The organism is Paraburkholderia dipogonis, assembly GCF_046027395.1.
GTDB lineage: Bacteria > Pseudomonadota > Gammaproteobacteria > Burkholderiales > Burkholderiaceae > Paraburkholderia > Paraburkholderia dipogonis_A.
Genome location: NZ_JAQQEG010000035.1, coordinates 57,672 through 98,791 on the forward strand (window position 1 = coordinate 57,672; position 41,120 = coordinate 98,791).

Here is a 41,120-nt window from a genome sequence, read left to right on the forward strand (position 1 = left end):
GAAGTGTTGGGCGTGGAGCGTGTCGGCCGTGCCGATCACTTCTTCGAACTCGGCGGGCACTCGCTCGCGGCGGTTCGCGTGGCGACGCGCGTGGCCGAACGGCTTGCGCGCGATGTGCCAGTGCGCACGCTCTTCGAAGCGCCGACGCTTGCGCAATACGCGCAGCGGGTGATGGCCGCGGCGCGCAGCGAGGCGATGGCCGATGTGGGTAACGAAGCTTTGAGCGGCGCTTCGAATTCACACCCGATAGCCGACGCGAACGGCGTGCTGCCGCTTTCTTCCGCGCAATTGAGCTTGTGGTTCCTGTGGCGCTCGCAGCCGGATAGCGCGGCCTACAACATTCCTGTTGCGCTGCGTTTGCGTGGCGCGCTCGATGTCGATGCGTTGCGCGAAGCGTTTGCTCAAGCGGCCGCGCGACATCCGGCGTTGCGTGTGCGGCTCGTCGAGCGTGAAGGGCAATTGCCCGGCCAACGAGTCGGAGATCCGACGCCGTTTGAGTTGCCGGTGGTGGACCTGTCGGGCGATTCGGCCGATGCTCTCGGCGAGAGCGCCGCAGTCGCGCTCACCGACGAAGATGCGCTCACGCCATTCCAACTGCTCGACGATGTGCCGCTCTGGCGTGTGCGCTTGTTGCGCCTTGCCGAGCAGGATCATGTGTTGTCGCTGGTCGTGCATCACATCGTGTCGGACGGTCAGTCGATCGATCTATGGCTCGATGACGTACGCACCACTTATGTCGCAATCGTGCGAGGCGCGTCGCCGGCGGTTTCGGTATTGGGATCGGCTTCGCATCAGGAACTGATCTTGCCGGTCGCCGCGCCGCGAGCGCGCGTGTCGTTCTGGCGCGATGCGTTGGCCGATGCGCCGTCGCAAGTGTTGCCGTCGCCGTCGTCGGGCCGCGCAGCGTCGCCGAGTTGGAGCGCCGGACGTCTCGCGTTCGAATTCAGCCCGGCGCTCGTTCGCCGCGCGCGCTCGATGGCGCTCGAAGTTCACGCGACCTTGCCCATGTTGCTGCACGCCGCGCTGAATGTAGCCTTCTATCGTGCGACAGGCGCCACCGATCAACCGGTCGGCGTTCTCGCCTCGACGCGTGAACTGACAGGCGAGGCCGCGCGCCGCGCGCTCGGACTCTTCATCAACGCCGTTGTCGTGCGCACGCGGCTCGCGAAAACCGACACGCCGGCGACGCTGCTCGCTGAAGTCCGCGACGCAGCGCTCGCCGCTTATGCGCACGCGGACACGCCGTTCGCCGATGTGGTCGCGGCATTGCGCGTTCCTCGCGCCGAAGCCGGCAATCCTTTGTTCTCAGTGATGTTCAACTACCTGCGTCCGGCGGGAACAGCGGAACGCGACTGGGCTGGCCTCACGCTAGACGATTTCAACGACGTGCGGCATCGGGTCGTGTTCGAACTGGAACTGGATGTGGTCGAGCATGCCGACGGACGCGTGACCGGCGCCTTTTCCTATGCGAACGAACTGGTGGACGGCCGCTTCGTCGAGATATTGACCGCTGACTATCTGGACGTGGTGCAGCAATTCGTCGACGCGCCGCATGAACGACTGGGTGCGCCAGCCGCGCGCTTTGCATTGGAGTCCGCGAGCCCTGCGGCCAGCGCGCAGGTAAACGCGACCTCTCACGACGAAGCATCGCAGCGCGCCCAGGCGCTCGAGCGCGTCTGGAGCGATCTCTTTGAAGGCAACACGCCCGCGCATCACGACGACCTGTTCGAAGCCGGCGCGAGTTCGTTCGACGTGGTGCGCTTCGTCGATGCCGCGCGAGCCATCGGTCATGCGCTGGAGATCGCCGATGTATTCGCCGCGCCGACCTTCGCGCAACTGGCGGCGCGGCTGTTTGCGCGGGCATCGAACGTCGCCGAGTTACGGGACGGCGCCTGAAGCGGTCGCGAAACCCGGCAAAGAAACGCCAGCAAAAAACCGCAATCAATAAAAACCGCATTAATCACGAAAGATTTTTCACCGGTCCGCGCATCCGGCGCGCCGGTTTCCACCGATAAGGACCTGCGACATGCACAGAGACACCGTATTTGATCTGATCGGAATCGGCTTCGGACCGTCGAATCTGGCGCTTGCCGTGCGCCTCGCCGAAGGGGCCGGGGTGTCGGAACTCGCGCATTGCTTCATCGAGCGTCAGCCGGAATTCGGCTGGCATCGCGGCATGCTCCTCGACGATTGCCGGATGCAGATTTCCTTCCTCAAGGATCTCGTGACGATGCGCGATCCGAAAAGCCGCTTCACGTTCATCAACTATCTGTTCGAGCGCGGACGTCTGGCGGATTTCGTCAATCTGAAGAACTTCTATCCGACGCGTGTGGAGTTCCATGATTACCTGAGCTGGGTCGCGGCGTCGTTCGACGATCGCGTGAACTACGGACAGACCGTGACCGGCATCGAAGCGGTCAAGAGCACCGCGAATACGAACGACGTCGAAGCGCTGCGGGTTTTCTCGCGCGACCACGAAGGCCGCGAGTGGCAGCGCGCGACGCGGGCGCTGTCGGTCGGTATCGGCGGCGGTCCGCAGGTGCCGGAAGCCTTTGCCGCGCTCGGTACGCACAACATCGTGCATTCGTCGCAGTACCTGACTTCCATCGACCGCGTGGTCGGACCCGCGAACGGCGCACGAAAACGCGTGGCGGTGATCGGCGCGGGCCAGAGCGCGGCCGAGGTGTTCGTCGATCTGACGCGCCGCTATCCGCACGTCGACGCGAGCCTCATCATCCGCTCGAGCGCGCTGAAACCGGCCGACGACAGCCCGTTCGTCAACGAGATTTTCAGCCCCGCCTTTACCGATATCGTCTACGCGCAGCCGCGCGACGGCCGCCGTTCGCTGATCGAGCGCTTTCGCGACACCAACTACGCGGTGGTCGACCGTCCGTTGATCGAGCAGATCTACGAAATGCTTTATCTGCAGAACGTGTCCGCCGATCCGCGACACCGGCTGCTGGCGAACACCGGCATCGAAAGCGCGGTGCGCACGGCCGGCGGACAGATCGAACTCACATTGCGTGACCGCCTGAGCGGCCACGCCCGCGCCGAGCAATTCGACGCGCTCGTGCTCGCAACGGGCTATCGCCGCGACACGCATTTCGACTTGCTGGAAGGGCTTGCGCCGCATCTGGGCGACGCGCTCGCGCAAGGCAACGTCGAACGCGATTACCGGCTCGCCACGCCGGCGAGTTTCAAACCGCGCATTTATCTGCAGGGCTGTTGCGAAGACAGCCACGGGCTTTCCGACACGCTGCTGTCGGTCCTCGCGCTGCGCTCCGACGAAATCGCCGCTTCGCTCGCACACCGCACATCGCAAGACCGGTCGGCGGGCCGGACACAACAAGCACAAGAAAACGCGACGAGCGCGGGCCGCATGGCCTTCGCTCTTTAATAAAAACGGCCTGTTGGCCGCACAAAAACCTGGAGCATCGAGAGATGGAGTGGGCTATAAGCACGCGCCGGACTGCAACCGCCGCCCCGGCGAGTGTTGCGTTTTATGCAACCGCAGCCGCTACCGCACAGGCGCAGCAGTCGGCGCAACCCGAGGGCAATGCACAGCAGAAAACCAGGACAAGTCAACAGGCCGCGACTTCGGCCAGTACGCTGCCTTCGATCAGCGTCAAAGGCTCGACGGAAAATGACGACACGGTAGGCCTCGTTGCACGCCGTAGCAGCACCGGCACCAAGACCGACACCCCGCTGAAGGAAATTCCGCAGACGATCAATGTCGTCACGGCGCGGCGGGCGCCGCCGACAACTCGCTGTACGCCCCGAGCTACACCGTGTACGACGCGGCGGTTCATTACGAAACGCGCAACTGGCGCTTCGCGGTGAACGGCCAGAATATTTTCAATCGCCGGTTCGTGAGCGGTTGCCAGTCCGTGAACACCTGTTTCTACGGGAATCTGCGCACGGTGATCGCAACCGCGAAATACGACTGGTAAGCATGTGGCAAAGATTCACACATAGGAACCGACTATGCCGAAGAAGAAACTCGTTTACATCTGGTCGCTGAGAAACGCTGCCGCCGACAAGGCCGGCCAGGACATCGCGTATAAAAGCGGCACGCGCTACATGAAGTCGGTGCTGGAGTCGCTCGTCGAGGCGCTCAATGGCACCGAACTAGGCGATCAGTACTCGCTCGAAAAAGTCATCTACGACGACGACGCGGGCTCCAACGCGGATCGCGAGAAGCTGAAGGAATATGGCTTCGCGTATGAGCCGGGCAAGCGCTGGTTCTATCCGCCGAATCTGCGCGTGCAGGGCAAGCCGGTCAACGATCTACTGCTCGCAATTCCATCGACGTATCGGCGTCACTCGCTCGATGCGCCCGGACGCCCGGCAGGCAAGAGCGCTTTTGAAAAGCATCTGCTCGCTACGCTGGTGGAGTTGAAGGCCGATATCGTCGTGCTGGACGGCTTGCTGATCATTCTCGATGAGCTGGTCCGGCCGGGTGCGCCGTTCTATCGCAAGATCGTGAATATCCATCCGGGCGTGACGCGCGCCGAATCGCCGTATGAGCGGCGCGGCGCGTATGCGACGCTCGATGCGCTCTACGGCGCGCGCGGCAAGAAAGTAGTCAACTGGAAGACGATGGAGACCGTGGCGGTCGAACCGCTCTATCTGACAGGCGCATCGTTTCACTATGTCGACAACGGGATCGATTCCGGCGAGGTGATTCACGACGTGCTGAATACCGAAATCGATAAGGACGATACGATCCTCGAACTGCGCTGGAACAATTTCAACCGCAGCCTTTTCCCTGCTTTGAACGAAGGGCTCGCGATGATGGCGGGGCAGTCGGTGCAAGTCGAGGTGTGATTAGCGAGGCGTGCGCCGCTTTGGATGTTACTTGCGGGCGCACACCGCCGTCGACGAAGTGCTGTTCAGCACGCGTCGCATCGGGCTGCTTGCTGTTGCTGCTGCACAGTCGTGTGCTTCTTTACGCTCAGTCTTCGCGACGCGCTGCCGGAAATCACAAAACTGAGCGCAGCGAGCACCCACACGCCGACTCCACCGTAGACCATCACCCAGCCGAAGCCCTGCATCAGCGCGGCATGCACGACGCCGCCTGACGGATCGATTTGCGCCAACGCTGGAATCCCCGTTCTGACCGCTTCTACATCGCCCGCCGCGATTTTCTCCGCCAGCCTGCCGAGCGGCGCGGTGTCGAGCGTCTTCGGCAATCGCGTCTTCAGACTGACGAGAATGCCGCCGACCAGGATCGCGCCCATCAAGGCGATGTTGATCGCGAGCGTAATCATCCGCGCACTCATATCGATGCCGGACGCCATGCCCGCGCGTTCCGCGGGAACCGCGGCGGTCGTCGTATTGGTGACGGGCGTGTTGGTGAGGCCGAGGCCCGCGCCCGCCACCACGCAGCCGGGCAACATGGTCCATACGTCAGCATGCGCGGCGCTGCTGCCGTATCGCATCAGCATGAAGCCGAGGCCGATCGTGAAGAGGCCAGCAGGTATGGCGATTCCCGAGCCATAGCGCAATGCGAGACGTTCGCCGAGTGGCGGAAACAGCAGCGTCGGCAGCGTATAAGCGAGCAACGCGAGTCCGGCGCTCACGCTGTCATAGCCGAGGCCGATCTGGAAATAGATGGGCAGATAGATCATGAACGGCCAGAAGCTGAAGTTCATGCCCGCCGAGCCCATCAAAGCGCCGGAAAACTGCGGAATCCTGAACACAGAAAAGTCGAACATGGGGCGTGCACTGAATTTCTCAGCAAACAGAAAAGGCACGAACGCGACCAGCGTCGCCGCGATGATGGAGAGCGCACGCGGATTGCCGAAGCCGAGCGCCGGGACCTGCGTGATGAAATACACGAGCCCGAACACCGCGAGCGACAACGTGACGATGCCGGCAACGTCGAGCGTATGCGCATGCGGGTCGCGCGATTCCTGCACGCCGCTGAAAACGAGCGTCAAGGTCACGACAGCGAGCAGCGCGTGCAGCCAGAAGACCCATTGCCAGCTCGACAGCGCCACGATCGCCCCGCCGATGATCGGCCCAAAGCCGAGTCCGATGCCGAAGATGATGCCCCACGCGCTGAATGCGCGAGCGCGTTCGGGTCCTTCGCTGAACTGATGCGATAGCACGGCCACCTGGCAGATCAGCATGACGCCGCCGCTCGCGCCTTGCAGCAGGCGCGCGACGATCAGCGTCGGCACGCTTTGCGCGAGTCCGCAGATCAACGAGGTGATGCCGAACAGGGCGATGCCGATCACGAAGATGCGTCGGCGGCCGAAGCGGTCGGCCAGCGTGCCGGTCGCCATGAGGACGGTGGTCACCGCGAGCGTGTACGCGTTCATGATCCACTGCATGCCTTTGAAGTCGCCATGCAGCACGCGCTCGAGCGTCGGCAGGATCACCGGCACGCTGGAGATTTCGAGGCCGAACATCAGCGACGCAAGGCACACCGCGCCCAACGCCAGCGTGTTTTTGCGGAGCGAGAGGAAGGTGGCCGGTTGCCGAGTTTCACTCGCGACGGTTCGTGCGGGGCGCGTCTCGCGCGTGACCGGTCGATGTTCTGCGGCAGCGCGGGGCCGTTCTTCGCGCCGTGGCGGCGCGATCGGATCATTGGACATGGAATCTCACCTCATTAGTCGATGGGCTTGCCCACCACGGACTGTGTAATATAGGGGGAATTCTGGTCCCTATTGACGCATGAAAATCCCAGCAATGTGTCTCGTCGGGAACCAATAAGGCAAAGGTATGGGCGACATCCTCGATGGCGTGACGACGTTCGTGCGCGTGGTGGAAACGGGCAGTTTTGCGCTGGCCGCTGAGCGGATGAACCTGACGCGCTCGGCGGTCGGCAAGGTGATCGTGCGGCTCGAGAAGCGTCTCGGCGTGCGTCTGCTCAATCGCACGACGCGCAGCCAGAGCCTCACCGAAGACGGGCAGGCCTACTACGACCGCTGCGTGCGCGCGCTGGCCGAACTCGAAGCCGCCGAGGCCGATCTCGACTCAGGACGCCGCGAGCCCAAAGGCCGTTTGCGCGTGAGCGTGCCGCAGGCTTTCGGTCACTACTGCGTGGCGCCCGTGCTCCTCGGCCTCGCCCGCAAGCATCCGCAATTGAAGATCGACATTTCGATTACCGACCGCTTCGTCGACGTGATCGAAGAGGGTTTCGATCTCGTGGTGCGTGTGGGACCGCTCGCCGACAGCGTGAGCCTCGCCGCGCGCAAGCTCGGCATGCAGCACGCGAGTATCGGCGCCGCGCCGGCTTATCTGGCACGTCATGGCACGCCCCGCAGCGTGGACGAATTGCGCGGCCACGCCGTGATTGCCTACTTGCGGGCAGGGTCGGCGCAGCCGTGGGATGTGGTCGACGTCGACGGGCAAACCCGCCGCGCGCAAGTTCAGCCGCAACTCGGTTTCGACGACATGAAGGGGATTGTCGATGCCGCTCTCGCCGGCTTCGGCCTCGCGTGGCTGCCGAGTTGGCTACTGGCCCGTTATGCGCAAACAGGCGAGCTGGTGACGGTGATGGACAATTGTTTCCGGCCTGCTCAGGAGATCCACCTGGTGTGGCCGAAGAGTCGCTATCTGGCATTGAAAACGCGCTGTGCGATCGATGCGCTGGTCGCGGAGATTCCCGCCATGATCGGGGCGTCCGCTGCGGACGCCCCTCGTTCACGCGATGCTTAGAATTGCAGCGTTGCGCTGGCTACGGCCGTGCGCGTCGGCGACGGCGCCACGTAGTAGCCCCACGCGGTCGTCCAGTAACGGCGGTTGAACAGGTTGTTGATCCCCGCGCGGAACGTCACGTCCTTGCCGGCGATCTTCGTCTCATACCGGCCGCTCAGATCGAACGTGGTATAGGCGGGCACGAACTGCGTGTTCTGCGCGTCGACGGCCTGGTTGCCGACATACTTGCCGCCGAACGCCAGCGTCAGCGGACGCAGATACGACGGGTTGTATTCGATGCGGCCCGTCACGGTGAAGCGCGGCGCGCCGTAGATGCGCTTGCCTTCCACGGTCGGATCGTCCACGTCCATGGCCTTCGTGTCGAGCCACATCACGCCGCCCAGCACGCGCCATTCGCTCGTCAGCGCAAGCCAGCCGCTCGCGTCGACGCCCTGGTAGCGCTTCGTGCCGTCCTGCACGAAGATGTTGGCGGAGTTCGTGTAGTTGTAGCCCTGATCGACGCGGAACAGCGCGAGGTTGGCGCCCCACTTGCTGTGGTCGGTTTTGAAGCCGACTTCATACTGCTTGCTCTTCAGCGGACCGAACGTGTCCGGATAGTTGAGGTTGGTGTTCGAAGCCGCGCCACCCTGTTCCAGCGACTCCACGTAGCTCGCATACAGCGTCGAATACGGATCGGTCTTGAACATCAGCGCGAAGGTCGGCGTGACCGGGTCCGCCTGGTATTGCGACGATACCGCGCCGCTCGGGTCGTACACGTGCTGCTGGTACTGCGTGTAGCGCACGCCGACCAGCGCCGACAGACGCGACGTCAGTTGCACGGTGTCGCTCGCGTATACGGCGGCTTGCGTGGTGCGCTGCTGACGGTACAGGTCCGAGCCGATGCTGACTTCGTCGTTGGTCAGTAAGGTGCTGCTATACAGATTGCCGTTGCCGAGGAAGTAGCCTTCGTTCCAACCCGTGCTGTTGCTGTACTCGCTGGTTTGCGTTTCGAAACCGGCGCCCACCACCACGTCATGCTTGATGCTGCCCGTGTTGAAGTGGCCTTGCACCATCGCGTCGACGTTCTGGTAGAAGTAGCGCGTCATGGCCGCATATAGCGTGTTCGAGTAGTTGCCTGCGGCGTCGGAAACGAACAGGAAGCTATCCGAATTGGTGCGGTTCTCCTTGGCGAAGCGGTACTTGATGCTCGCGTGCCAGTTTTCGGAGATGCGGTAATCCAGGCCCGTGCCGAACGAGGCCATCTCGGTCTCGTAGTAGTTCTGCGGTTGCGTGAGCGCGTGGGTGACCTTGCTCGCGTCGGGAATGCCGCCGGCGTCGGCGCCGAACATCAGGCCGAACAGCGTGCCGTTGGTTCTGCGCTTCTGGTAGAACGCGTCGGCGCTCCACGTCAGGTCCGGCGTGATGCGGAAGTCGAATGCGAGCGACGCGACCTGGCGGCGCACGTGGCCGTGATCTTCCGCAGTGTTGCCGTCTTCGTTGACGAGGTTCAGGCGATAGCCGAAACGGTCGTCATTGCCGAAGCGGCCGCCCAGATCGACAGCTTCGCTGAACACGCCCGCCGACTTGTAGCCGACCGTGATGCTGCGGTACGGCGTGTCGGTGGGGCGCTTCAACACGTAGTTGACGATGCCGCCCGGCGAGCCGAAGCCGTACATGAAGCCCGACAGGCCCTTGAGCAATTCGACCTGCTCGAACGGTTCGAGCGAGAGATCGGTATCCCACGACGGGAAAGTCTGGCCGTCCACCTTGATGCTGTTCAGCGTGTCGATCGGCATGCCGCGCACGGTGAACATGGAATTTTCGCTGATCGCGTTCTCGCTGATCACCGAGACGGCCGGATCGTACTTGTACAGATCATTCGCGGTCGTCGCGAACAGGTCCTGCGCTTCGTCGCTCGTCACGACGTGGGTCGAGAACGGCGTGTCCACCTGCTTGCGCGAACCCAGCGCGCCTGCGCTGACCGTGTCGGCTTGCGCCACGACGGTGTCTTTTGCCGCCGAGACGCTCACGGCCGGCAGCGTCGCGCCGGCGTCGCTGGCCGCGACTTGCGCCCAGCCCGGAGTCGACAGCGTGGAAAGCGTCAAACCGACGCTGGCGAGAAGCCCCGCGCTCAGCAGCGAGGGAGTGCGGCGTTGGCCGCGCACAAACGCCGGTCGGCCGGCGACAAAGAATTTCTGCATGTTGTTCGAATTGGACAGAGTGATGCCCGTCCCGCACCAGAAGCGTGCGAAACGACATCATCGGATGCGAGTGGTTAAGTAATCGAAGTGTAAGAACGCGACTGCGTCCAAATGGTAATGCATCTGATTCGCATTAACAATCTGTTTGTTCTGAGTTCTTAGTCATCTATAAGACATCTGTCATAAGACGACGTGAAATCGGCTCAAAGCCTTATCTGGCGGGGCTCGACCCCGTCGAGGGTGTTTGCGGGATATGTTTGTTTAGCAGCGAGTAGAGGAAAACACGCATATACTCACGGTCTGGCCGTAGAAAGTAGTGCCGTGCGTCGCGCCGCATTGTTGTTTTGCCGCAACGCGCCGGTCGGCACCACTCAACGCTCTGTCTAACACTTCACCTAGCAAAGCACCGAACATGTCCACACCGCCGAAGATCATCTACACCCTGACCGACGAAGCGCCTGCTCTGGCGACCTACTCGCTGCTGCCGATCGTGAAGGCGTTCACGCGCTCGTCCGACGTGATCGTCGAGACGCGCGATATTTCGCTTGCCGGCCGGATCATCGCTGCATTCCCCGATTACCTGAGCGCGGAACAGAAGGGTCCCGACGATCTGGCGGAACTGGGTGGACTCAGCACGCGTCCGGAAGCGAACGTCATCAAGCTGCCGAACATCAGCGCGTCGGTGCCGCAACTGAAGGCCGCGATCACGGAACTGCGCGATCAGGGCTACAAGCTGCCGGCGTATCCGGACGTCGCGAATACCGACGCCGAAAAAGACGTCAAGGCTCGTTACGACAAGATCAAGGGCAGCGCGGTCAACCCGGTGCTGCGCGAAGGCAACTCAGACCGCCGCGCGCCGCTGTCGGTCAAGAACTACGCCCGCAAGCATCCGCACAAGATGGGCGCCTGGAGCGCGGACTCGAAGTCGCACGTCGCGCACATGAACGGCGGTGATTTCTACGGCAGCGAGAAGTCGGCGCTGATCGGCGCAGCCGGCGCCGTGAAGATCGAACTGACGGCCGCCGACGGCTCGAAGACGGTCCTCAAAGAAAAAACGGCCGTGCAAGCAGGCGAGATCATCGACGCTTCCGTGCTGTCGAAAAACGCGCTGCGCAGCTTCATCGAAGCGGAAATCGCCGACGCGAAGGCGAAGGGCGTGCTCTTCTCGGTGCACCTGAAGGCCACCATGATGAAGGTGTCGGATCCGATCATCTTCGGTCACGTGGTGTCGGTGTTCTACAAAGACGTGCTGACCAAGCACGCCGACGTGCTGGCGCAAGCCGGTTTCAACCCGAATAACGGTATCGGCGATCTGTACGCGCGCCTGAAAGACCTGCCGGCGGAAACGGTCGCCGCGATCGAAGCCGACATCAAGGCGCAATACGCACAGCGTCCGCAACTGGCCATGGTCAATTCGGATAAGGGCATTACCAGCCTGCACGTGCCGAGCGACGTGATCGTCGACGCGTCCATGCCGGCCATGATTCGCGAGTCGGGCAAGATGTGGGGCGCGGACGGCGCGCTGCACGATGCGAAGGCCGTGATTCCGGACCGTTGCTACGCGGACGTTTATCAAGCAGTGATCGAAGACTGCAAGAAGCACGGCGCATTCGACCCGGTCACCATGGGCACGGTGCCGAACGTCGGCCTGATGGCGCAGGCTGCTGAAGAATACGGTTCACACGACAAGACGTTCCAGATCCCGGCAAACGGCGTGGTTCGCGTGACGGACGCAGCCGGCACGGTGCTGATCGAACAGCAAGTGGAAGCGGGCGACATCTGGCGCATGTGCCAGACCAAGGACGCGCCGGTTCAGGACTGGGTCAAGCTCGCGGTCAACCGCGCCCGCGCCACCAATACGCCTGCCGTGTTCTGGCTGGACGCGGCTCGCGCGCACGACGCCCAGATCATCAAGAAGGTCGAGCAATACCTGAAGAACCACGACACCAACGGTCTGGACATTCGCGTCATGAAGCCGGTCGAAGCGACGAAGTTCTCGATCGAGCGCATCCGCGCCGGCAAGGACACGATCTCGGTCACCGGCAACGTGCTGCGCGACTACCTGACCGACCTGTTCCCGATCATGGAACTGGGCACCAGCGCGAAGATGCTGTCGATCGTTCCGCTGATGGCAGGTGGCGGCATGTTCGAAACCGGCGCGGGCGGTTCGGCGCCGAAGCACGTTCAGCAACTGGTCGAAGAAGGTTTCCTGCGTTGGGACTCGCTGGGTGAATTCCTGGCGTTGGCCGCGTCGCTCGAACATCTGAGCAGCGCGTATCACAACCCGAAGGCACAGGTGCTGGCCAAGACGCTGGATCAGGCAACCGGCAAGTTCCTCGACAACGACAAGTCGCCGGCGCGCAAGGTTGGCGGCATCGACAACCGTGGCAGCCACTTCTACCTCGCGCTGTACTGGGCGGAAGCACTGGCCGCGCAAACCGAAGACGCGGCGCTGCAGGCGCAATTCGCCGGCGTGGCGAAGGCACTGGCTGAGAACGAAGCGAAGATCGTCGAAGAACTGGCTGCGGCACAAGGCAAGCCGGTGGATATCGGCGGTTACTATCGTCCGAATGTCGAGCTGACGAGCAAGGCCATGCGCCCGAGCGCCACGCTGAACAAGATCGTGGACGCGGTTGCTTAAGGCACTGAAGCAGTAGGCTGCACAGAAGTAAGCGGTAAACATGACGATGGCGCTTTCGAGCGCCATCGTCGTTTCTACGCCAACGTGGACAACGGCCATACCGGCCATCACACGTGAACAATTTCCCATTCGCTGAGCTTCTCCGGAATTTCGAGCGTCGACGTGTCGTCGCCTTCCGAGAGATGCGGGCAGGTCAAGCCGCGTGCGAGGTCGTCGGCCGCCTGTTGCGGGCTGGCAAATTCACCGAGCGTTTCGTTGCCGTAAGTCGCCTCCCAACCGTCCTGGCCCGGCAAAATGTAGAAAGCACCCTGATTCGAACCGAAGCGAAAGCCTTTCATTTTTAGTCTCCCAATTGCCATTTAAAAACCGCGGTGCCGTGGCGGCTTCGTCCGAGAGTTTGGGATACATCAGACAGAGATTCCGTCTCATCCAATTCAACTCGCTACTAAAGCGCCGGCTCTTGTAAAAGAGTCTACGTCAGCAGGCAGTGGCGCAAGGGGTTGTTAGATGCCTCGTTCTGTCAAAAAATACCTTTTTAAAATATATACTTATCTCTTTCATTCCACGATGTGCAACGTGGGGCGACATTGCGAAATGCCGGATTTGTGCCACGCACCACGATTTTTTACGAAGCGCTCGATCGTTCCACATCGTGAAATTTCGAGGGGTTCCGAGAAGTGTTTGCACCGGGCGGTAGAAACGCAGAGCGATGCGGCGAGTGCCGCTATTCGGATCAGCCCGCAATCCGGCGCAGGAAATCGAGCACCACGTGGTTGAATTGCGCCGGCCGTTGCAGCGGGGCGAAATGGCTTACGCCGGGCAGCAGAATCAACTCCGCGCCGGGAATGCTGCGGGCGAGATAGTCGGCGTGTTCCGGCTTGATGAACTCGTCGTGTTCGCTTTGCACGATGGCGACCGGCACGCGCACCTGCGCCAGATCGTCGGCGCAATAATTGGGCTCGGTTTTCATCATCGTGCTGACCGCGCCGACGAACGCCTCGAAGTCGTCCGGGGTCGCCGATAGTTGCGCGTAGTCTTTGGCATGGCGGCTGAAGCAGCGCTCGATCACCGGCGTCGGCGCGAACGGCTTCGTGCCGCTCGGATCCATATTGCAGCCGAAGAAGAACACGCCCGCCACGCGCTGCGGCGCGATGCTGCCCAACACCATCGCGACGCAGGCGCCGTCGCTCCAGCCCACCAGCGCGGCGCGGTCCAGTTGCAAGGTGTCCATGACGGCCAGCACGTCGGACGCCATCAACTCGTACCGGTAGGGGCGTGCGTCGCGGGTGCTGCGGCCGTGCCCGCGGCTGTCGACCACCACCACGCGATGCCCCGCGTCGAGCAGCGCCGGAAGCTGGTAGCCCCAATTGCCGCTGTGTCCAAGACCGCCGTGCAGCAGGACTACCGGCGCGCCGGCGCCATACGACGCGTACCAGATTCGTGCGCCTTCGTGCTCGACGTGGCCTTCGTCGGTCGGGGCCGGCAGCGGTGCTGCGCCGTGAGCTTCGAAGTGTTCGAGGTGGTCGTCGTGCAGGTTGCTGGAGGGTTCCATCGTCGTTGTCTCCGCTGTGTCGACCGGAGTTGGCGCTTCAGCTGTCGACCGGAGTTCGCGCTTCAGCGTGTTACTCCGGTCCCATACAGAGCACTTACCCTGGTCCCATGCCACATGCTTGCCTTGGGGATTCGCTAGGTTGCCAGCTTTCCGGGCAGGAGATCAACCCGCCTACGAGTTTTTGCGTTCGAGCGGTGTCGAGATGCCTTCGTGCGTCCCAACACCGTTCTTTTCAGCGATGCGTCTGTCCGAGCCCAGACTGTGCCGACGCGTTGCCGCCTGTCGCGGCAACAGCGAGCTTTCTGCCCGGCGCAGGAAACACCACCAGCATCAACACGACGCCCGCCAGCAAAACGACAGCCAGTCCGATCAGTCCGTATTGCGCGCTGCCGGTCTGTGTCTTCACCCAGCCGACGAACGCCGGACTTACGAATCCGCCGGTGCCGCCAAGACTCGTGATCATCGCAATGCCGCCTGCCGCCGACGAGCGCGGCAGGAAGGTCTGCGGAATCGTCCAGAACACCACGAACGAGCCGTACGACGCGGCCGCGGCGAGCGCCAGCAGGCCGACGCCGAGCGCGACGTTGTGGCCGGCGGCCGGCAGCAAGGCGAACGCCAGCGCGGTGACGCAGGCGCTCGCCGCGACGTGCCAGCGTCGCTCCATGGTTCGGTCGGAGCTGGCGCCCACGACGTAGGTCCCTAGCGCTGCGGCGACAAACACCAGCGCCGACAACAGGCCCACGTCCAGCACACTGGCGACGCCCAGGTCGCGGATGATGGTCGGCGCCCAGAAGCCGATCGCGTTGAATGGCATCATCACCGCGAAGTAGACGAGCGCCGCGAAATACACGCGCGGGTTGGCGAGCGCGCCGCGCAATCCGTCGAGATGGCCGGTCTGCTTCGCCTTTTCGTCGGCGGCGAGTTCACGCGAGACCAGCGCTTTCTCGTGCTCGTCGAGCCAGCTCACATCATCCGGTTTGTCGCCCAGCGTGAGGAAGGCGACGATGCCGAGCGTTACCGCCGGCACGCCTTCGAGCAGGAACAGCCACTGCCAGCCGGGCAAGCCGCCCACGCCCGCCAGTCGCGTCATGATGAACCCCGACATCGGGCCGCCGACGATACCGGCCACCGCCGTCGCCATCATCAGGAAGGCGGTGACGCGAGCGCGCCGCGCGCCTGGAAACCAGCAGCTCAGATAGTAGATGATGCCGGGGAAGAAGCCCGCTTCGGTCACGCCGAGCAGGAAGCGCATGGCGTAGAACTGCGTCGGCGTGCGCACGAACATCATCAGACTCGACACCAGTCCCCACGCGAACATGATGCGCAAGAGCGTGCGGCGTGCGCCGATACGCTGCATCCACAGGTTGCTCGGCACTTCAAAGAGCACGTAGCCGATGAAAAAAAGCCCCGCGCCCAGGCCATACGTCGACTCCGAGAAGCCGAGGTCGTGCATGAACTGGAGCTTGGCGAAGCTGATGTTGACGCGGTCGATATAGCTGATCACGTAGCAGAGAAACAGCAACGGAATCAGCCGGAAAAAGATCTTGCGATAAGTGCGTTCGACGTCGGCGGACGTCATGTCGCCCGTGGTCGATGTGCCTGAATGCGAATAGCCGTGCATGATGGTCTCGCGCGAAAAATGCCAACTGCGGTGAGCGTCGCCGTGCTTGTCGTCAGGTGCTGTTGCATGTCGCGGATTAGTGTTGCGCGTCATGCGGCGACCCGGCGGCGCCCAATCTCAAAGCGGCCCGGCATCGCCGCACTATCCGTCCACCACGGCCGGTGCGCAATGCTCGGTTTTGTGCGTGGCGTCGGTCGGGACGGCAGCGTCGTTGGAGCCAGCAGCGCGCGGCAGCAAGCGCGCCAGCGCATCGCCGGCCCTCACGCCTTTGCCCGCGGGCAGCACGAAGAGCGGATTGATATCCAGTTCCCGCAGACTCGACTGCTGGCCGAGCGCCATGGTGGAGAGCGCGACGATCGTCTCCGCGAGCGCCTCGATATCGCCGGGCGGCTTGCCGCGCGCACCGTCGAGTATGGCGAACGATCGCAGTTCGCGGATCATCGCGTGGGCTTCGGCGTGCGTGACCGGCGCGAGCCGGAAGGTCACGTCCTTGAGTACCTCGGCATAGATGCCGCCAAGGCCGCACATGATCGCCGGTCCGAACGACGCATCGTTCTCGATACCGACGATCATCTCGATCGCATCGCGGATTTCTTCCTGCACCAGCACGCCTTCGATCCGTGCGTGAGGCACATGGCGCCGCGCGTTCCCGATGATTTCATCGAAGGCGACGGCCAGCGCCGCTTCATCGCGGATGCCGACCCGCACGGCGCCGGCTTCGGTCTTATGCGCGATGTCGGGCGATTGAACCTTGATGACCAGCGGAAAACCGATCGCTCGTGCCAGGGCGCATGCTTCGTCACGATTCTGCGCGAGTCCACTTTTCGGGGTGTCGATGCCGTAATCGCGCAGCAGCGCTTGCGACGCATGTTCGGTCAGGTCGCCCGGCTCGCCCTGATTGGCGGCCAGCAACGCGCGGGCTTGCTCGACGTCGTAGCGACGCAGCGCGCGCGGTCCCGCATGGCGCGCTTCTGCCCGCGTGCGGCGCGCCTGCGCATAGTCGGACAATGCGGCGAACGCGCGCCCGCATCGCACCGGCGTCGCATACAAAGGCACGCCGTGCGCCTCGATCGTCTCGTACGCTTCACGGGCCATGTCGCGGCGCGCATTCCAGGCGAGCATCAGCGGCTTGTCGATGCTGCCGTAGACGCGCACGATCGCCGTGGCCATCGCTTGCGCGACGTCGCCGCTGGCCGCCGCTGCCATGATCGCGATGGCGTCGATGTTCGGATCGTCGGCGATGATCTGCAAGGTGTCAGCGAAGATTTTCGGCTCCGCCAGGATGCCCGCGGTCAGGTCGATCGGATTGTTCAGCGAGGCGAACGCGGGCACGATCGGCTTGAGGCGCTCGAGCGTGGCCGCCGACAGCGCGGGCACCGACATGCCGCGTTCAGTGCAGGCGTCGGTGATGAGAATACCGGCGCCGCCCGACAGCGTGACGACCGCAATCCGCTTGCCGCCCGGCAGTCGTCCGGCTTCGAACGCGCGCGCGTAGTCGCCGAGGTCGGCAACGTCGGTCACTTCGATCACGCCGGTCTGGCGGAAGGCCGTGCGATACAGCGCCGACGCGCCGCCCAGATTCGCCGTGTGCGACGCGGCGGCCTTGGCGCCATCGGCGGTGTTGCCGACCTTCCAGGCGAGCAGCGGCTTGCCCGCGTCGAGCGCGCGATTCGCCACGTCGACCAGTCGTCGCGCATCTTTCAGACCTTCGATGTACGTCGCGATCAGCGAGGTGTGCGGATCGGCGATGCAGGCGTCGACGAGATCGAGAAGGCTGACATCGGCCTCGTTGCCGGTGGTGAGGAAATGCCGCAAGCCGATGCCGAGTTCGTCGGCCATGAGAAGCAGCGCGCAGCCGAAGCCGCCGCTTTGCGAAATCAGCGACAGGCCGCCACGCCGGTAAGCGACGCCGAAGGGCGCGCCGAATCCCGCGTAGACATTTGCGCCCGTGCTGACGAAACCCTGGCAGTTCGGTCCGATCACGCGGATGCCATACGCCTTCGCGATATCCGCGCATTCGCGCTGCAATGCGGCGCCCGCTTCGCCTGCTTCGGCGAAGCCCGAGCTATAGACGATGGCGAAGCCCACGCCTTTTTCGCCGCACTGACGCAGCATGTCTGGAACGCGGCGCGCCGCGACCAGGATCAGCGCGAGATCGGGCGAGGCCGGCAAAGCGGCGACGCTGTCATAGCACGCCACGCCGTCGATCTCCGCATATTTCGGATTCACGGGATAGAGCGCGCCCTGGTAGCCGTGCTGTATGAGAAAACGCATCGGCTGGCCGCTGATCGACTTCGGATCGTTCGACGCGCCGATGATCGCAATGGAACGCGGATCGACAAGCCGGCCGATATCGAGCGCGCTTACGCAATGGGTTGCTGAGTTCATGGCGGTCCTCATGCTGCGCACGCGGCGTCGGCTCGAACTTTCGCCTGATCCCGTTCGGCGGCGCGCCGCAGCGTGATCTTCGCGATGTTCAATTGATGGATCTGCGTGGTGCCTTCGTAGATGCGAAAGGCGCGCACGTCGCGGTAAAACCGTTCGACCGCGTTGCCCGCCAGATAGCCGCGTCCACCGAGCATCTGGACCGCGCGGTCCGCGACGCGGCCGCACATTTCCGAGGCGAACATCTTGCACATCGAAGCTTCCAGCGCGACGTCCTCACCGGCGTCACGCTTGCGCGCGGTTTCGAGGATCATCGAGCGCGCGGCGTAGATTTCAGTCTGACATTCGGCGATCAGCGCCTGCACGAGTTGGAATTCGGCCACTGGCTTGCCGAACTGCTCGCGCCGCGAGGTGTAGGCGACCGCTTCTTCAAGCATGCGCATGGCGGGGCCCGTGCACAGCGCGGCGAGATGAATGCGCTGTTTGTTCAGCACCTTCATCGCGGTACGGAAGCCCATGCCCTCTTTGCCGCCGATCAGATTGGCCACCGGTACGCGGCATCCTTCGAACACCACGTCGCCGACTGGGGAGCCCGCCTGGCCCATTTTGTCGTACGGCGAACTGGTGGAGAGCCCCCGCGTGCCGCGTTCGACGAGAAACGCGGAAATGCCGCCGGCGCCCGGCGTGGCCGGGTCGGTTCGCGCCATCACGGTGAACAGATCGGCAATCGGCGCATTGGTGATGAAGCACTTGCTGCCGTCGAGAATGTAGTGATCGCCGTCGCGCCGTGCAGCCGTGCGCAATGCCGTGGCGTCCGAGCCGGCCTCGGCCTCGGTCAACGCGAAGGCGCCGGTGAATTCGCCTGAAGCGAGCCGTGGCAGATAGCGCTGTTTCTGCGCGTCCGTGCCGTCGGCGACCAGTGCTTCCGAACCGATGCCGGTGTTGGTGCCCACGCGAGCACGAAATGCCACCGACGCTTGCGAGAGCTCGAACGCGCCGCGCACCAACTGCTCCGTCGACAGCCCGGCGCCGCCGAAGTCGCGCGGAATGCTCCAGCCGAAATAGCCGAGTTCACGCATGCGTTGAACGAGGTCCGCCGGCACGGCGTCCGCCTGTTCGATCTCGTTTTCACGCGGGATCGCTTCGTCGCGCACGAACCGTGCGACGCCGGCAAGCATCGAGTCGAAATGCGAGGAATGGCTGGTCATGCTTTGTCTCCGTCATGTGAGTCGCTCGTGGGAGTCGCTCATGTCAGTTGCTCATGTGGGTCAATCCATGGCTTCACTATCGAAGATTTACTGACGCACGGAGCAATTTGTTCGACTCTGCAGAACAGAGTTTGGATATGCAGAACGCGAGGCGCAAAATAGGTCTCTCACGGAAGAGAGAAACCCATGGCAGCCAACAGCAAGCATTCCGAGCCGGCGGCGCTCGCCAGCGATTATCTGGATTCGAAGGCGCGCTACGTACCGGATGAATTCGACGGCGATCGTCAGTTCGCCACCACGCTGGCGCGCGGCCTCGACATCCTGCATTGCTTCACGCCGCGCGAATCGCAACTCGGCAATGCCGAGCTGGCGGCGCGCACCGGCATGACCAAGGCCACGATTTCACGCTTCACCTACACGCTCACGCGGCTCGGCTACCTGCGTGTCAATCGGATGAATAACAAGTTTCAGCTCGGCTCGGCCGTGCTGTCCCTGAGCTATCCCTTGCTCGCGAGCCTGAGCGTGCGCCAGATCGCGCGGCCGTCGATGAAAGAACTGGCAGATCAGATTCGCGGTTCAGTCTCGCTCGGCATGCGTGACCGGCTCAACGTCGTGTATCTGGAAAGCAGCCGCAGCAACACGCCGCTCGGATTGCCGGCCGACATCGGGCTGAGCTATCCGATCGTGCGAACTGCGATGGGCCGCGCGCTACTCGCGGCGCTGCCGGCCGAGCGGCGCGAGGCGCTCTGCAATGAAATCGCGGTGAAGTCGCCGCACGAATGGAGCACCTTCCGCGAGCGCGTGATGAGCGCGATCGACTATTTCTACGAGCGCGGCTTTTGCGTTTCGTATGGCGACCTCCGACGCGAGGTGCACGCCGTCGCCGTGCCGATGAAGCCGTCAGCCGATGGCGAGATTCTCGTGTTCAATTGCGGCGTGCCTTCTTATCTGCTGAAAGAGAATCAACTGGAAGGCGATATCGGGCCGCGCCTTGTTTCGATGGTGCGCAGTGTGGAAGCGGCGATGGGGATTTACTGAAAAGGATGCGCCGGATTCGAATGCGCTAAAACAAAACCCGGCACGCAAGCCGGGTTTCGTTTTATCGTCGCCGTGCCGTTGTCACGGCATAGCGGATCAATCGTCATTCATAGGCGGGACGACCGGCACTCAGCTCGATACATACGCCACATACGGTCCCGTGCCACCGCCCGTCGATGCGCGGCCCGAAATGCCGTAATACACATGACGGCCATAAAAGAACGGCAAACCGAAGTCGAACTGCCGGGTCATATAGATCCCGAGATTGTTGAACGCGTTATTCCCCGACGAAGTCAGCGTCGCGCCGTTCGCGATATTGAAGCCGAGCGTCACGCTTGCCGAATTGGACCCCGCCAGCGTCGAAGTACGGCCCACGGTCGCAGCCGGGATGTAGTATCCGGACGACGTGTCGCGCGCGATCGTCGTGTCCGGAAAGAACAGCACCGTCGAACCCGAATCGAAGAACGTCTGCGTGAACGTGGTGCCGCCATAGGACGACGTGAAGTCGCCATTCAGGTTCGTTCGGAAAATGGGCGCGCCCGTGCCGTTCAGCACGTTATTGGCCTGCGTGTCGATGCCGAACACGAGCGTGCCTTGAGCCGTTGCGCTGCCGCTGTCGGACACCTGCGCCATTTCCAGAATCACACCGTTGTTATCCTGCGAGAATCGCGCGACCGGGTTGCTGATCTGTTTTGCGACGGGCACCGAGGTGACATTGCCGGCATTGGTGTAATAGAACTGTGAGAGCGCTGTCAGCGCACACTGAGAGCCGCAGTCCGTCGGGCTCACGCCGATGCCGAGAATGCCGTTCGCGCCGAGATCACCCGCCGTGGCCAGTGGCCGGCCCACCTGGCATTCGCTCGGCGCGGCAATGGTCAGCTGCGAATCGCCGATCACATGAATCGGCACCGACGGCGCAGTCTCGCTCGACAGCGCAATGTCCGCGAGATGCACCGAACCCCATGCGTAGCCACTGCCGAACAACGCGCATTCGGCGAGCGGCAAGCCGCTCGATTGATCCGTTTCGGCAGTGAGCGCACTGAACGTGGAATTCGGGATCGCGGAGCGCACCAGACGCAGCCCGAACGATGCCGTATCGACGATCACGTTCGGAATCGTCGTGCAACTCGCACTCGCGTTGGAGCCGGGGGCGCAGATCTTGACGCTGACCATCGGCTGATTGTGAATGCCCGTTCCGCTCACCGTCACCGACATCGTGTTGCCGGCGCCGGCCGGTGTCGGCACGGCAGACGCGTCGACGGCGAGCACGTTGGGTGTCGAGTCGCTGATAAGGGGATTGGACGTCGTGTCACCCGGGGCCGCCGGCGCACTGGCGGCAGCCGGTGCGTTAGCCGAGGTGCCGCTGGAGCCACCGCCACCGCCGCCGCAGCCGGCAAGATTGAGCGCCAACCCGAGCCCGAGCGCCGTGGCAATAATCCTTGCGATTTTGCGCACTGTTGTTCTCTCTCTAATGATTTTAATGAGTTACTTGATATCGTCAGCGCTCACACCTTGCGGCAGCGCTTGCGGTAAATAGGCGCGGCCCACGAAGGCGCCCATATGGCCGCCGGTCTCCACGACCAGCGCCGACTGATGCACCGCGGCGGGTCCGTAACCGCCGCCTTGCGTGGCGTGGGCATCGGTGAGCGCCTGGACATACGTCGGGAAGTAAGTGGCGAGCAGCGTTTTGAGCGGCGGCATGGTCGGGCCTTCCCAGCTCAATGCGAAGACCGTATTGCCAGCGCTGACGTACTCGCTTACCACGGTGCCCGATGGCAGCGTCGTCTGGCTTACGGTGTAGTTCGCCGACGCCGCACTGCCGCTAGCGGCGAAGCGCGCCACCGCCGCGCTATTCTGGCTGGCCGCCCCTGCACTCGTGCTGCTGGCCGTGACCGGATAGGTCGGCGCGCCGCCCAATGCGGCATACGCCGGAGCGGCCAGCGCGAACGACGCTACGGTCACCGCGAGCATTCGAAATTGACTCATTATCATTTTTTCGTTTTCGAAGTTTTTGGAGAATACGCGCGAACGGTTTTTATCCTCGAGCCCGCGCGAAGCCGATATTAGCGCGAGCGTGTTTGGTTAAATCAGACGATTAATGATGGCAATTGGGCTCTATTTGAAAATGAAAGTTAACGCGCATCCGCCGATCAATCCTCGCCGAGTTTCTCGATCAGCATCGAAACGAAGGTTTCCGTCACGGGCGGCAGCGTCCGGCCGCGCTTCTTGATGAGGGCGATTGGGCGAGTGAACGCGGGGTCGTCGACGGCGCGCACGATCAATTCGGGTTCCGCTCTGACTTCGCGGGCCGACGCCGGCAGGATCGTCACGCCGAGTCCGGCGCGCACCATCGCGACCGCGCTCATCATGTAGGTCGGCTCGCACGCGATCTCCGGCGTGCAGCGAGCGTTCGCGAAAGCGCTGTCGACTACCGCGCGCACGCTCGTGCCCTGGGCGGTCAACACGAGCGGCGCGGCGGCGAGGTCGGCGAGCGTAATGCGCCGCCGCCGGGCGAGCGGATGGCGCTTCGGAAACACGGCAACCAGCCGGTCGATGCCCGCATGCAGCACCTCGAACGCGGCATCGTCGAGCTGGCCGCCGGTCAGGCCGATGTCGACCTCCTCATTGCGCACCAGCGTATTGACCATGCTGGCGACCACGTCGCGCACAAGAAAGCTTACGCGCGGCACGGCTTTCTTGATGTTCTGCACCAGCTCGGGCAACACGCTGGCCGCGAACGTGGGCAGGCAGGCGATCCGCACGGTGCCGCTCGCGCCTTCGCCGAGCGCGCGCGCGTCGATCAGCACGTGCTCCATGTCATGCAGCGACTTCTGCAGGAGCGGCAGCAGTTCACGGCCGGTCGGCGTCAGCGCGACGTTGCGGCTATTGCGGTCAAAGAGGCGCAAGCCGACCGTTTCTTCGAGGCGGCGAATCTGCACCGTCAACGCCGGTTGCGACAGATGCAGCCGTGTCGCCGCGCGCGTGAAGCTGCCCGTTTGCGCCACCGCGATAAACGCGCGGATGTCCCGAAGATTCAGATCCATGATAGTTTGTAATTGCTGCGATCAAATCATTTCAATTGATTTATAGCCGCTTCGAACTTACGCTGGATCGCAGTAAAAAACAATCTCGGAGACAAGCGCATGCTGCCATTACTGGGGCTCGCTACCATCGTCGTGTTGCTCGGCGCGATTCTGTCGAAACGCATGTCGCCGCTGGTGGCGCTGATCATCGTGCCGATCGCGGCGTCGCTCATCGGCGGCTTCGGCTTTCAGACCAGCAAGTTCGTGATCGACGGGCTCAAGAGTCTCGCGCCGGTCGTCGGCATGTTCGTGTTCGCGATTCTTTACTTCGGCACCATCACCGACGCGGGCACGCTCGATCCGATCATCGACCGCATTCTGCGCGCCGTCGGTACACGGCCCACGCGGATCGTGATGGGCACCACGCTGCTCGCATTGCTGATCCATCTGGACGGCTCCGGCGCCGTCTGCTTCCTGGTCACGATTCCCGCCATGCTGCCGCTCTACGATCGCCTGAAGATGGACCGGCGCGTGCTGGCCGCAGCGGTTTCGATGGCGGCCGGCATCAACTTTCTGCCGTGGACGGGGCCGATGATTCGCGCCTCCGCCTCGCTGCATCTACCGATCTCGGCGCTGTTCAATCCGCTGATTCCCGTGCAGGCGATCGGCCTCGTGTTCGTGTTCGGCATGGCGTTCTGGCTCGGGCGGCGCGAGGAAAAACGGCTCGGCCTCACGGCCGCGAGCGGGTCGGTGCCCATGCCCAAACGCGAACTGACACCCGAAGAACAGGCGCTGCGCCGGCCGAAGAACTTCTGGTTCAACATCGTGCTGACGCTGGTGGTGCTCGGCACGATGGTCGTGATGGGCGAGAAGATTCCGCCGGCGATCATGTTCATGGTCGGCCTGTGTATCGCGCTGATGGTGAACTATCCGAACGTCGACATGCAGCGCAAACGGATCGACGCGCATGCTCGTGCCGCGTTGATGATGGCCGGCATTCTGCTCGCGGCCGGCGTGTTCACCGGTGTGCTGCAAGGCAGCGGCATGCTGAAGGCGATGGCGCAGGCGGCGGTCGGTTTCGTGCCGCCCGCGATGGCCAGCCATATTCCCGTCGCGCTCGGCTTGCTGTCGATGCCGCTCAGCATGTTGTTCGACCCCGACTCGTTTTACTTCGGCGTGCTGCCGGTGATCGCCGAAGTAGCCGGCCAACTCGGCGTGCCCGCCGTGCATGTCGGCCAGGCCGCCTTGCTCGGTCAGATGACGACCGGCTTTCCGGTCAGCCCGCTGACACCGGCCACTTTCCTTGTGGTCGGCTTGTGCGGCATCGATCTCGCCGACCATCAGAAATTCACGTTCCCGTTGCTGTTCGGCGCGTCGATCGTCATGACGATTGCCTGCGTCGCGCTGGGGATATTCTCACTGTGAGCCTCACTGAACGGATGTGACCAGCATGACAGCCACTCAATCTCAACGGACCGTGCGCATCGGCGCGGGCGCGGGGTATTCCGGCGACCGTATCGAACCCGCCGTCGAACTGGCGGAACACGGTGCGCTCGATTACCTCGTCTTCGAGTGCCTTGCCGAACGCACGATTGCGATCGCGCAGCAGGCGCGCAGCAAGGACCCTGAACTTGGCTACGACCCGTTGCTCGAAGCGCGCATGAAAGCGGTGCTGCCGGCCGCGTTGCGCAACGGCGTGCGGATCATTTCAAACATGGGTGCCGCAAATCCGCTCGCGGCGGCGCGCAAGACCGCGGAGATCGCGCGCTCGCTCGGTCTCGGCGACGTGAAGATCGCAGCGGTCACCGGCGACGATGTGCTCGACGTCGTTCGCCAGGGCGATTTCTGCTTCGTGGAATCCGGAGAACGTGTGTCGGACTGCAAGGACCGGCTCGTGTCCGCGAACGCGTATCTCGGCGCGAGCGCGATCGTCGATGCGCTCGCGGCCGGCGCGCAGATCGTATTGACCGGACGCGTAGCCGATCCGTCGTTGTTCGTCGCGCCGCTGATTCACGAATTCGGCTGGCGCATGGACGACTGGCAGACGCTCGGTCAGGCGACGGTGATCGGCCATCTGCTCGAATGCGCGGGGCAAATCACCGGCGGCTATTTCGCGGATCCGGGCTTCAAGGATGTTCCTGAACTGGCGAGGCTCGGCTTTCCGATTGCCGAAGTCGGGCCGGACGGCGCGGTGGTCATCACCAAGCTCGCGCAAGCCGGCGGACGCGTCACCGAGGCGACCTGCAAGGAACAACTGCTGTACGAGATTCACGACCCGCAGCGCTATTTGCAACCGGACGTGGTCGCGGATTTCTCACACGTGCGTGTCGCGCAGGAAGCGCCGGATCGCGTTCGCGTGAGCGGCGGGCGAGGCACGTCGCGTACGGATACGCTGAAGGTGTCGGTTGCTTATTTCGATGGTTATATCGGTGAAGGGCAAATTTCCTACGGCGGTCCCGGTGCGTTGGCGCGCGCGCGGCTCGCACTGGCTATCGTGCGGGAACGGCTCACGCTGACCGGCGTGCAGACGCGTGAATTGTGCTTCGATCTGATCGGCGTGAACGCATTGCATGGCGAAACGGCGGCCGGCGGTTATGCCGAACCTTATGAAGTGCGTGCGCGAGTGGCGGGGCGCACGGCCTCGCTCGCGCAAGCGGTGCAGATCGGTAACGAGGTGGAGACGCTCTACACCAATGGTCCGGCAGGCGGAGGCGGCGTCACGAAGTCGGCGCGCGAAATCGTCGCGGTGCAATCGGTTTTGCTGCCGCGCGAGCATGTGGCGCCGGCGTTTTCGATGGTGGAGGCGTGAGATGAAATTACGTGAACTGGCTCATTCGCGTACCGGCGACAAAGGCAATACGCTGAACATCTCGGTGATCTGCTATGACATGAAGAATTACGAACATCTACGCACGGTGCTGACGCCGGAACGGGTCAAAGCGCATCTGCGTGATGTTGTGCAGGGCGAGGTGGTGCGCTACGATCTGCCCGACATTGCGGCGTTCAACTTCGTGCTTGGCAATGCGCTCGGCGGCGGCGTGACGCGTTCGCTCGCACTCGATGCGCACGGCAAGTCGCTGAGTTCGGCGTTGATGGATCTCGATGTCGAGGCGCCTGCTTCGTAGTGCGCTTATACGTTTGCGGCCGCCTTCAGGCGTCCGCTTCTTCCCAAGGCGGCACCGGCTGCCACGCCTCGATCAATTCATCGATGAAAAGCCGCACCTTCGGCGTCAGATGCCGGCGCGTCGGATAGATCGCGCGAATCGGCAGCGGCTCCGCTGCGAACGATTGCAGCAGCGGTTGCAAGCGGCCGTCACGGATCTCGCTTGCAACCAGATAGTTGGGCAGATTGATGATGCCCACGCCATTCACCGCCGCGCCGATCAACGCCTCGGCGCTGTCCATTTTCAATCTTCCACCCGTCTCCACGACCTGTTGCTCGACGCCGGCGAACTGCCACGGTTGCGGACGTCCCGCGCTGACGAATTGCAGGCACTCGTGGTGCGCGAGATCGAGCGGCGAGACAGGCGCGCCGCGCTTCGCCAGATAAGCCGGCGACGCACACGTGATCAGCTTTTGCGTGGCCACTGTGCGGGCGATGAGCCGCGAGTCCGGTTTCGGTTCGCCGACGCGGATGGCGACGTCGATCCCCTCGTCGACGAGATCGACGAAGCGGTCCGTGAAGCTGACCTCGGCGCTGACCGTGGGCCAGCGTTCGAGAAACGACGCGATGATCGGCAACACCTGACGGTGACCGAGCGCAATCGGCAGGCTGATGCGTAACGTGCCTGCCGGCGTCCCGCTGCGCACCGCCATGGCCGTCTCGGTCTCTTCGAGGTCTTCGAGAATCTGCGTGCAACGCGCGTAAAACACGGAGCCGTCGTCCGTGAGTCCCAGACTATGCGGCGTTCGATGCAGCAGACGCACCTGCAAGCGCGCCTCGAGTCGGGCAATGATCTTGCCGACCGCCGAGCGCGTGATACCGAGCTGCTGCCCCGCCGACGTAAAGCTGCCCGCCTTGACCACGGTGACGAAGGTCGCGATGTCGTTGATGTTGCCGAGCGCCAAGTCGAGATCCTCCCCAACGGGTGTGTGCAATGTGGATGAGCGGCTTCGCGCGATCCGTCGCGTTCCGATGATATCGCGTCGCCCGTCTGTCGCGGTGAAGGGGAGCCACATTCCCCATCGATCCTCCTACTCTCCGTTCAGGACGCAGTCCCCTCAATTTCAATGTCTGAATCGGAGAACATCCATGGATGCCAATCAACTTGCCGGATCGTCCGCGAGACCGGCACTCGCTAGCGACGGCGCGCCGCTCATGCCGACTGTGGTGGCGGCCACGCGCGGACCGTCTTGGGCCGCGGTTTTATCCGTCGCTGTCGGCTCATTCGCTTTCGTCGCCACGGAATACATGCCTGTCGGCTTGTTGCCGCAGATCGCGCACGAACTCGGCGTCACGCCCGGCACGGCAGGACTGATGGTGACGACGCCGGGCATCATCGCCGCGATCTCGGCGCCGCTGCTGCTGCTGGCCGCGGGGCGCATCAACCGCCGTTTGATCCTGTTGCTGCTGGCTGTGCTGCTGGTCGCATCGAACGTGATCTCGGCACTTGCGCCGAGCTTCGCCGTGATGCTGGTGGGCCGCGCATTGCTGGGTGCGAGCCTCGGCGGGTTCTGGACCGTCGCGCTCGGCGCATCAGGGCAACTCGTGCGCGAAGAGCAGGCCGCGCGTGCGAGCGCGACGATTTTTATGGGCATCACGCTGGCGACGGTGATCGGCGTGCCGCTCGGCACCTTGATCGCCGACCTGAGTTCGTGGCGCATGGCGTTCCTCGCGACCTCGGTGCTCGCGGCCGTCGCGTTGGCCGCGCAGGCCGTGTTCCTGCCTTCGCTGCCGCCCAAGGCGGCGATTCGACCGGACGACTTCCGCGCCATGCTGGCACGCTCGAACGTGCGCCGGAGTCTGTTGCTGGTCGCGTTGCTATTCGGCGCGCACTTCGCGGCCTATACGTATATCGCGCCGTTTCTCGAGCGCAATGCGGCGTTCGGTCCGTCGTGGGTGACGGCCGTGTTGCTCGGTTTCGGCGTCGTCGGCTTCGCTGCGAATTTCGCGGTTTCCGCTTTGGTGACGCGCCATCTCAAGGTCTCGCTGCTGATGTTGGGCGCGCTGATGACGCTCGCCTTGTTCGCCTTGCCGATGCTGCAGGTGTCCCGTGTCGGCGTGATCGCGGCGGTGATGGTGTGGGGCATCGCGTACGGCGCGATCCCGCTGAGCCTGAGCATCTGGATGCAATGGACTTCGCCGGATCGCCCTGAAGCGGGTTCGTCGATGTTCGTCAGCACCGTGCAGACCTCGATCGCGCTCGGCTCGCTGACGGGCGGCGCGGTGGTCGATCATCTCAGCATCGCCTCGACGATGCACTTCGGCGGCGCACTCGCGGTGCTGAGCCTGCTCGTGATGATGACGTTCAGCACGCGCCACGCGAGCCTGAAGGACGTGCTCGACAAATAGCCGGCGCGCTGTTGAAACACAGTTGCTGCGCCATCGAAACAATCGGTGATGGCTGTGCAGTCCAGCAGGCGCAAGGGTTTCGGCGCATTGCGGACTGCAGGCTCCCAAGTCTTCGGAGCCGTGGCCCGTTTTTCTTAACGACCCGCGCCTATAGATTGTCATTCAACGCCAGACAGCGTACGCAACGCTCGGCGGCAATCATTCACCGGATCAACTTCAAGAGAAAAGAACCTCATGAGCAAGCTCTTCACCTCAGTCAAAGTAGGACCTTATGAACTCGCGCACCGCGTCGTCCTCGCACCGCTGACCCGCATGCGTGCCGAAGACGGCGCGCGCCCCGGTCGTCTGATGGCCGAGTATTATGCGCAGCGCACGTCCGCAGGTGCATTGCTGATCGGCGAGGCGACGATCGCCGCGCCCGACGGGAACGGTTACCTCGGCGCTCCCGGCCTTTACGACGACGGCCAGATCGCCGGCTGGCGCGAAGTCACCGACGCGGTGCACGCGAAGGGCGGCAAGATTTTCCTGCAGCTGTATCACGCAGGACGTCAGTCGAACGCCGAGTTGCAGCCCGAAGGACGCCGGCCGGTGGGCCCGTCGGAAGTGCTGCACGGCGGCGTCGCTTATACCAGGGCCGGCTGGATTCCGAACACGCCGAACCGCGCGCTGGAGATCGACGAGATCGCCGCAATCGTGGAGAGTTTCCGCACGGCCGCTGAACGTGGCGTGAAGGCAGGCTTCGACGGCGTTGAATTGCACGCCGCGAATGGCTATCTCTTCGATCAGTTCCTTCAAGACGGCAGCAACAAGCGCACGGATGCCTACGGCGGTTCGTTCGAAAATCGCGCGCGCCTGTTGATGGAAGCCACCCGTGCGGTGATTTCCGTATGGGGCAGCAACAAGGTTGCGGTGCGTCTCGGACCGAGCGGTTCGTGGGGCGATATGTCGGATAGCGATCCGGTCGGCCTCTTTAGCTACGTCGCGGCCGAACTGGCCAGGCTCGATCTCGCGTATCTGCATCTGATCGAGCCGCGTATCGCCGGCAATGTCGAAGATGAAAGCCGCAATCCGGAGCCGGTCGCCGCGCAGACGATCCGCCAGCACTACGCGGGGACGATCATCGCCGCGGGTGGTTTCAAGCGCGATTCGGCGGAAGCGATCCTCGCCGACGGCGATGCCGATCTCGTCGCGTTCGGCCGCGATTTCATCGCCAATCCGGATCTGCCGGAACGGTTGCGCCGCAAGCTGCCGCTCAATACGTACGACCGGCCGACGTTCTTTGGCGGCACGGAAGTGGGCTACACGGACTATCCGTTTTATGAAGAAGAGACAGTGAGCGCATAAGCATCGTTGATGGTCGATGCAGATGTTGTGGAAGCCGGCGTGTTCAGTGTGTTGCTGAACACGCCGGCTTTTTCGTGCGGGCCGATACACGTTGAAAAGTCCCGAGCGCCGACAGCATCACACTCAAGCGCGGCCAGCAGCCCGCGCCGCCGCAGCGGAAACCGGAAACAGATGCTCGCTCAAGTAATCGACGAAGACCCGCGCTTTAGGCGAGATCTGACGCCCGGACGGCCACAACGCGCGAAATACGGTCGGCGTATCCGTGTACGTTTGCAGTACGGCAACCAGCGAGCCTCGCGCGAGCTGCGCGCGTATCGTGAAGTCGGGCACGCAGGCAAGGCCCAGGTCCTGTTCGGCAAGCATGGTCAAAGGCTCGACGGCGGTGGCGATGGCCGTCGTCGGAAGGTCGATGTTCAGCATCTCGCCGTCGCGGATCAACGGCCAGCGGCGCAGTTTGTTGGTGGTCGGAAACCGATGTTGAAGGCACGCGTGGTCGCGCAGTTGTTCGGGTTCGCCAGGCACGCCGCGTTGCGCGAAGTAGGCCGGCGAGCCGACGATCACATGCCGGTACGTGCCCATGGTGCGCGTGACGAGCGTGGAGTCGAGCGCATCGCCGGTGCGAGTGACGACGTCGAAGCCTTCCTCGATCACATCGACCATGCGGTCGGAGAAGTCGATATCGAGCACAATGTCCGGGTACGTCTTCATGAAAGCGGCGATCACCGGCATCATCAGCGTGCTCACCATCGGCATGCTGACGCGCAGCAGTCCGCGTGGCGCGGCATTGGCGAGCGCCAGTTCGTTCTCGGCCGCCTCGATTTCTCCGATGATGCGCTGGCAGCGCGTCAGAAAGGTCGCGCCCTCGGGCGTCAACGCGATACTGCGCGTGCTGCGATGAAAGAGGCGCACGCCGAGCCGTCCTTCGAGCCGCGAGATCGCCTTGCCGACCGCCGACGACGAAATGCCCAACTGGCGGCCCGCTTCAGTGAAGCTGCGGGTTTCGGCGGCGCGCACGAACACGTTGAGCGAGCCGAACCGGTCCATCGCGCCTGGCGAGGCGCCGCTTTCGGCGGCGGCAGGCGGTGCCGGTGAACTCGCCGTGTTTGCGGCGGGAGGGCCAGCTTGATTGGGCTGCGTCATCGGGAGCTCCTTATCAGGCCCGCTGCAAAACGCTGGAAAACAGCACTTCCTTCAGATTGACGACCGGCGCCGGATCGCGCTGCGCTTTGGCGAGCAGAAACGCGCCTTGCATGGACGACACGATGAACGTGGCGAGTTGCTCGCAATTCGTATCGGCTCGCACTTCGCGCGCCGCGACGGCGGCCCGCAGGCAATAGAGAACGGACTTTTCGATTTCGGCGAAAATCGCATTGAGCCGCGCGCGGATCGCTTCGCTGTCGCTCGAGTCGGCGGCGAAGTTGCCGAGCAGGCAGCCATTGCGCGAATCGTTCTGACTGATGAGCCGGATATGGACGTCGATGTATTTGCCGAGCCGATACAGCGGTTTCAGTTCGTCGTTGAGCAGCGTATCGCGCATCTCGCCACGCGCCCGCTCGAAATACAGTTCGATCACTTCGAGGCCGAATGCTTCTTTCGAGGTGAAGTGGTTCGTGAACGAGCCATGTGGCACGCCCGCCGCCTTGACGATGTCCCGCACGCTCGCGCCGTTGAAGCCGAATTCGTGGATGACGCGCATGCCCTCGGCGATCAGCGTGTCTTTGTGTGAAGGTTTCGGCATGGTCGGAAGCTCTCTGGCAATACAGGCGCCCCGCATGGTGTCATGCACAAGTGCGGGGCGGCTGATGGGTGGACCGCTTCAGTTCACTTCGATATGGCGGCCGCTGTCTGATGATTCTACGGCGGCGTCGAGCAGCTTGTGCAGACGGACTGCATGCTCGAACGTCGGCGCGGTGCGGCTGCCGGTGCGGACGTCGTCGGCGAAGGCGGCGTACAACTGGGCGAGCTCCAACACTGCGGAGGGCAAATCGGATGGCGGCAGCCGGTCGTACGACGCGGGCACCGGCAGCGTCGCGAGCGGCAGGTTGTTGCCGTGCGCGCCTTCGATCACGTAGTCGTCGCCGACATTGCCGAACGCCGAGCGATTCGTGATACGCAGATCGCCTTCCGTACCGGTGATGTCGATCTGCACGCCCGAGCCGTTGCGCTTGCCGCCTTCGATATGCACCGACAGCACCGCGCCGTCCGGCAAGCGACCGGCGAGCACGAGTTGGTCGGGCGTCGTGGTCGGCATGACTTCGCCGGTCTCCGCGATCGTCACCTGTTCGAACTGATTGACGCTCAGCGCGGCAATGCTGTGCGGCCAACCTGTCGCTTCGAACAGCATGTCGAGGAAGTGGCCTGCGTAGATCGCGATCACGCTCGAGAAGTTTTCCGGCGGGACGGTCCAGCGCAGCGATTGCGAACGCAGCGCCTGGAAGTAATTCATGCTCACGTGAATGCGTACCGAGCGCAGCTTGCCGACATAGCCTTGCGCGATCAGATCGCGCACGTAGCGGTTGTGCGGCGCGAGTCGCCGTTGCAAGCCGACCACGTGACGCACATTCGCCTCACGCGCGAGATCGATCAGTTCCTGCGAGGTGGCGACGTTCGGCGTCAGCGGCCACTCGCAGTAGACGTCCTTGCCGGCTGCGATCGCGGCGCGCACGCCTTCTGCGTGCTGCGGCGCCGTCGTCAGAACGATGACCAGATCGACTTCGGGATGTTTGACCAGTGCGTCGAGCGACTCGACCACGTATTTGAGGCCGTAACGTTCGGCGACACCTTGCGCCGCTTCGCGACGCTGGCTGAACACTGCGGTCAATTCGTATTGGGGCAATAGGCTCAGCACGCGCACGTGGCCGTGTTGCGCCCAGTTGCCTACGCCGACGATACCGACGCGGATCGGCGCGGCGCTGGATACTGCGGAATTCTCAGTCATGGGACCACCTGCGCGCAAACGCGCAAAGAGGCCGGACAGAAACACGACAACCTGTTTCCGGCCGGCCCAAACAACGATTGATCAAACGCCAGCGAACTGGTCGTTGAACTGCGTGACGAACGCGGCTTCGTTCGGGCCGGGATTGTTGCGCATGGGACGGGCGATCTCGACGACGGCTTCGTCGGCGTCCGTGCCGAGTTCATGGATGGTTTGTTCGATGAACGGCGCAAGCGGCATGGCGCGCGGTTCGTTCTTGCTGTCGAGCAAGTCGGTCTGCACCCACGGCGGCGCGATTTCGACGACGCGCACGGAGGTGTCCTTCAGTTTGAAGCGCAGCGATTGCGTGTACGAGTGGATCGCGGCCTTGGTCGACGAATAGACGCCGGCGATGGCCATCGGCACGAAGCCGAGTACCGACGACACGTTGATGATGGTCGCGTCGCCTTGTTGCTTCAGATGCTCGACGAGCGCGCCCGTCAGGCGGATCGGGCCCATCAGGTTGGTCGTGAGTGTGGAGACGATCAGCGCGTCGTCGACCGGCTTGCTGAGGTCGTCGATTTGCATGATGCCGGCGTTGTTGATCAGCACGTTCAGCGACGGGTACTGCGCGATCAGTTGTTGCGAGACCGAGGCGATGCTCTGCGGGTCCGTGATGTCCAGTTCGACCGACTGCATGCCGGGGTTGGCGGCAATCGTCTCTTCGAGATTCGCCTTGCGGCGGCCGGCGATGATGACCTGATTGCCGAGCTTGTGGAACGCTTCAGCGAGTCCGCGGCCGATGCCCGAACCGCCGCCGGTGATGAAAATAGTGTTGCCTGTGAGTTTCATGATGGATCTCAAAGTGGATTCAAGGTCCGCGCTGCTGTCGGGTTGGACAGCAACACGCGCTGGGAGAAATATGGACGAACGTATTAAACCCATCAAGCGGCTCGACATGAATGCACTATTCCGCTGACGCTAACAATGCTACGCAGGCGCCGAGGCTTGCGGTCGCGCCATTCCACCCGGTCTATATCTAAACCAGTACGATTGTATTTTTTAAAAAGAGAGGAGGGCGGCGGGCGGCCGCCCGCTCACTGGCGAATCAGTCGCCCGCTTTGCTCAACTCGTGAGCGCGGCGCAGCCGTTCGCGGCTGTTGCTCAGGTGCATGCGCATGGCGGCGCGCGCGTCGTCCGGGTCTTGCCGTTCGATCGCGCGATAAATCATCTGATGCTCGCTGAGCACGTTACGCAGATGCTCGATATGGTCGAGTTCCGCGATCTCCGCGGAGCCGAGCCGCGTGCGGGGACTCACCGCGCGGCCAAGCTGGCTGAGCACGTCGAAGAAATAACGGTTGCCGCTTGCGCGGGCGATCTGCAAATGAAACTCGATGTCGTGCGCGAGCGTATCGGTGCTGCCGCGCTCGAGTTCGGACTCGAAACGCTCCAGCGCGCCGCGGATCTGCTTGAGGTTCTGGTCGGTGCGCCGCGCCGCGGCGAGCGCGGCGGAGGCGGCTTCGACGTCGATGCGGAATTCGATGATCGCCATCACGTCCAGCATGCTGGAGAGATCGGCGGCGGGCAACTGCATGGATTTTTCCGTGGCCGGCGCCAGTACGAAGGTGCCGATGCCGTGACGCGTCTCGACCACCTTGGCCGCCTGCAGCCGCGAAATCGCCTCGCGCACCACGGAGCGGCTCACCGAGAGCTGCTTCATCATCGCGACTTCGGTGGGGATGCGGTCGCCCGGCCTCAGGGCGCCGCGGCGGATTTCATCGGAAAGGGTGGCCACCACCTTCTCAGTTAGGCTGCTCATTTCTGTGGCTGGTTGATTGTTCGGCTGGGGATGCACACGGTGCGCGTGCGATTTGCGGCGTGTGACGCCTCGGTATAGCCATCATAGCGTTTGTCCCGATAAGAACGATTTGATTCTCGCGTTTGCGATGGTTTGTGGAGACGAGGTTCGGGCTCGGCATGCAGGGTGAAAAGCGCGGCGGTTTTTTAATGTCATCAGACATCTTAGTTCAATTTTTACGTGTTTGGCTTCATTAGGGGATATTGCCTTGCCGGCGCAGCATTACGCGTCACACCAGCAGGGTAAACACGGCGTTGGAATCGCCCATAAAAACATGGTAGTCTGTCGTCAGACAACGTATCACGCGTTTCGGGACGGAAGACCGGCCTGTTTGAATGCGCCGCGTTGCGCTCGATCAGGCCGCCTGAGCGGCCGAAACTGGAGACAATCTTGACGTCTGCTCTCACCACCGCCGCCGATCCGCTCGAATCAGCCGTCTCCAAGGTCAAGCGGCACGTGCTGCCGCTGTTTCTGATCATGTTCATCGCGAACTACATCGACCGCGTGAACATCGGCTTCGTCAATTCCCACATGCAGACGGACCTCGGCATCGGCGCCGCGGCGTACGGCCTTGGGAGCGGTCTATTCTTTATCGGCTACGCGCTGTTCGAGGTGCCCTCGAACGTGTTGATGCAGAAGTACGGCGCGCGCGTTTGGCTCACGCGCATCATGGGCACGTGGGGGCTGGTCGCGGCGGCGATGGCGTTCGTCTGGAACGACACCTCGTTCTATGTGTTGCGATTCCTGCTCGGCGTCGCCGAGGCCGGCTTCTTTCCCGGCGTGGTTTTTTACTTCACGCAATGGCTGCCGCAGAAGGAACGCGGCAAGGCGGTGGCGGTTTTTCTCGGCGGCTCTGCGCTCGCGTCGGTTCTCTCCGGTCCGATCACCGGCAGCCTGCTGTCCATTCGCGGCTTCGGTTTGCACGGCTGGCAATGGATGTTTCTCGTCGAAGGCGGCTTTTCGATCGTGCTGTGCGCGGTGAGCTGGATGTTGCTGAAGTCGCGTATTCGCGATGCCTCCTGGCTTACAACTGAAGAGCAGAACGTGCTTCAGACGTCGATCGCGGCGGAGCAGGCCGAGCGCGAGGCACAGGGCGGCGCGCATCTGCCGGCCATGAAGCTGCTGAAGGATCCGCAGATTTTGCTGTTCTGCTTTCTGTACTTCGCGATTCAATTGACCATCTACGCGGCCACCTTCTGGCTGCCCACGATCATCCGCAAAATGGGCGGCCTCTCCGACTTCCAGGTCGGCATGCTCAACGCGATTCCCTGGCTCATCGCCATGTTCGCGATGTACTGCTTCGCGTTGTTGTCGGCGAAATGGCGCTTCCAGCAGGCGTGGCTGGCCGTGGCGCTCGTCATTGCGGCGTGCGGGCTGTTCGCTTCGACTTCGGGCAATCCGGTGTTGTCGTTCGTGGCCATCTGTTTCTCGGCGATCGGCTTCAAGGCGGCGGCTTCGCTGTTCTGGCCGATCCCGCAAGGCTATCTGGACGCCCGCGTGGCCGCGGCGGTGATCGCGTTGATCAACTCGGTAGGCAACCTCGGCGGATTCTTCGCGCCCGCCGCGTTCGGTTATCTGCAGCAGCACACCGGGTCGATTACCGGTGGTCTGTACGGCCTCGCCGTGGCTTCGTTGATCGCGGCGGCGGCCGGTTTCCTGACCCGCAACCGGCGCGTGAATCACGACGCGCCGCCGGAATCGCTGCAGCACAAAGTCCACTGACTACACTGACTGACAGAACCGCTCAGCATGCATCATCTAATTTCCAGTTTCCGTCCGGTGTCGGTGTCTAGCGCGATCGCATAGCGCCTCCAATTTCGCCACCCGGCTCACTAACTCATCGGATCCAACATCATGTCCACGAAATCTTCCGAACTGAACGCCACTCCGGTTGTTACTGAACTACGTGTCGTGCCTGTCGCCGGGCGCGACAGCATGTTGCTCAATCTGAGCGGCGCGCATGGCCCGTTCTTCACGCGCAATATCGTCATTCTGCGCGACAGCGCGGGACACACCGGCGTCGGTGAAGTGCCGGGCGGCGAGAGCATCCGCAAGACCATCGACGACGCGCGTCCGCTCGTCGTCGGTCAGTCGATCGGCAATCTGCAAGCGGTCCTCAACAAGGCGCGCACGCAATTCGCCGACCGCGACGCCGGCGGCCGCGGTTTGCAGACCTTCGATCTGCGCACCACGATTCACGCGGTGACCGCGCTCGAAGCCGCGCTGCTCGATCTGCTCGGCCAACATCTCGGCGTGCCCGTCGCCGCGCTGCTCGGCGAAGGCCAGCAACGCGACGAAGTGGAAATGCTCGGCTATCTGTTCTATATCGGCGATCGCAAGAAGACCGACCTGGAATACGCGAGCGGCGCCGATGGCCGCGACGACTGGGAGCGCGTGCGCACCGAAGAAGCCATGACGCCCGAGGCCGTCGTGCGTCTCGCCGAAGCCGCGCAGGCGCGCTACGGCTTCAACGACTTCAAGCTCAAAGGCGGCGTGCTGTCCGGCGACGCCGAGATCGAAGCCGTCACCGCGCTCGCCGAACGTTTCCCAAAGGCCCGCGTCACGCTCGATCCGAACGGCGCCTGGTCGCTGGCGGAAGCGGTGCGCCTGTGCCGCGACCAGCACGACGTGCTGGCCTACGCGGAAGATCCGTGCGGCGCCGAGAACGGCTATTCGGGCCGCGAGGTGATGGCCGAGTTCCGCCGCGCGACCGGCTTGCCGACGGCGACCAACATGATCGCCACCGACTGGCGCCAGATGGGTCACGCAATCCAGTTGCAGTCCGTGGATATCCCGCTGGCCGATCCGCACTTCTGGACCATGCAGGGCTCGGTGCGCGTCGCGCAGATGTGCAACGACTGGGGCCTCACGTGGGGTTCGCACTCGAACAATCACTTCGACATTTCGCTCGCGATGTTCACGCACGTGGCGGCCGCCGCGCCCGGCAAGATCACGGCGATCGACACGCACTGGATCTGGCAGGACGGCCAGCGTCTGACGCGCGAGCCGCTGCAGATCGTCGGCGGCAAGGTCAAGGTGCCGCAGGCCGCAGGGCTCGGTATCGAACTCGACATGGATGAGATCGAGAAGGCGCACGCGCTTTATCAGCAGCACGGCCTGGGTGCGCGCGACGACGGCGTGGCCATGCAATATCTGATTCCGAACTGGAAGTTCGATAACAAGCGCCCGTGCCTGGTGCGCTAAACCAACGATGATCCGGGCGGCGGCGCGGATAACCGCGCGCGCTCACCCCACTTGAAGCCTTAAACGCCATCCACGCCATGACTTCACCTCAAGAACTCAAAGCCATCGTTTCCGAAGGGCTGCTGTCCTTTCCCGTGACCGACTTCGACGCGCACGGCGATTTCCGTGCGGATACCTATGCTGCGCGCCTCGAATGGCTGGCGCCCTACGGCGCGACCGCGCTGTTCGCCGCAGGCGGCACGGGCGAATTCTTTTCGCTGACGAAAAGCGACTACACGAACGTGATCCGCACAGCGACCGACACCTGCAGGGGCAAGGTGCCGATTCTCGCGGGCGCGGGCGGCCCGACCCGGGTGGCGATCGACTACGCGCGGGAAGCCGAACGTCTTGGCGCAAGCGGTGTGCTGCTGATGCCGCATTATCTGACCGAGGCGTCGCAGGAAGGCATCGCGGCGCACGTGGAGCAGGTGTGCAAGTCCGTGCCGAACATCGGCGTGATCGTCTACAACCGGGCAAATTCGAAGCTGAACGCGGACATGCTCGAGCGTCTCGCGGACCGCTGCCCGAACCTGATCGGCTTCAAGGATGGCGTGGGTGAAATCGAAGCGATGGTGACGATTCGCCGCCGCCTCGGCGACCGCTTCTCGTATCTCGGTGGGCTGCCGACCGCGGAAGTTTATGCCGCGGCTTATAAGGCGTTGGGCGTGCCGGTGTATTCGTCGGCGGTGTTCAACTTCATTCCGAAGACGGCGATGGAGTTTTACCGCGCGGTCGCCGCCGACGAACATGCAACGCAAGCCAGGCTGCTCGACGAATTCTTCCTGCCGTATCTGGCGATCCGGAATCGTCGCGCGGGTTACGCGGTGAGTATCGTGAAGGCGGGCGCGAAGCTGGTGGGCCACGATGCTGGTCCGGTCCGCGCACCGCTCACCGATCTCACCGACGAAGAGATGGCGCAACTCGATGCGCTGATCAGGAAGCTCGGCGCACAGTAAGCAGGCGCTGGATTTCCGCGAATACAACGCAGCCATGCACGTGCGGCGTTCGTCTTAACGGTTGGGACTGGCCGCTGTGCTCCCAACGCAATCACAGCGGCCGAAAAGCGCAACGTGGCCCACGCGGCATGTGCTCAATCCGGCCAATGCGTTCAACCCTTGCGAAACACCACGTGCGAGATCCGCTGCACCAGCAGCGCGGCCGCCAGCGCCGCGACCGCCGTCAGCCACACGCCGATATGAATCGACTGCACCAGCGCGTCGCGCGCCGTGTCGATCAACGCGAGCGTATTGAGCCCTGACGGCTTCATATCCGCGATCAGCTTCAGACGCGACGCTTCGTCGATAAGAATGCGCAGGTCGACGAAGCGAGGCCGCCATTGCGACGCGGCCGGCTCGCCGAGCACGCTCATCGTGCGCGTGACCACGTCGCGGTAATGATGCTGCACCACGGTTGCGACGATGCTCGTGCCCAGCATGCCGCCCACCATGCGCGCGGATTGCAGCAGCGCCGTGGTGATGCCGAAGCGCTCGTGCCCAGCGATCTCCTGGCCGAACACATTCAAATTGTTGAGAATGAAACCGAGGCCGATGCCGACCGCGGCCATCGGCAATTCGATCCATATGTGCGGCGTCTCCGGATTCGCAAACGCCAGCGCGATCGACGCGAACAGCAGCAACGCGAAGCCGATCGACAGGATCTGCGTCGGCTTTTTCATGTGAATCACGATGCGCGTATTCAGCAGACTGCCAAGCGCGATACAGGCCGCGATCGGCGTGGCGAGCAGGCCGGCCTGTTGCGGCGAGAGTCCGAAGCCGCCTTGCAGCAGCAGCGGCGCGAAGAAGATCAGCGAGAACATCACGAAGCCCGACAGCATGCCGAGCGTGAACAGCGTGACGAGTTGCGGGTCCTTGAACAGATCGAGTGGAATGATCGGATGCGTGGCGCGCTTCTCGCAGATCAGCAGGGCGGCCGTGCCCACGATCACGCAAGCGGCCAACGTGAGATTGCCGGCGGTCAGGCCGGTTTTTGGCACGGCTTCGATGAAGGCCTGCAGACCACCGAGCACGGCGGCGACCAACGCCGCGCCGAGCCAGTCGATTTTGACATCGCCTTCATGCGGACGGCGAAAGCTCGGCAGATGCGCCCAGATGAAATAGAGTGCCGCCGCACCGACCGGCAAATTGATCAGGAAGGTCGAGCGCCAGCCCCAGTGTTCGCTCATCCAGCCGCCGAGCGACGGTCCCGCCGCTGTGCCGATGCCGTACGCGGCGGCCATCACCACTTGCCAGCGCACTCGCGCGCGCGGATCGGGAAACAGATCGGGAATGGAAGCGAACGCCGTGCCGACCATCATCCCGCCGCCGACGCCTTGCAAGCCGCGCGCGATCACGAGAAACAGCATGTCGTTGGCGACGCCACAGAGCACCGACGCCACGGTGAACGTGATGACCGCGGCAATCACGAAGCGCTTGCGGCCGAAGTAGTCGCCGAGCCGCCCGAACACCGGCACCGTCACCACCGAAGCCAGCAGATACGCACTGGCGATCCACGCGTAGTACTCGAAGTCGTGCAACTCGGCGACGATGGAAGGCAGCGCGGTGCTGACGACCGTCTGATCGAGTGCGACCAGCATGTTGACGAGGCCGATGCCGAGCATGGCGAACAGGGCGTTGCGGAACGGCAGGGCAGTGGCGGTCGGGTTCACGGATCTGAGGGGAAAGCTTTTCAAGGTGGACGCTGCGCGGCCGGCGCAGGTCAGGGTCTTGACGACTGGTGTCCTCTAGTTGTCTGACCTCTTGCAAAGGATTATACGGGTTTTCCCTTACCCAAAACTATTCTCTGGTATTTCGAGGCAAAAAAATGCCGTGCGCAGCCGGCACGGCATGGTGGGTGGGCGAGGCGGCAAAGGGCGTTTGAGTTGCGGGGGGGGGGGGGGGGCGCCCCCCCCCCCCCCCCCCCCATGTATTAAAAAA

At 63.2% G+C, this 41,120-nt stretch carries 31 protein-coding genes and 1 pseudogene (1 of these 32 only partly in view); 15 read left to right on the forward strand and 17 right to left on the reverse strand.

The window, feature by feature from the left end; genetic code table 11:
- The 4 genes and pseudogenes from PQR32_RS30535 to PQR32_RS30550 all read left to right on the forward strand — a co-directional run.
- On the forward strand, positions 1–1,896 hold the end of the coding sequence (locus PQR32_RS30535; protein ID WP_408235898.1) for a non-ribosomal peptide synthetase. The gene continues 3,129 nt to the left of window position 1, outside the view; the window shows 1,896 of its 5,025 coding nt (coding positions 3,130–5,025); its start codon lies off the left edge, out of view; it ends in the stop codon at positions 1,894–1,896.
- Between the two features lie 130 nt (positions 1,897–2,026).
- Positions 2,027–3,397 (forward strand): lysine N(6)-hydroxylase/L-ornithine N(5)-oxygenase family protein, encoded by a 1,371-nt coding sequence (locus PQR32_RS30540; RefSeq protein WP_408235901.1) that lies wholly within the window; start codon positions 2,027–2,029, stop codon positions 3,395–3,397.
- Between the two features lie 346 nt (positions 3,398–3,743).
- Positions 3,744–3,950: pseudogene (locus tag PQR32_RS30545) on the forward strand (hypothetical protein); the annotation flags it as partial.
- A 34-nt stretch (positions 3,951–3,984) separates the two neighbouring features.
- Positions 3,985–4,827 carry a N(5)-hydroxyornithine transformylase PvdF gene (locus PQR32_RS30550; protein ID WP_408235903.1) on the forward strand — a complete coding sequence of 281 codons (843 nt, stop codon included), beginning with the start codon at positions 3,985–3,987 and terminating at the stop codon, positions 4,825–4,827.
- A 65-nt stretch (positions 4,828–4,892) separates the two neighbouring features.
- Here the strand turns inward: PQR32_RS30550 and PQR32_RS30555 are convergent, their stop codons facing one another.
- A complete protein-coding gene (locus tag PQR32_RS30555) occupies positions 4,893–6,602 on the reverse strand; it encodes an MFS transporter (protein WP_408235906.1) in 1,710 nt (569 codons plus the stop codon).
- A gap of 127 nt (positions 6,603–6,729) precedes the next feature.
- Between PQR32_RS30555 and PQR32_RS30560 the strand changes: the two genes are divergently transcribed.
- On the forward strand, positions 6,730–7,668 hold the full coding sequence (locus PQR32_RS30560) for a LysR family transcriptional regulator (RefSeq protein WP_408235909.1): 939 nt from the start codon (positions 6,730–6,732) through the stop codon (positions 7,666–7,668).
- Here PQR32_RS30560 and PQR32_RS30565 read toward each other — a convergent pair.
- A complete protein-coding gene (locus PQR32_RS30565) occupies positions 7,665–9,848 on the reverse strand; it encodes a TonB-dependent siderophore receptor (protein ID WP_408235912.1) in 2,184 nt (727 codons plus the stop codon). The genes PQR32_RS30560 and PQR32_RS30565 overlap by 4 nt on opposite strands.
- 412 nt (positions 9,849–10,260) lie before the next feature.
- On the opposite strand from PQR32_RS30565, the gene PQR32_RS30570 reads away from it, so the two are divergent.
- Positions 10,261–12,489 (forward strand): NADP-dependent isocitrate dehydrogenase, encoded by a 2,229-nt coding sequence (locus tag PQR32_RS30570; protein ID WP_408235915.1) that lies wholly within the window; start codon positions 10,261–10,263, stop codon positions 12,487–12,489.
- A gap of 107 nt (positions 12,490–12,596) precedes the next feature.
- Here PQR32_RS30570 and PQR32_RS30575 read toward each other — a convergent pair whose 3' ends face one another.
- From PQR32_RS30575 to PQR32_RS30595, 5 genes are all read right to left on the reverse strand, one after another.
- Positions 12,597–12,827, reverse strand: a complete 231-nt coding sequence (locus PQR32_RS30575; RefSeq protein WP_408235918.1) for a hypothetical protein — start codon at positions 12,825–12,827, stop codon at positions 12,597–12,599.
- A gap of 395 nt (positions 12,828–13,222) precedes the next feature.
- Positions 13,223–14,041 (reverse strand): alpha/beta fold hydrolase, encoded by an 819-nt coding sequence (locus PQR32_RS30580; protein WP_408235921.1) that lies wholly within the window; start codon positions 14,039–14,041, stop codon positions 13,223–13,225.
- Positions 14,042–14,273: 232 nt separating this feature from the next.
- Positions 14,274–15,755 carry an MFS transporter gene (locus PQR32_RS30585; protein WP_408235924.1) on the reverse strand — a complete coding sequence of 494 codons (1,482 nt, stop codon included), beginning with the start codon at positions 15,753–15,755 and terminating at the stop codon, positions 14,274–14,276.
- A gap of 48 nt (positions 15,756–15,803) precedes the next feature.
- Positions 15,804–18,050, reverse strand: coding sequence for an acetate--CoA ligase family protein (locus PQR32_RS30590; RefSeq protein ID WP_408235927.1), 2,247 nt, complete (start codon positions 18,048–18,050; stop codon positions 15,804–15,806).
- An 8-nt stretch (positions 18,051–18,058) separates the two neighbouring features.
- On the reverse strand, positions 18,059–19,255 hold the full coding sequence (locus PQR32_RS30595) for an acyl-CoA dehydrogenase family protein (protein WP_408235930.1): 1,197 nt from the start codon (positions 19,253–19,255) through the stop codon (positions 18,059–18,061).
- Between the two features lie 186 nt (positions 19,256–19,441).
- Between PQR32_RS30595 and PQR32_RS30600 the strand changes: the two genes are divergently transcribed.
- A complete protein-coding gene (locus PQR32_RS30600; protein WP_408235933.1) occupies positions 19,442–20,293 on the forward strand; it encodes an IclR family transcriptional regulator in 852 nt (283 codons plus the stop codon).
- Between the two features lie 129 nt (positions 20,294–20,422).
- Here PQR32_RS30600 and PQR32_RS30605 read toward each other — a convergent pair whose 3' ends face one another.
- The 3 genes from PQR32_RS30605 to PQR32_RS30615 form a co-directional block, all read right to left on the reverse strand.
- Positions 20,423–21,748 carry a DUF3443 domain-containing protein gene (locus PQR32_RS30605; protein ID WP_408235936.1) on the reverse strand — a complete coding sequence of 442 codons (1,326 nt, stop codon included), beginning with the start codon at positions 21,746–21,748 and terminating at the stop codon, positions 20,423–20,425.
- 30 nt (positions 21,749–21,778) lie between these two features.
- A complete protein-coding gene (locus tag PQR32_RS30610) occupies positions 21,779–22,285 on the reverse strand; it encodes a DUF2844 domain-containing protein (protein ID WP_408235939.1) in 507 nt (168 codons plus the stop codon).
- Between the two features lie 158 nt (positions 22,286–22,443).
- The gene (locus PQR32_RS30615; protein WP_408235942.1) at positions 22,444–23,337 is read right to left on the reverse strand and encodes a LysR family transcriptional regulator; all 894 of its coding nucleotides are present in this window, start codon (positions 23,335–23,337) and stop codon (positions 22,444–22,446) included.
- 99 nt (positions 23,338–23,436) lie between these two features.
- Here PQR32_RS30615 and PQR32_RS30620 point away from each other — a divergent pair, with 99 nt between their 5' ends.
- Genes PQR32_RS30620 through PQR32_RS30630 form a run of 3 tightly spaced genes read left to right on the forward strand, consistent with a single transcriptional unit; the run spans position 23,437 to position 26,441 of the window.
- Positions 23,437–24,741, forward strand: coding sequence for a CitMHS family transporter (locus PQR32_RS30620; protein WP_408235945.1), 1,305 nt, complete (start codon positions 23,437–23,439; stop codon positions 24,739–24,741).
- Between the two features lie 25 nt (positions 24,742–24,766).
- On the forward strand, positions 24,767–26,125 hold the full coding sequence (locus PQR32_RS30625) for an acyclic terpene utilization AtuA family protein (RefSeq protein WP_408235948.1): 1,359 nt from the start codon (positions 24,767–24,769) through the stop codon (positions 26,123–26,125).
- Position 26,126: 1 nt separating this feature from the next.
- Entirely contained in the window at positions 26,127–26,441 is a 315-nt protein-coding gene (locus PQR32_RS30630; protein WP_408235951.1) for an AtuA-related protein, read from the forward strand.
- A gap of 25 nt (positions 26,442–26,466) precedes the next feature.
- Here PQR32_RS30630 and PQR32_RS30635 read toward each other — a convergent pair whose 3' ends face one another.
- Complete coding sequence (locus PQR32_RS30635) at positions 26,467–27,384, reverse strand: LysR family transcriptional regulator (protein WP_408235954.1); 918 nt, start codon at positions 27,382–27,384, stop codon at positions 26,467–26,469.
- 184 nt (positions 27,385–27,568) lie between these two features.
- Here PQR32_RS30635 and PQR32_RS30640 point away from each other — a divergent pair, with 184 nt between their 5' ends.
- Both PQR32_RS30640 and PQR32_RS30645 read left to right on the forward strand, forming a co-directional pair.
- Positions 27,569–28,828: an MFS transporter gene (locus PQR32_RS30640; protein WP_408235957.1), complete on the forward strand. Its 1,260-nt coding sequence runs from the start codon at positions 27,569–27,571 to the stop codon at positions 28,826–28,828.
- Between the two features lie 234 nt (positions 28,829–29,062).
- Entirely contained in the window at positions 29,063–30,172 is a 1,110-nt protein-coding gene (locus PQR32_RS30645) for an alkene reductase (protein WP_408235960.1), read from the forward strand.
- Between the two features lie 123 nt (positions 30,173–30,295).
- Here the strand turns inward: PQR32_RS30645 and PQR32_RS30650 are convergent, their stop codons facing one another.
- From PQR32_RS30650 to PQR32_RS30670, 5 genes are all read right to left on the reverse strand, one after another.
- Positions 30,296–31,216: a LysR family transcriptional regulator gene (locus PQR32_RS30650; protein WP_408235990.1), complete on the reverse strand. Its 921-nt coding sequence runs from the start codon at positions 31,214–31,216 to the stop codon at positions 30,296–30,298.
- 109 nt (positions 31,217–31,325) lie between these two features.
- On the reverse strand, positions 31,326–31,910 hold the full coding sequence (locus tag PQR32_RS30655) for a TetR/AcrR family transcriptional regulator (RefSeq protein ID WP_408235963.1): 585 nt from the start codon (positions 31,908–31,910) through the stop codon (positions 31,326–31,328).
- A gap of 78 nt (positions 31,911–31,988) precedes the next feature.
- Positions 31,989–33,110, reverse strand: coding sequence for a Gfo/Idh/MocA family protein (locus PQR32_RS30660; protein ID WP_408235966.1), 1,122 nt, complete (start codon positions 33,108–33,110; stop codon positions 31,989–31,991).
- A gap of 81 nt (positions 33,111–33,191) precedes the next feature.
- Positions 33,192–33,938, reverse strand: coding sequence for an SDR family oxidoreductase (locus tag PQR32_RS30665; protein WP_408235969.1), 747 nt, complete (start codon positions 33,936–33,938; stop codon positions 33,192–33,194).
- A gap of 256 nt (positions 33,939–34,194) precedes the next feature.
- Positions 34,195–34,905 carry a FadR/GntR family transcriptional regulator gene (locus tag PQR32_RS30670; protein ID WP_408235972.1) on the reverse strand — a complete coding sequence of 237 codons (711 nt, stop codon included), beginning with the start codon at positions 34,903–34,905 and terminating at the stop codon, positions 34,195–34,197.
- Positions 34,906–35,334: 429 nt separating this feature from the next.
- On the opposite strand from PQR32_RS30670, the gene PQR32_RS30675 reads away from it, so the two are divergent.
- The 3 genes from PQR32_RS30675 to kdgD all read left to right on the forward strand — a co-directional run bounded on the left by PQR32_RS30675 (position 35,335) and on the right by kdgD (position 39,143).
- On the forward strand, positions 35,335–36,666 hold the full coding sequence (locus tag PQR32_RS30675) for an MFS transporter (RefSeq protein WP_408235975.1): 1,332 nt from the start codon (positions 35,335–35,337) through the stop codon (positions 36,664–36,666).
- 132 nt (positions 36,667–36,798) lie between these two features.
- The gene (gene gudD, locus PQR32_RS30680) at positions 36,799–38,148 is read left to right on the forward strand and encodes a glucarate dehydratase (protein ID WP_408235978.1); all 1,350 of its coding nucleotides are present in this window, start codon (positions 36,799–36,801) and stop codon (positions 38,146–38,148) included.
- A 77-nt stretch (positions 38,149–38,225) separates the two neighbouring features.
- Positions 38,226–39,143, forward strand: coding sequence for a 5-dehydro-4-deoxyglucarate dehydratase (kdgD, locus tag PQR32_RS30685; protein WP_408235981.1), 918 nt, complete (start codon positions 38,226–38,228; stop codon positions 39,141–39,143).
- A gap of 152 nt (positions 39,144–39,295) precedes the next feature.
- On the opposite strand, the gene PQR32_RS30690 is transcribed toward kdgD, so the two are convergent.
- Positions 39,296–40,804 carry an MFS transporter gene (locus tag PQR32_RS30690; protein WP_408235993.1) on the reverse strand — a complete coding sequence of 503 codons (1,509 nt, stop codon included), beginning with the start codon at positions 40,802–40,804 and terminating at the stop codon, positions 39,296–39,298.
- Between the last annotated feature and the right edge of the window lie 316 nt (positions 40,805–41,120).

Coding starts and splice junctions, on each gene's coding strand:
- PQR32_RS30540 (WP_408235901.1), top strand. CDS start 2,027: ATGCACAGAGACACCGTATTTGATCTGATCGGAATCGGCTTCGGACCG.
- PQR32_RS30550 (WP_408235903.1), top strand. CDS start 3,985: ATGCCGAAGAAGAAACTCGTTTACATCTGGTCGCTGAGAAACGCTGCC.
- PQR32_RS30555 (WP_408235906.1), bottom strand. CDS start 6,602: ATGTCCAATGATCCGATCGCGCCGCCACGGCGCGAAGAACGGCCCCGC.
- PQR32_RS30560 (WP_408235909.1), top strand. CDS start 6,730: ATGGGCGACATCCTCGATGGCGTGACGACGTTCGTGCGCGTGGTGGAA.
- PQR32_RS30565 (WP_408235912.1), bottom strand. CDS start 9,848: ATGCAGAAATTCTTTGTCGCCGGCCGACCGGCGTTTGTGCGCGGCCAA.
- PQR32_RS30570 (WP_408235915.1), top strand. CDS start 10,261: ATGTCCACACCGCCGAAGATCATCTACACCCTGACCGACGAAGCGCCT.
- PQR32_RS30575 (WP_408235918.1), bottom strand. CDS start 12,827: ATGAAAGGCTTTCGCTTCGGTTCGAATCAGGGTGCTTTCTACATTTTG.
- PQR32_RS30580 (WP_408235921.1), bottom strand. CDS start 14,041: ATGGAACCCTCCAGCAACCTGCACGACGACCACCTCGAACACTTCGAA.
- PQR32_RS30585 (WP_408235924.1), bottom strand. CDS start 15,755: ATGACGCGCAACACTAATCCGCGACATGCAACAGCACCTGACGACAAG.
- PQR32_RS30590 (WP_408235927.1), bottom strand. CDS start 18,050: ATGAACTCAGCAACCCATTGCGTAAGCGCGCTCGATATCGGCCGGCTT.
- PQR32_RS30595 (WP_408235930.1), bottom strand. CDS start 19,255: ATGACCAGCCATTCCTCGCATTTCGACTCGATGCTTGCCGGCGTCGCA.
- PQR32_RS30600 (WP_408235933.1), top strand. CDS start 19,442: ATGGCAGCCAACAGCAAGCATTCCGAGCCGGCGGCGCTCGCCAGCGAT.
- PQR32_RS30610 (WP_408235939.1), bottom strand. CDS start 22,285: ATGATAATGAGTCAATTTCGAATGCTCGCGGTGACCGTAGCGTCGTTC.
- PQR32_RS30615 (WP_408235942.1), bottom strand. CDS start 23,337: ATGGATCTGAATCTTCGGGACATCCGCGCGTTTATCGCGGTGGCGCAA.
- PQR32_RS30620 (WP_408235945.1), top strand. CDS start 23,437: ATGCTGCCATTACTGGGGCTCGCTACCATCGTCGTGTTGCTCGGCGCG.
- PQR32_RS30625 (WP_408235948.1), top strand. CDS start 24,767: ATGACAGCCACTCAATCTCAACGGACCGTGCGCATCGGCGCGGGCGCG.
- PQR32_RS30630 (WP_408235951.1), top strand. CDS start 26,127: ATGAAATTACGTGAACTGGCTCATTCGCGTACCGGCGACAAAGGCAAT.
- PQR32_RS30640 (WP_408235957.1), top strand. CDS start 27,569: ATGGATGCCAATCAACTTGCCGGATCGTCCGCGAGACCGGCACTCGCT.
- PQR32_RS30645 (WP_408235960.1), top strand. CDS start 29,063: ATGAGCAAGCTCTTCACCTCAGTCAAAGTAGGACCTTATGAACTCGCG.
- PQR32_RS30650 (WP_408235990.1), bottom strand. CDS start 31,216: ATGGACCGGTTCGGCTCGCTCAACGTGTTCGTGCGCGCCGCCGAAACC.
- PQR32_RS30655 (WP_408235963.1), bottom strand. CDS start 31,910: ATGCCGAAACCTTCACACAAAGACACGCTGATCGCCGAGGGCATGCGC.
- PQR32_RS30660 (WP_408235966.1), bottom strand. CDS start 33,110: ATGACTGAGAATTCCGCAGTATCCAGCGCCGCGCCGATCCGCGTCGGT.
- PQR32_RS30665 (WP_408235969.1), bottom strand. CDS start 33,938: ATGAAACTCACAGGCAACACTATTTTCATCACCGGCGGCGGTTCGGGC.
- PQR32_RS30670 (WP_408235972.1), bottom strand. CDS start 34,905: ATGAGCAGCCTAACTGAGAAGGTGGTGGCCACCCTTTCCGATGAAATC.
- gudD (WP_408235978.1), top strand. CDS start 36,799: ATGTCCACGAAATCTTCCGAACTGAACGCCACTCCGGTTGTTACTGAA.
- kdgD (WP_408235981.1), top strand. CDS start 38,226: ATGACTTCACCTCAAGAACTCAAAGCCATCGTTTCCGAAGGGCTGCTG.
- PQR32_RS30690 (WP_408235993.1), bottom strand. CDS start 40,804: ATGCTCGGCATCGGCCTCGTCAACATGCTGGTCGCACTCGATCAGACG.